Below are 45,797 nucleotides of genomic sequence, written 5' to 3'. Positions count from 1 at the left end.
AAGTGGTGGCAAGGCTCAGGGAAATCAGCCCGCTTGCAAAGAAATGAATCCAGAGAAAAGGAATGGAGAAAAAGCAACGGAAGGAAAGAAAAGGGGAGAGAAGGAATGAAAATAGAAAAGAAAAGTGAGATAAGATTTCCTTACAGCGAAAAAGTTCTGGAGCATTTCAGGAACCCGCATAACGTAGGGAAGATAGAGAACCCTGATGGGAAAGGCCTGGAAGGAAGCCCGGCATGCGGAGACATGGTTGCCGTATACATTAAGGTCGAACCCGAGACAAAGGTTATTGAGGATATAAAATTCGAATCCTACGGCTGTGCGTCTAACATTGCCACCGGGTCCGTAATTACAGACCTCGCACGTGGAAAAACCCTGAATGAAGCAAAAAAGATAACCTGGAAGCAGGCTTCAGAAGAACTTGGAGGGCTCCCCCCGATTAAAGCCCACTGCTCCGTTCTTGCGGTTGAAGGCTTGCGTGCCGCAATCCGGGACTACGAGGAAAAGCACGGGCTTGTGACCGAGAAAGAACCTACAACGGAAGATGTTGTCCAGAGAAGACTAAAACACGTTATGAACCCATTGACCGGACTTGATATTATCCGCACGAACCTTGTCCTTAAAACGAGTGTTGAAGCAGGAGTTGTCAGGGTAGTGGTTGACCTGCCTGCAGACCACCAGTTTGCCCCGGCAATAAAAGAAGACATAATGGAAAAACTGGGTGCACTGTGGGATGTGGAAAGAGTGGACGTGGTATTTACAGCCTGAATAAGTTGAGGGAGCGAGGCATAAAGAAGATCAGAATTAAACTCGGTTTATGTATCCTTAATTCTATAACACATTTTTTTCAGGTTGATTCGAGGAAAAGCATAAACCTGAGCCTCCGGAGAGGATTCTGAGACAAACAGGAGTGTCTTAAAGGATTGCCTTCCGGAGCTGTTCAAAAGAATCACAAATGCCAGCTTCAGCCGGGATTGAAATTCAAAATATGTTTTTGTTTTCCCTTTTTCTTCTCAAGATTTTCAGGCACACAGTGGCAGCACTCACCTGAAGCTGTAAGGGGATCTACGTGGATGGTGGTCCCGGAAAGATAGGAGAAATTATCCAGAAGCTTTTCTCTTACAGCATTGGCAATTTCATGCCCTTCCTCCACAGAAAGCGAAGGGTCAACGGAAGCATTGATCTCTGCATGGAGCCTGTGCCCGATCCAGCGGACCCTGAGGTCAGTAACTTCGCAGACACCCTCAACACTTTCAGCAATATCTTTGACCTTATCGAGAACTTCAGGCTCAACGCCGTCAAGCAGGCGGGTAAATACGAGTTTGCCTGAGTCAAGGACTATTTTGAGGATGGCAATTGTGATAAGCATGCCTATAAGAGGGTCAAGGATCGGATAACCCAGCCAGACACCGACAGCCCCCAGCAGGACAGCAAGACTGGTAAAACCATCAACTCTAGCATGGTATCCGTCAGCGATAAGGGCTGCACTCCCGATTTCTTTTCCGACCTTCATGCGGAACTGTGCAACGACCTCGTTTCCGATACAGCCTATGACTGCGGCAAGGGCTACAGCCTGCAGGTGATCTACAGGCTGAGGGTTTAAGAAACGGGTTACGGACTCATATCCTGCAACAGCTGCGCTGAAAAGGATCAGAACAACAACAACCACACCAGCAAGGTCTTCTACTCTTCCGTATCCGTAAGAGAAGCATTTGCTCGGCTTTTTTCTTGCCAGGGAAAAGGCAATTGCAAGGGGTATTGCTGTTGATGCATCCCCGAAGTTGTGAATGGTATCGGCAAGAAGGGCGACACTGCCCGAAACATAAACAATGAAAATCTGCAGGACGGCTGTGAACATCAGCCCTATAAAGGACCATTTGACAGCCCAGAGTCCTTTGCTGGTAGTTGTTAATGAAGGATCGACCCTCCCATGCGTATGGCTGTGCCCATGGGAATGCCCGTGGGGCTCATGAGAATGTGCATGTAAATGAACATGGGAGAGTTTATGAGAGAGAAAATGAGGGGAAAGACAGGTATTGAAAAGCCCCTCATGCTTATGACTTTGCTCACTGGACTCTTCAGAAGTATTCTCTTTATCATGCAGGTGATTGATGGAATTATTACTGGACATTTTATTTCCCCTCATTTTGATTCAGTTCTCATATTAAACTTGGAAATTGCTTTATATATAGGTATTTATCTTTAAAAAAGAATTTATTATGCATCCGATCACACATTTTTTTGGAAAAATAGCATAAAAAGAAGCTCTTTAATTCAGGCCTTTAACTTCCATTCCAGTGTAAAATAAGAAAAAATTGAGTATTTATTACTCGAAACAGTGATAAGGCATGTACATAAGGCATTTACATCGAATAAACGCCTGATGCTGGCACTGATTTTTCTCCGGGTAACAGCTTTTTTAGAGTTTCATCTATTTATGTTTGGGCTCCGGGTTTGAATTTTAAACAATATTTTTGTTCTTAATTTTACAGCTTGGCACATATGAGCGAAAAAATGTTAATTCTTCAAAAAATTTAGATAAAGATGAAAGACGATAAATTATGGATTAACTCCATGATATGAGCAAATAAGAAAAAGAGAGTTTGAAAAAGAAAAGTAAAGGCATTTGAAAGGGATAAGACAAAGTTACTTTAAAGTCAGGCTCTACCCGGAAAACAAAAAAATTATCCCTTTCCGGCTCAAAAAATGAATGTATGTAAAGCCAGAATCATTCCCTGCCCTGACATTACATGTAAATTAATGATGTTACAAAAAACAGATGGTCTGAATTCATTATCTTTAGAACTAAGACATATTACCCAAATCCGTATCCTTACTTAGTTTTCGAGTTTTTATGAAAAGGGATAGTAAACCAATCCCCTATCCTGCAAAGCGAACAAACATGTAATCAGCTGGCACCTATCCCGGGAACTGTGCAGCCCCGGGAGAAATCCAGCAGGATAGATAAAAGACAAATTCATAAAACCGAGAGGTGAAACAGGGAGGAAAAGATGATTCAAAACAAAGTAGTACCTAAAGAACCTGAGGTTGTATGGAATCTCAATGTCAGTGAAGATGGGAAGTATTACCTGGAAAATTATACGCTCTTGTTTCCCAGGTATGTCAGTGCCATCGATGAAGAGTGAGAAACTTCACCTTTAAAAAGAACTCAAAACAAGACAACCCAGTTTTCAAATCTAACAAAAAAAGCTCGGGGGATTCTCCCGGGCAAACCTCCATGTTATCCATTTAATAGGGAGGGACAGACTTATCATGAAAAAAATAACGATTCAGCTTTTTTTAGAGAATTGAGGAAATTAAGGAAAGATATACCCTCGAACTTAACGGCGTTCCCGATAATGTCTGAAGGTAAGGCTATATTGATTGAGAACAGTTAATAAGGCTTTGAAGACAAAAAACAGGGAGCTGTTGAACTCATGACCGAATACGTCCATGGTTATTCCGAAAGGGAAGCTCTTCGACTATCAGAGCAGGCAGAAACTCTTGAGAAACTTCTCCATCACGATACCGTATTTCCGCAAGGAGCAAAAGTGCTCGAAGCCGGATGCGGTATAGGGGCTCAGACTGTAATCCTGGCAAAAAACAATCCAGATGCAGAAATTACGTCAATTGACATTTCCCAGGAATCACTTGAGAAAGCCAGGGAAAATGTTGAGGAAAAAGGAATTAAAAACGTTAGATTCCTGCAGGCAGACGTTTTCTCTCTCCCTTTTGAGGAAAATAGTTTTGACCATATTTTTGTCTGTTTTGTGCTTGAACATTTGAAAAAACCGGAAGAAGCCCTGAGAAGCCTGAAAAAAGTCCTGAGACCCGGAGGTACGATTACCGTAATTGAAGGTGATCACGGGTCATGCTACTTCCACCCGGAAGGAAAAAAAGCCCTTGAAGCCTGGAACTGCCTCATCCGGGTTCAGGCTCACATGAAAGGAAACTCCTTAATCGGGCGCCAGATTTATCCCCTTCTTCAGGAAGCGGGGTTTGGGGAAGTAAAGGTAGACCCGAGAATGGTCTACATAGATTCGAGCAAACCTGAGCTTGTGGACGGCTTTATCCTGAAAACTATCATCCCCATGGTAGAAGGCGTAAAAGAACAGGCTCTCGAGATGCAAATGGTTACAGAAAAAGAGTGGAAAAAAGGTATAGAAGAGCTCCATGAAACTGCCGAAACAGGAGGAACATTCTGCTATACCTTCTTTAAAGGCTGGGGAACAAAATAAAGGATAAAGTTTCAGAAAATTCCAGCCTCAGAAAGATGTGATGGGGAGACCCAGTGCAGTAAGCTCGAGTGACAGGGGGTTTGGATAATGGATTCAGAACATTGAAACATTAGAGAGAATTAATTGAACTGGAATTCTTTTTGTAATATCCAAAAAGTTCTTCTCCCCATTTTAGAGCTCCGGGTTCAAAGCTTACAATATAGTTGCGGTCAACTCTGCCATGTTTATCAAGAAGGGAGAGAGCAAAGATTTTATCAGTTACTATCAGCATCATTGGTTTTTTCTCCCCGCCAGACACAAAGAAATGTGAGTTTTCGCAGTCCAGAAGAAGCTGAATTTCTTTTTTATACTCCGGAAGGTCCAGTTTGAGAACCGAGATATCACTGAAAACGCTGTCTGATTCAGGGAGACACTCGGCTTTGATGCCCTCAAAAACCGATTCTGTCAGGATAATTGTGACGTCAATCTTCTTTTCAATAAACTCAAGACAGGCAAGATGGTAAGCAGGATGGATAGCCGAAACAAGTACCATAATGCGGGAAGAAGCCAGCATGCATTTTATGATATCTTCCTGGACTTTGAATATATGAGAGAGGTCGGGTTTGAGAACCCTGCACTGTCCCAGCTCTCCGATTCTTGTAAGAAGGTTAAAAGGAATTGAACTCAAATCATGTTCGGACCAGAAATCTCTATTTTCATCATATATTTGCAGGGTATTTAACAAAAACTGCATGTTTGTAGCTATTACTGTCCCCATTTCAGAAAGAGAATAAACCCCGTCCGCCTGAATAACCAGGTCCAGATCAATCAGCTTTTTTATCTGAGGGATCATTGACTTCCACGGGAAATCGAATGCATTTTTGAGTTCGTCACTGCTTTTAGGCCCTTCTTTTAACAGCAGAAGAAGGTTCTTTCGTTTTTCAGAAAGGAAGATTGCATCAAGCAGCGAAGAACTGGCACCAGAAACTTGGCTCATGTTTTTGTCTCGCTTGAGATTTGTCTCGCTTGAGATATATGATAACAAAAAGTTATAAGTTAACTGGAAGTCCTTAAAATACTCAGACAAATCCTGCTTATTCGAAATTCATAAAGATATGGAAAAGATCCAGAGAGCGTTGCCAGATCCAGAGCCGTTGGAATATTCCAATTGCAGAGTAAAAATCATTATCGTTTTGGCTATATATGAATAGAAATTATATAGGCTCGATAGATAGAACCACCATTCTACTATCATTTCGATTGGGTGAAAAAAAGATGTGGTAGATGCGCTGTGGTTTTCTTCAAGAGCTGTCGAGAAGCGTATATACCTTCCAGGTAGACGCTGTTGATGAAGAAATCTGTCATCAATGAATCTCTTGAAGCTCTGAGGAAAAACCTGCAGCTTAAAGTCTACAGATCAATAAAACCATAATTTTTGCCCTTCTGATGGTGGCAATCCTTGTTATGTCAACGAGTATGACAGGGGTAAAAGAGTCAAAACTGGCTGTAAAAAGTGCTGATACCTCTTCTAACAAAGTAGTTATTTACGGCACATTTGCTCCCGAAACAATCGAGATAAACGCCGGGGAGGAGGTAACCTGGTTCAATTTCAAGAAACCAAAAGCTCCACTGGTGCTGGTAAGTGAAGACAGGCTATGGGAAGACATGACCCTGTACTATGGGAAAGCTTTTTCATATACTTTTGAAGAGCCTGGAACTTACACATTCCGCCTGACAGACCGAATTTTGTGTTGCAGAGTAAAGACTTGATCTACCCTGAAAATAACGGTTGTGGGAGCAAGTTATCGAAATATGTGAACATTCAAAACCTCTCAAAGCCTCTCCCTCAATATTCTAAAAAACATATGCATGCGATCATGTTTAGACAGGGATAATGGATTGCTCCCACAACCGTTTTCATTACCCGGAAAATTTTTTTACCTGAAAGAGACAAGGGACCCGATCATTGAATCCTGCATGCTGTTTTCTATGTGCACTTTTCTACACATCCTGGTTACAAGGGACTTTTTCCGGCAGCTGTCCTCAAATCCGTTTCAAAAGAATGGTTTCAAAAGATTTTGAACTAATACTTAAATATAAAAAATCTCATTATATGTTTATCGATTTAACAGCGTGAACCTGCGATTTGCAGATAAAAAGGAGCCATATAAATGAGAATGCTGGAAGAGTTTTTCCCCGAATTCACCCAGAAGCTGGACGAGATTGACCAGCTCTATGCAGAAAAGAGGATGATTGACGAAAAGACCTATCAGTTCATCTGCTTTGCCCTCTCGATTAAAGCCAGGTCAAAACCCTGTGTCCTGAAGCACTTCAAGGGCGCCCTCGAAGCAGGAGCTACAGTCAAGGAACTCTCATATATCTTTGCCCTGGTCATGAGAGAAGCAGCAGGAGCTGACGACTGCTGGACCCATGACGTAATTGGAGACTGGAGAGAGATCCTGAAAGGCAATATTTCCTGCAGCTGCCAGAAATAAAAGATTCCATTACTTTATATTTTTTCTCCTTTTTTAGTAACCTACTTTAAACGGCTTCTGTTTTTGAAACAAATAACTTCTGCCCCTTACGCGTATTCGCCAGAAATCCAGTGACTAAAACAACAGCTCAAATCTCCTCTCTACCCTCCTTAAAAATCCGTCAACCTTAACTGCTTTGGGCTTGAAGATTTTGTTTCCAGAGGTTTCATGTAATCAGCTGAGAGATGGTACTTTTCCATAAGATTCCCGAGCACTCTGTAAAGTTCGGCTTTATAAGCTCTGTCAGCCCCGCCTTTTTCGTACAATTTGCGGTAAGGATCTACAAGTTCAGGAAAATTGCGCGCAAGGAAATTGAAAAAATGCTTTCTGGTCTCGCTCCTGAGGTTAAGAAGACCCGGGAGAGCGTAATCCACTTCACATTCGGCTGCACGGGAAAGGATTAGTTCAGGATTTTCGGGGCTGTCAGTAAGAAATGGAAGAATTGGCATCATATGGAGCCCGGTTGTAGCAGCCGTATCTTTAAAAACCCGAAGGACTGAAAAACGTTTTTCGGGAGGAGAAGCCAGAGGTTCCAGCAAGGAGCTCAGCTTTTCATCCATGGTTGTAACCGTCACCGCAATGTTTACCTGAGTCAATTCAGCAAGTTCTTCAAACAGGTCGTAGTCTCGAAGGATAAGGTCGGATTTTGTGGATATTGTAACCGGATTTTTATATTCGATCATCAGAGCCAGAACTTTACGCATCAAGCCGTACTTTGCTTCTGCGGGCTGGTAGCTGTCACAAACCCCGCCTATATTGATTAGCTCTTTTTTCCAGGAACGTGCTCCAAGCTGTTTTTCAAGGGCTTCTGCAATGTTTGTTTTTACATAGATCTTCCGAAAAAAACCAGATCCTTCTTCCCTTTCGGACGAGGATTTTTCCTCATTTTCAAGATAGCTGTGGGAATACATTGCGTAACAGTAATTGCAGCCGTGTTCGCATCCTCTGTAGATATTCAGATCCCAGTGGAAAGGAAGTTCGAGCCTGCTTGTTTCCTTTATTTTATTAAGGGCTTTTTTAACCTGGATTTCTTCAAACATCCCGGGATAAGATAAGGTTAAAAGCTATAAGAAACTTGACAAAAACAGGTCTTGCGGCACAAAATTAGTTTCGTAAAAATGAAAGAGGAGAGGGGTGAAGATAAGAGTTAATCTTTGTAAATTCCATCCCCTGTAGTAAGTTTTCCTTCTGCCTGAACCCAGCCCTCCTGCGGACCTGTTAGTTGAATGGAGATCCTATCAATGTATTCGTTATATTGCCAGCCGTAAATCCACCACTCGTTTCTGCCTTCCAGCTCGATAAAAATCTGGACATCTGAATAAGGAGACGAATCATAACGCGCGTAAACCAGGCTCCCATAATCGAAATATTCGGGATTAATATGTTCAGGTAACGGAACAGTCGATCCTTCTTCTGATTCTCGAAGATTATTTTTGGGCAGAAGCAAGGGTTCGTTGCCAGCAGGGTATTTAGTATTAATCACATGGTCAGCTTCTACAGAAGTTCCGAAATCAAATGAGACCAGAACAGGGGTTTCTTCGGAGTATTCGTGAGATTCCACAATCTGCTCTTCGTCATAAGTTTCATTTTCAATATCATCGGAACCGGGTTCTGGTTCGGGCACAGCAACAGGAAGAGAATGATAAACCGGCTGAATTTCAGCAGCCTCTATTTTGAGCATTAACCCGTGCCCGGTATCTTCAAGACTGAGATTCCAGTCCGAAGGCTTATTGTAATAATCTCCATTCACCATTTCCAGTCCGACCCCGGATTCATTTTCAAAAACCGGAACAGGCAAATATAGAGTTACATTTTGCAGAGTACTGTTACTTGTTATGATAATATCATACTCATAATTACTCATAAGACTGTCATTATACATCTCATCTTTTCGGTTCCCCAGACACATGGAACTCATCACAAACAAGAGGAGAACAAATAAGACAAGTCCTCTAAAACGGAATATTTTACTATTCATTTCAGACCCTCTTCTCTAAAGACTTAAAACAGATAGAAAAAGAAAATAATTAAACCTTGCTAATTGAACCGAAAAAGAAACCGAATTTGCTGTACTGCTCTAGAGAATTAGAAAACCGGAATGAGGTAACTGGCTAGCATCAATTCTATTAATTTCATCGGTTCTTTCATTTCTGGTAAGCATTAGACCCAAAAAAGCACTTAGTTTCTTCCAATTTGATAAAGATATATTTTCTAGTATTTTATGAGTAAAATTTGTTGTTTAAGATAATAAACAAATTAAGAATTAATTTAGAGATTTTAAATGTTTGGGGGAGTGAACCTATTAATCCAGACTTAAAAACCCTGTTTTCGCCGCCTCCGGTACTGAAAGGGTACATGTATGGAGCGCAGGAAGCCCATGATGCCCGGAACTCAAACAGGCTTTTAGCCATAAGGCTTGAAACAAACACATCATGTAACCTTCGCTGCCGCTACTGTTATGCCCGGAGCGGAGAGGATACCGTAAAAATAGCCGACTTCAATGCCCTTAAACGCATAATATCCGAAGCAAAAGGACTGGGGATCAGGTCTGTGGTTGTGATAGGGGGAGGGGAGCCCACCCTTTACCCGAATTTTAGAGAATTGATTGCTTACATTGATTCCCTTGAAATTGTTCCAATGGTGTTTTCAAACACGGTTTTAATGACAGAAGAGCTTGCAGAATTCCTGCACGAACACAACGCCTCTGTTATGGGAAAACTTGATTCTCTCAATCCCGAAGTTCAGGACTACCTGGCAGGAAAGGAAGGAGCCTTTGAAAATATAAAAGCCGGGCTTGCAAATCTGATAAAAGCAGGCTTTTCAAACCCTGAAGAACCTGAAAAACTCCGCCTTGGAATTTCTTTTGTGAGTAATAAAATGAACCTGAAAGAAATCAAGGAAATATGGCACTTCTGCAGGCAGAACAATATTTTTCCCAATATGGAAATCCTCACTCCGACAGGAAGGGCGAATAATCAACTTGAAGATAAACTGCTTACAGCCGATGAGATAAAAGAATATAAATTGAAACTTCTGGAGATAGACCGAAAATATTACGGGTATAACTGGCTGCCATATACCCCGATTACTGCAAGCGGCTGCCTGCAGCACCTTTACAGCCTGTATATCAACATAGAGGGGGATGTAAGACCCTGTGCCCCTACAAAACTGGATGAACATCCTGCACTCAGGGTTAATGGGAAATATCCCTATAATGTAAACAGGATGAGCCTCAAGGAGATTTATAATTCCGAGCTATTCACATATGTCAGAAATATCGACAGGGTGCTTGAAGGAAGGTGCTGGAACTGTGAATATATTGAGGAATGTATAGGCTGCCGCGGATATGCTTACAGTACAGGCATAAATAATGGAATTGACCCTCTCAAAGCCCTGAGAATGGAATGCCAGCAGTGCTTCAAAGAAAAATAATAATTTATAAGTGCCATGAGTTATAAAATAATAGAGAATTAATGCATAATTATAATAAAAAGATAGGATCTCAGTTACAAAAGCAGGACACTGGCTAAAAACCAGAAAAAATTCAGGCAATCTTGCTGGTGCAGGTCTGCTTTTATGCGTAATTCAGGGGAAGGTGGGAAGTTGGAGAGAGCGGAAGACGCACTTTTGGGTCAATTTCCAGAGAATAAAGAAAAAATCATATCTTCCATAGAGAAAAGCATGGAGGAAAAGCTTTGCGAAAGCCTGAAAAATCGTGAGCTGCCTGATTATCTCCTTTATATGGGAACGGGAGGAGCAAAAAACTGGCTGAAATTGAACGGGTCAGAAACATTCCCCGTAGCCAGACGACTCAAAGACCTGCTTGAAAAAAACATTGAATCAATAGCAAGGTTCATTCCTGCATGTATGAGCCTTGTAAGCGTCGGGGTGGGGAGCGGGGAGAAGGAGAAAATTCTTCTTGAAGCACTGATAAAGAAAAGCCTGGCTGAAAAACCTGCTTCCGGAAAAGTACCCATACGCTATTATCCCATTGACATTAACAGCCAGCTTTTAGATCTCGCCCTTGAGAAGGTAAAAGACCTGCCTGTGGAAAAGAAAGGAATAGTCGGCTTTATTGAAGACATGCCGCTTCTTAAAGAGCACTGGCGGCTTCCGGTCCTTTTTTGCATTCTGGGAAATACCTTCTGTAATTATGAGCCGGAATTCTTTCTTCAGCTTGTTTACGAAAACCTTGAACAGGGAGACCTTTTTTTCTTTGATGCCAGTCTTCTGCCCGAGTCAGGTTCAGGAGAGGAAGCACACGCTGCAAGAAAGTCTGTACTTGGCACATATGCCTCAAGAGAGAATGCCCTCTTCAATATGTATCCCCTGCTTCAATATGGAATGGCTCCCGAAGATTTCGATTTTGAACTATCGCTCTCGCATGTGGATTCAAAGATAGGAGCCCTGTGCAGGACAAGAAAAAGCCTGAATATTCTGAAAGACACCGAGATAAAGATAGGCTCTGAAACCGTAAGTTTCAGGGAGGGAGAGGTAATACGCATGGGTTTTACTTATAAGTACACATATGATCAGATTACCGCTCTCCTTGATATTAACAGATTTGATATTCTGAAGGCTTTCCGGAGTAAAGACGGAGAGAATGCAATATTCCTTGCAAAAAAACGCATCTGAAGAAATCTGATGAAAAACGCCGTCCAGATAAAGACTTTTCAAGACAAAAAGGGATTTATGAAGAATATTCAGATGTTTTCAGACCATGATATTTAAAGGGGGGATTCAAGCATGGGATGCCAGATAGATGAACTGAACGAAATAAAAAAACCAGGGTCAGGTATCGCTTATGGCTGTGACGAACTGGGGAAATTGAAAAGTGTACTTGTGCACACTCCGGGAGACGAGCTTTTTCTGGTTAGTGAGTCAAATTATAAGTACTGGCTCTATGATAGAGTCCCTGAAATTACAGAATATGTAAAAGAACATATAATGTATCAGGAACTGCTGGAATCAAATGGGGTAAAAGTCTATGAGCTTGCAGATTATGTTGAAGAAAACCTGGACCTTATAAGCAGAATGCCAAATCTAACCTTCCTTCACGATACTGCAGTGATTTCCAGAAAAGGAGCAATACTTTCAAAAATGCGCCCTCCTGCAAGGGAAAATGAAGAGGTTGTTGTAAAGGAAGCCCTGAATAAGCTGGGAATTCCCATATTCAATGAATTCAATGGAAGCGAAGGATTTTTCGAAGGCTGTCTCCTTCTCTCAAAAGATACCATTTTTGTTGCTGATACGGAGAGGCATACATATTCTTATATCCAGGAATTTATTTCAAATGTCCTTAATGAATTTAATGAAGTAATTTATGCCCGCGTTCCGAAAGCCAGGCGATATATGCATCCCGATACAGTTTTCAATAGAGTAAGAGAAGACCTTGCCCTTGCTTACCTTCCTGCTTTTGAAGAGACCTGCCTGTATACTGAAGGTTCCAGAGAGAAGATAGATTTTGAAGGATTTATGCTGGAGGAAAAAGGAATGAAGATAATTTCTGTTTCGGACCCGGAGCAAAGCCGCCTTGCCTGTTCTTTTGTTCCTCTGGAGAGCGGAACTATTTTTCATTACGATATTGCACTTGACATGGAAACAAGAAGAAAGCTTTCACAGGAAGGTGTTGAGATTATCCCATTTCACCCTGAAGCCCTGCTCGCGGGCGGAGGAAGCCTGCGCTGTCATACATTGAAGCTATGCAGAAGAAAAAATTGAAAGCCTGGAGACCTGAGCTCCGAAAAACTGAAAGTTTGGGGTTAGAGGAAAAAGTCCAGAATAATCGACAATGAATAGATTATCAGAGTTAAGTGGTAAATAGGCAGTATCTTCATACCCGCAGAAGGACTTTTTTCTTTCCAGAGATAGAGGTTTGAGCCTGCAAGAAGTACAAAAGCTACAAAAAAGCCGTATAGAGCAATATTACCGAGCTCCCTGAGGAAGAAAATAGCTGTAAAGAAATGCAGGAGTGTAAACCCTGTGACCCAGTACATGGACCCCTTTGCGCCGTAAAGGACAGCTATAGACTTCATGCCTCTTGCCCTATCATTTTTCAGGTCAATAAAGTCATTCAGCCCGAGGTGTGCCATAGTCCAGGGGTAGAAGAAAATCATATAGAGCAGTATGGTCATATCCGGCTGCCCGTAGCAGAGATAGCCTGCTGCCGGAAAAAGGGTAAAATCCGTTCTTCCGAGAAGCTGGGCAATCGGATACTTCTGGTCTCTTTTTTTCACCTGGTAAAAAGCTTCAATGCCGTAAGAGTACAGCATGATTACAAAGACATAGAGAGAATTTGGGTAGGGAAGGGTAAAAATCAGGGTTGAAGTAATCCCCGCAAGCAGAATAAACAGCCATAAGGCATTTTTTGAAGATATCCTGCCTGATGGGAGAGGTCTCTCTTTAAAAGGCCTCCAGTACCCTGTCATGGTATTTTCCACATCAAGCTTATCCCTGTTCCTGTCCACATAGTCATTGAGCACAAAGCCGGCTTCAAACCCGATCAGGCCAATCAGTGCAGCTTTGATGATTAATGCCCAGGAAAAAACGCCGTAATTGGCAAAAGCAAGCACCAGCCCCGAACAGAAAAAAAGGGGCCAGGCAGGGAGAAAATGAGCGCGAGTGAGATCAAGGTAAGCTTTCAGGGTTTCTTTCATTCTTTGGCCTCAGTAACAATTGTGAGATTAAGGGAAGCCATTCCATAAAAATATGAGGAAAGGGAAAGGGCTTTCGACTTAATAACAGTGAGTTAGAGGATCTTACTCAAAAATGACTTTGTCCTCTCATTCTGAGCATTAAAGAAGATTTCCTGAGGCGTGCCTTTTTCGACTATGATACCGTCATCCATAAAGAGTACACGGTCCCCGACTTCTCTGGCAAAGCCCATTTCGTGTGTCACGACAATCATTGTCATGCCTTCTTTTGCCAGGTCTTTCATGACGTTCAACACTTCTCCTACCATTTCAGGGTCAAGTGCTGACGTGGGCTCGTCAAAGAGCATTACTTTCGGGCGCATGGCAAGGGCTCTTGCGATTGCAACCCTCTGCTGCTGCCCCCCGGAAAGGGAACTCGGGTACACATCGGCTTTGTCTTCAAGCCCTACTTTTTTAAGAAGATCATAAGCCCGGTCGTAAGCCTCTTTTTCAGGAAGCCCGCGTACCTTTATGGGAGCAAGGGCAACGTTTTTGAGGGCAGTCATGTGGGGGAAGAGGTTGAAGCGCTGAAAAACCATCCCGACTTCTTCGCGGATTTTGTTGATATTCACGCCGGGGGCCGTAATCTTTTCCCTGTTGATCCAGATTTCTCCCGAGGTAGGGGTTTCAAGAAGGTTGAGGCAGCGGAGGAAAGTACTTTTTCCGGAACCTGAGGGGCCGATAATGCAGACGACTTCGCTTTCGTCAATCTTTTCGGTTATTCCTTTAAGGACTTTCAGGTTTCCAAAACTTTTGTGGAGGTTATTCACTTCTATCACTTACACCAAGCCTCCTCTCAATATGATTAAGTACATGCGAAATGCCCATGGTCAATGCAAGGTATACAAAGGCAACTGAAATGTATGTAGGGAAAGCTGCAAAAGTTTTTGAAACGTAGAGCATTCCGTTCTTTGAGAGCTCATGCACGCTGATAATTGCAAGCAGGGACGAGTCTTTTAAAAGAGCAATGAACTCGTTTCCCAGGGGAGGAATAATCAGTCTTACAGCCTGAGGCATGATAACTTCCTTCATAGCCTGCCCTTCGGTCATACCCAGGGAACGGGCGGCTTCCATCTGACCCCTGTCAACGGATTTGATGCCTGCGCGTACGATCTCTGCATTGTAGGCTCCGCTGTTAATACTGCACACAGCAATCCCCGCAAGAATCGGATCGACCCTGAAAGGAACTCCTGTGATCCCTGTAATAAGGCCAGGAATTCCGTAGTAAAAAAGCAGGATCTGAACAAAAAGAGGGGTGCCCCTGATGAAGTCAACATACATGGAACCGGGAATTCTGAAGACAGACCTTTTAGAAAGCTTTCCAAAAGCTGCGATTGTCCCCAGGATCAGCCCGAAGAATATCGCAAAGGTAGTGACCTCTATGGTGATTACCGCTCCCCGTAACAAGCTGGGGAATACATTAATAGCGTGTTGAATATAGGACGCTAAGAGAGACAAGCTCTAACCTCAGTGATTTATAAATAAAATAATATAATACATTCGGAGAATATTACCTCTGTGATTATTACCCGCCTGATACCGTGAATCTATCAAGATATACACACCATTAAGTTCCTTTTCGGAACATGTCTCCGCAATAGCTTTCAGCGGCGTGTTTCAGATAGAGAATTCAAAGGAATATCAGTGGAAATACGCGTTTTACAGAAATATATAATGGAAAACACTTTTCCATTATATAAACTCAATCATTTGAAATTACCACATCAGGAGATATATTTTGAGCCTGAGATCCACTGGATTCAGTCAATAACAGAACAGGAATTAATCTAATTTAGATGACACCAGAAAAAAGAGAAGATAAGAAGAAAAGAGACTGAGAGCGGCATAATTATGCAGCTCTCGAGGTAAATTAAGTTAAGTTTATTCTTCCATGTACTTGGGCAGGTTTGCCTTAAGCTCATCATACTTGCCGCTTGCTTTGACATTCTCAAGGCCAGCATTGAGCTTCTGAAGGAGCTCTGTGTTGCCTGTGCGGACAGCAAACCCATAGGACTCACTGTTGAGAGGCTCGCCCACGATCTTGATCACATCGGGCTGGGCTGCAATGAAAGCTTCCGTGACTGGCAGGTCATTGATCATCGCGTCTGCGCCGCCGATTTTGAGTTCTTCAATGGCTTCATTGACGTGGGGGAAGTCTTTAATCTCAGCAATGACTCCGGCTTTCTTAAGTTCTTCTGCTTTCATGAAACCCGTGGAGCCAGTCTGAACAGCTACGGTTTTGCCCTTCAGGTCATCAACACTCTGGATCTCTTCATTGTCAGTGGTTACGGCAATAGCCAGACCTGCGGTGATATAGGGCTCACTGAAGTCAACCTCTCCTTCACGTTCTTCGGTAATAGTCATGCCTGAAGCAATAATGTCAATGTTTCCGGTCTGAAGGGCAGGGATCAGACCTGCAAAGTCCTGGTCGAGATATTCAACCTTAAAGCCCTGGTCTTCAGCAATTGCGTTCAGGAGATCAACGTCAAAACCAACAACATTCCCGCTGGAATCCACGATCTCAAAAGGCGGGAACTGGGCTTCAGTACCTACAATATAAGTGGGCATATCTCCAGCGGAAGCATCCCCTTCAGAACTGGATGTCTCTTCAACGGGGGCACTTTCACCGGTAGCCCCTTCTGCTGTTCCTTCTCCGCCCTTCTCGGCACAGCCGGCTGCAAAGACAACAGTAGTAATGACAAGGAGCAGTGCCATCATTTTTAACATTTTTTTCATATCAATACCTCTGAAAACTCTTCCTTAATATTGACTATGTAAGATAATTAAACTTCTATAAATAGTCGGGCAACAGATTAATAGCTTTGGAGTTGAAAATATTTTCTTGATAAAATAGAATAAGAACTTACGAAGTGTGGGTTGAAATTAAAATAGCAGATCTTTGAAACTCCCCAGCAGAATTAGCTTTTTTGAGAAAAAACAATAACAGAAAAGAGCATAGTGAAGCAGTGACCAGAGAGCTTCAGAGTGCAGTACCCGTAAGAAAATGAGATCTTTTTTGAACCATTTGAGGTATGTATGGTATTTTGTTGCCCACTGATAATGATAGAACAGAGTAACATCTGGCACTTATCTGGCACTTAGCATTTTAAAAATTAATTATCACAGAGTACAGAAACTATAACTAATCAAGTCAATTTCAAAAAGAGAAAGTTGTAGCCTGTGAAAGGCTACGCGGATTGTGACTTAGAACAAACTGCTTATGCAGTTGTGTTTTCTTCAGCAGCGGCGTCGTCAGCAGCGTCATCAGCGGTGGCGTCATCAGCGGTGGCGTCATCAGCGGTGGCGTCGTCAGCGGCTGCATCAACATCTTCAGCGTCAGCGGCTTCAGTGGTGTCGGCAGTGACTTCTTCAGTGTCAGTGACTTCAGTCTCAAGGGCTTCATCAGCAGGAGCTGCTTCTTCAGCAGGAGCTGCTGCTTCTTCTACTCCTTCTTCAACAGGTGCTTCTTCAGCTACGGGGGTTTCTTCTACAGCTTCTTCAGTAGCTCCTTCCTCTGTCTTTTCAGCACAGCCGGCTGCAAAGACAACAGTAGCAATAACAAGGAGCATTGCCATAATCTTTAACATTTTTTTCATTAGTTTTACCTCTAAAAGTTCTCTTCCTTTTTTACACCCATCTCATACAAATTCATGAGACTTTCATATGAGATATTTATGCATGACCAATCAATCAGATTAAAACCTTTCGATTTGGTAAAAAAATAAGAGAACGAAGGGGTCACGAATATTCATATAAATAGCCGATTAGAGAGATATACATTAATTGTTTGACAATATAAAAGCCTATTTTTGAAATTAAAGAGAGAATACGTTATTAAACAGCCTGACGAGGAGTAATAAAAGCAGAAATTGAAAGGAGGAAGATTACAGATCGGCAGAAAAGCACTTAAAAATATAAAAGTGTTACCATGTCGCGGCGGCTGTTAAACATAAAAACCTTAAGTACAAAGGTAATTAAACAAGAAATGTTGAGGGCAAGATTCTGAATAACTACAAAACCCTGAGAAGCTCTGGAAAAGCACAAAAAGAAATCAAAAACTCTATATTTATCGGGTATGCCAGGCTCGTGAAAAACGAAAACGAAGCAAAAGCTTTTATAAATGAAATAAAAAGGTTGCATGAAGACGCAGATCATAATGTTTCAGCTTATCTTGTAAAAGAAGAAGGTTCTTTTGCCCTCAAATACGATGATGACGGAGAGCCTGCCGGCAGCTCCGGAAAACCTGTTTTTAAGGTTATAGAATCTAAAGGGCTCTGCAATACTGCTGTTGTCGTGACCCGGTACTTCGGAGGAACAAAGCTGGGCTTTGGGGGACTTTCCAGGGCTTACAGGGAAACCGCAGTTTCAGCTATTGAAGACGCAGGTATTGTCGAGGTCTTTGAAGAGCTAAGGTTCACGGCACGTTTCGGATATCCGGAGCTTCAGAAGGTAAAGAAGCTGGTAGAGGAATACGGAAGAATAGAGCAGGAAAAATACACCGATATGATCGAACTTTGTTTTCTCATAAAAAAGGATTTTGAAGAAGAATTTCGTGAAAAACTGACAGAACTCACACGAAACAAAATTGAGCTTAGAAAGGCTTAATCAGAGAATTCAGTCCTTTACCCGGATGAAGCTCAGAGGAATATTCTCTAAAAAAGAAAACACTGAAATTCAGGAAATCGCTAAAAAGTATGGAAGACATATATTAGCAGGGGATTCTCAAGAAGCTCTCCAGCTATTGAGCAATTCTGCGCTGGAAACGTCTTAAGCAAAGAAAACAGGTTAAACCTGAAACTTAGTCCTCAGGTGAAAGCACATTATATCAAATAACCCGTACTGAAACTCGAGAGGGAATATTGGAAGTGTAACTTTGAAGCGTAACATATTTTCAATTACATTTATTTCAGTTGTTTTATTCATTGTACTGGGCGCATGTGCAGGATCTGCTGCCAGCGAGGCCTTGAAAGGAACCGAGCAGGAAATTAACTCGGCATTTAGCAACCAGATTACACCTGTAATCTCAGGGGACTATATTGTCTGGCAGGACGAACGGGATGGAAACTGGGACATTTATCTGTATGATATGTCCGTCGGAAGAACCGAATCCGCCCTGTTCTCAGGGTCAAAAGATGAAATAGAGCCCGCAATAGACGGCAGCCGTGTTGTTGTGGCGGACAACAGGAGAGGCAACTATGATATTTATATGTACGATATTGCCTCCAAAAAGGAAACCCGGATTACTTCTGACAAAACTGAGCAGAAGGAACCCGCAATCTCAGGAGACATAATTGTCTGGACAGACCGCAGGAACCAGAATACGGATATTTACATGTTTGATCTTACTTCCAGCAAGGAAACCCAGGTAACAGCAGATAAAGCTGACCAGAGCCAGCCTGCGATTTCGGGAAATATCATAGTCTGGAAGGATATGCGCAACGGGAATGAAGATATTTACATGTACGATATCAGTACAGGAAAAGAAACCCCTGTAGTCACAGACCCTGCAGCACAGACAAACCCTGTTGTAGAAGGAGACTATATTATCTGGGAAGACAGGCGTGCAGGAAACCTTGACATTTATATGTACGAAATTTCCACCGGGAAAATAACACCTGTTTGCATTGATCCTGACCCGCAGAAAACCCCTGCTATCTCAAACGGAAGAATAGTCTGGGCTGACGGGAGGACTAAGGGAACAAATATCTATATATACGACATAGCTTCAGGGCAGGAGAAAACAGTTTCTACCGCATCTGAATATGAAAGCAACCCTTCAATTGACGACAGCAGGATAGTCTGGCAGGACAAGCGCAAAGGAACCATGGACATTTTTATGTTCACGGAAGACGCTTCTGAAACTGGAGCAGCTGCAGGGGAAGAGACCGGGGCTGAAGCCGGAGCAGAGGCAAAAGCATCTCTCGGAATATATCCAGTATCAGCTGCGGTTATAGCTGCTTATCTTATAATAACTTCAGGTAAAGACCGAAGAAGAAAAATCTGAACCTGCAAAAATCCGAAAAATGAGCCGGGAAGAAGCCTGATTTGCAATATACATGACTGCTGCCAAAGGCTGGAATCCCGGCATCCATGATGGAGAACTTTTTTACGAAGCTGACCCTGCCTGAAACATCTGGGAGACAGAAATATCGGGCTTGAAGGCGTTGTTGAAAACGAAAAGAAATACCAGAAAGCCATGAAATTTAATGGGATTACAGTTCAATATCCCTTATGTGCCGCTCGTATTTCTCTTCCCATGCCGGAGCCGTTATGCAGATCTGCCTGAGGTTTCCTCGGAACCAGAACCTCTTTCCTGCAGGCACAACCACCACATCCCCTGCCCTGACTTGAAACTCCCTGTCCTCAACTACCCATGTGCCGGAGCCTGCAAGAATATAATAGAGAAAATCGCTTTTTTCATGAACAAATTCTTCTGCATGCCCGGTCTCAGTTTCCTGATAGAGAACGGCTGCATTTGAGGAGTCTTTTTTCGTGGTATAAATTCTCATGCGAACTCTGTGCTTCTCGATGATTTCCGATTTATCCGGTCTGAAAACCACGCAGGGAAATTCTTCCGAAACAGCAGAAGACTCAGAAAAACACTTTTCATCAGACGTATTAAACAAAAATAGATTCTTTTCAAACCCTCCCCGCTCCTGCCTTTTTTTCAGCCTTAGCGATTCAAGGGCCTCTTTTGAAAAGCCTCTGAGCTCTGCAATCCTGTAGATGACTTCAAGGAGGTCGGCAAGCTCTTCAAGCTCTTTGCTCTCAAGGTACTCAGCCAGTTCTTCTTCGAGCTTGCGCTCCAGCTCAACAAGAAATTCGGGATCTGAAAGTTCTTTTACAGCACAATCTTTGTCTGAATTCCGCAGGATTTCCGGAATTCTGTCCCTGATAGCTTTATTACCACTTTCTGCAGAAGATTTCATGAATCAGCCACCCTGAGTCAGGGAAATAGAATACATTTATTTAAAAAGATATAGATCCAATAAATATATATGTGCTATATGTATATCCATGCAGGATGTTTCTGGAGAGCAAAAAAGCGCATATGGAAGTAATAATCGGCTGCGTATTTTACAGCATGAATGGGCTTTTTATTTCCCGTATACATGATATGGATATTTCTCCAGTAATATTTTACAGATTGCTTTTCGGGCTTCTGTTCCTTTTTATGTATATAGTCGCAAGAGGAAAAACGCCGGACCTCAGGTTAAAGAAAAAGAAAGGAAGCCTGTTTCTGCAGGGAGTGCTCGTGGTTACATGCATGCTACTTTATTTTACCTGCCTTAAGATTACCTGCGTATCCATAGCAATATTACTCCAGTATACAGCTCCAATCTATGTAATGCTGGCATCTCCTATTCTCCTGAAAGAGAAGATAGGAAAGGAAAGTATAGCTGCCCTTTTCATTGCAATTACAGGAGTATTTCTTATAGTCAGGCCGGATGGCGGGCTTTCCGGCATTGAACTTACAGGCAGCTATATGCTGGGCATGACGGCAGGACTGCTTTCAGGAGTTGTTTTTGCGGCTCTGATCCTGAACGTAAAAATATTAAAAAAAGAGTATCCTGAGCTTGCGATTGTTTTCTGGCCTATGGGGATAGCGCTTTTGCTGCTCAGCCCTTCTGCATTTGATGTTTCTATAGATGTACTTTACAGCAACCTGACAGTGCTTGCAGCTTTCGGAATAGTCTCAATAGGTTTCGGAGAAATATTTACGATCCTCGGACTTGCCAACCTTAAAGCCCAGACAGGAAGCCTTCTCGCCCTGATAGAACCCGTCAGCGGAGTCTTTTTTGATATAGCCGTGCTAGGAATCGCACTGTCATCTGAAACTCTTGCAGGCTGCGCCTTAATTATAGGTTCTGCGTTGATTATAAGCCTTAAGGACCAGGAAAAGATTTCCGAAAAAAATGTCGAAGGACTTCCCGGAGGCATTTAAAAGGGCTTCCTCCCCGGATTCCTCCTGAAGGTTTACAGTGAAGAATACTCGTCCCTTGCCCTGAAAAGAGCTTTTATGTTCTCGAGCGGAGTATGAGGGGCAAGGCCGCAGCCCGGTGCTAGAATATCGATTCCGTCTTCAAGACATGCCCGGGCTTCGATAATAACCTCTTCAGTGCCTTTCATCAATAAGGTATCAGAAGGAGAAACATTCCCTATAAGGCGCACCCGGTCTCCCACAATCTCCTTTGCAAAACTGACCTGTACTTTCTCTTCAATGCTTATCCCTTCAAATCCGGCACCTGCCAGAGGGTCAAGGACAGCCGTGGCATCCCCGCACATATGGAGGATTTTTAAGCCTTTGACCTCTTTGCAGAATTTCCTGTAGAGTGGAAAAACCGAGGTCTCAAACATCTCAGGGGCAATAATATCAGGCCCGGCTTCAGAGTCAATCAGAGTTACCGCATCTGCCCCTCTTTCCAGCAAACCATTGGCGTATTCTATACAGGCTTCCATTACAGTTCCCATCAGTTCTTCAACGACTTCAGGGTTTGTGACAAACCACATGAGATAGTTTTTCATGCCCGCAAGCATGGAGGCAAGTCCGGCAGGTCCTACGACTCCGGCGACAACAGGAACGCCATCACCCACATGCTCTTTGAGTATCCCGACCGCATCCAGCACTACCGATGTCCGCCTGCTTTCGAGAAGGGAATCAGGAACTGAAATATTTTTTACATCGCTCTTTTTCTTGCACGGGAAATCAGTCACATAAGGCTGTATATCAACACTGCCTTCAGCTACCTTACATCCCAGAGTTTCTGCAAGCACTGTAGTGCAGAAAGGACAGCGCACGTTTTCAAACCCTGCAATCTCATATCCTCCCAGGGCAAGTGCCGCCATTTTACCTGCATCATAATTAGCCTGAGGCCAGTATGATCCTGTCATTTCCATAAGTTCAACAGTGCCGGTCTGAGTCACGGAACAGACAGGGACCATGTCAGGGGATTCACCTTTCAGCGCCTTTTTAAATCTCGTGTTCAGGGTAAATTCACTCATTATTTCACCAGATATAATCCAGAGGTTCATGATTGTTGAAAACGGCATCAGCTCAACTAATGATGTTCTGAGGATATTTATTTTATAATATACAGAGGAGCAGGTATAAAAAAATATAAATCAAATACTCAACAGATGTTAGGTAGAATTGACGGGGTGAGAGAAAAAAATGGAAAAATAGGAAACTAATAAGCAAAAGAAACAGTGGATGGTTCTTGCCTTTGCTACAGGTGCAGCTCTTGGAAGCCTGTATGGAGCTTTTATTCTCGGACCTGCACTCGAGAGTATTGTGGAAGGAACGGCAATAGGCATCGCAATAGGAATCGGGGCTGGGGTGAGCCTGGGGGCTTTCTATGAAGTAGGGACCAGACACGAAAAAATGAACAAAAAAGAAACTCAGCTGCTTATCGCTGTGCTAGTTGCAACTTTGCTTCTGGTGATGTCAACTGCATTTATGGCTTATTCGGGTACTGCTTAATTAAGGATCAGGACATGTAAACATTTTACAGGCAGGTTTAATCTCAGTAAAGGTTTAACTGCTTGTTTTTGATGCTCGAATCAGCATATATACAGATGATTAATCGTTAATCAGATTGAATCTCCTCACCCATGAAACCAGCTTTATTCTCTGCTGAAACTATTCTCCAGTTTCCAGGCGGCACCTTAATTTCAAACCTGGCGCCTTCTCCTTCAATTCCAGTTTCAATAATTTCCATGCCTGTAATGGAAAGTATGCCTCTGACAAGGAAAAGCCCAAGACCGGTGTTTCTGCCTACGGATTTTTCGAAAATAAGGTCTTTCATAACAGAAGAGACCCCTATGCCGTTGTCCTTTACTTCAATTACAATACTTTCCCCATCTATACGAGAGCTTACATCAATCTCACTGACATGCTCACCGTGAGCTCTTGCATTGTCAAAAAGATTGTAAAAAGCTTTTTTGAGCAGGGGGTCAGCATAGATTTCAAGACCTTTGTCCTCTATAGAAAACTTTATTCCCTGCCCTGAGAAGGCGAAAGCTGCCTCTTTTGCAATGCTGCTTATGGACTGCCATGCAGGAGAAACGACTCCGAGCTCCTGATAGTCTTTGGTGAAAATAATCTGGCTATGGATTGTTTCAATTCCTTTGTTAAGATTTCGCAGGTACTTCGAGATCCTGGGATCTCCCCTTACATTCGGAGGAAGCATTTCAGAAATCAGCTCGGTATACCCTGAAAGTACATTCACCTGATTGAGGATATCGTGCCTGGTAATATTACTCATGAGGTTAATCTTTTTATTTGCCTGTTTCAATGCATCCTGGTATCGGTATATCTCCGTGATATCATGTATCATTACCAGCTTGCCTTCCGCATCATCTCTTGTCATAAGAGGGCTGATACTGACAGTAAAGAACCTTGTTTCCGAACCGATCTGAAGTGAGATTTCCCTGCCAAAATTTCCTTCAGGCGTACGGCCTAAAATATCCACCTCCTCTCCAAAAAGACAGCCCAGGTCTTTTCCTATAACCTCTTTTCTTGCTTTTCCTGCAAGTTCAAGTGCTGCCTTGTTAATGTCTGCTATTGAGTTTGAAGTGTCCACAACGATATATCCATCGTTCATGGATTCTATAACGCTTTCTCTGGCAACTGGAACAATATTAAGGAATTCATGCTGGATTGTGCCCCAGAAGAGAATCAAACCTGTTATTGCAAGGGAAAATGGAGTTGGGTCAAGGAATTCGAAGGGCCCTATATCTGCCAGGTGAAGTACGTTACCAAGAACTGGAACACAGGCAGCAGTAAGGGCTATCCCTGCCTGGGAACCATAAGGTGCTGTAAGCTGGATAAATTGCTTGAAAAAGAGGAAGATTCCAAGTATGAGTAAAACAAAAGAATAGAGATAAAATATCCAGAAAAATGGTCCATGCGTAATTATAAGGAGAGGAAAGCCTTCGCTGGAGTATCCAAGATTTAAACCTTCGAAGAACAGTCCATGGACATTGTTTGTGATCATCAATAGAATTGCAAGGCAGGGAAAAAGATAAAGCAGTTTCTCATACTTCCGTGCAAAAGACCTGTATACTCCGGAATATTCGGCTGCAAATAAAAACCACGCTACAGGAGTAAAGCCAATCCCAAGGTACTGGAGGCGGGCAAATAAATATTTGTATTCAATATCCAGGAATCCGATTTCAAAAGCATAATTTACGGACCAGAGCGCCATACAGAGCATAACTACTGTAAAATGTTTTGCATAAGGCGATCTGCGGTAATTAAAGACTTTGTATGCCCTGATCGCAAGTAAGGTGGATATGAGCCCTGAAAAAATCAATAATCCCATAAAGGGAACCGCATCTATGTGGATTTGCAGGCTGATAAGATGACCTTCCTTGTTTCAATTATTATTATGCGAATTTGGAGAGTCAGGAAATAAAAGTAAAAAAAACCCAGACGTTTTATTCATTACATAAAGACTTACTATATAAAGTTATGTACCAGCATGAGGAAAGGATAACCTGCGGATAGTGTATTTACTGCATATATCCAGAAAATGAGAGATTAAAATGAATAAGTACTCTCAGTAAAAGGGAACAATTTTTTGCTAAGATCTAATATTCAATACAATATAATGAGTTTTCAGACCACTGTTCAAAACAATCCGGATATATTTACAGACACCTCCCCAATAAGAGGTCAGCCCACCATTGAACCTTGAGTATTCCAGAGTTTCCTTACTTTTCATTACCTCAGGATTATTGTTTTTGAATAGTCTCCAGCTCTATTAATGCTCTATGAATTTTCTTCTATACTTAATAACCTTTCCTCTTATTATAGCATGTGTCTTTCATTATAGTATGTATATTTTATTATAGTATGTATCTTCCATCTGGAATCGCGTACCTCAGACCTTAAAGATGGAGATCCATAAAGGAGAGATCCAGAAAAATTGATGTTTATGTGCTTACCAGACCCCATTGTTTTTAAGAGTTGCAAGGATATTGTTAAATTCGCTGTTAAACCTGCACTTTCCAAAATCTGGTGTGTCCAGAATTTTTTGTTTTATATCCTGAAGCCTGCCCATAGAGCATCCTGCCCCTTCAGGATCTGAGAATCCGGATTTTCCGTAATTCCCGAGAGGCACAACATTCTCTTCCAGAATTTCCAGAAACCTGGGATCAAGATCATTTGTAAAATAAAACTGTAATAAGCCGATTATTCCATCCAGTTCAAAATTATTAAGAGCCGATTCCAGAAACCAGAATGAAAATGGGAAATAATGTTCCTTTAGAGAAAAATAATCCGAAACAGTAAGGATCTTACCTGTTAACTCTAATGAAGGACTCCTTTAATCTGCTCCTTAAAGGCTAAAAATTCTCTCAGGGATATAGTTTTTCATAAAGATGTTCAAGCATTAAGGAGGATAATAACCTGATCCTGCTCCCGCAGCATAGGAGTCAGGGGATTGATCCTTTTACACAGCAAAGATCTATACCTTCAAGGTCTCAGTAATTCCGACAGGAAAAACTGGAATTCTACCCTGAGAGCACTTTTACCTCATGGTTAGAAAATGTTAAAATATATAAACTTGTTCATAAAAATCTAAATGTAAAATAATGACGAATCAGGTACTTAAAAAACCGTAGCGAAAGAAAAAAGATAAAAATTAAAAAACAGATTGAAATTTAAATTCGAAGCCAAAACTCAATAAGTAACAGATGAAGTAACAGATCAGAAATGAAAGAATCTCATGAAAAGAAAAGTAAAGTTTCTGAATAAATCCCGGATAAGGGTTATTCAGAGAATCTCATGTTAAAGCAGGCTTAGAATCCCGGAGACTTCTTCATCAAACCCGTATTTTTTAAAGTTAGAGCTTTCCAGAATCCTTTGCTTGATATAATAGAGTACGCTCAGAAGGCTTTCATCACTTTCAGACTCCATGTCTCCTGCATATGGGTGAATATTTTCCTCAAGTGCGTCCAGAAGCCTGGGGTCAATGCCATCTCCAAAGTAAGCATCTACAACCAGAAGATCTGAAATCTGCTCATAGAAGCCTGTAAGCTCATCGAGCCAGTTCGCAGTACTGTATCCTGCCGCATATTTCTGCTGGTGAAGGAACATGAGATAGCCGGAAATATCGGTGATCAGGTCCTCAGTCAGCCGATCTTCTGGAAACACAATCGGGAAACGTTTAATTACTGCAGGGGTTACAGAGTTTGAATAAATCATCTCAGACTCACAGACCGAAGGGAAAAGCCTGGAAATCTGGCTGTTAAGCACTGCAGTCACATAAGGATACTTTTCCGGGTCTTTGAGCACAATGCCGCAGCCGTCCTCAAATACATGGTTTCCGGAAGTATCGTATGCTGCCTGCAAACGGTAACCTTCGGTAGCAATGATCTTGGGAGTATTGAGGTACTCCAGAAGTTTTCTGCCTCTTACACTGTAGTCTGCAGACTCAAGAGGTGAACTGTCGTGATCGAATAGATTTTTGAATTCCAGAATTCTCCCGTATGTAAGAGGGAACCTGACTTTCAGTTCTTCTGGAGGAATTATTCTGCACTCTTTCCTGCTGCCTTTTTCTGACAGATCATATGGAAGCATAAAACGATAAGGTGAAGAGTTAAATGCAAATTTTTCGGAAAAGGCGCCTGAGACATAGGGATAGATAAGCTCGGACTCTAAAATTATGGGTTTACAGAGACCTTCACAAAGGTAAAGCGACTCAGAATCGCTTCCTTCCGGGACGGTAAGCCTGTGCAGCAAACCGTTTTTTGTGCTGATTCCTCCGAAGATGCTTTCGGAGAGATCTCCAAGCGTGATAGGGAATTCACAGATCTTTTCTACAATTTTGTTTTCGTTCAGGAACATCTATTTTTCACTTCTGTAGAAGTATATTGAGAAAATTCATTTTCTCCTGTTTTTTATTCTCAGAGTCGGATCTAGCCTGAGTTTTCGAAAAATAATACTATCTCAGCCTTTCTAGACTCGATGCCCCATTAAATCATCAAAGTCCTGACTGAACTGCAGGGTTAGATTTGGGTAATTATCTGCAGGAGATAGTAGAAGAGCATAAGTATATAAATATATTCGCACTGAAAATTAATTATAAATATAAATCATGATAAATAGTCAGAAAAATACAGGGAGAAATATAAAAAACGGGATGCTAGAACTTACAGGAGTAAAAGGAAAAAAGAAGAGACAACCAAAAATCTAGAACGAAGTCAAGAAAGAAAAATCAAAACAGAAAAGATACTAATTAAAAAAATTTAAATATTAATCTTCAGACTACCTATATATGCAGGGAAGTAGAAGTTCCGGAAAATATTTAATAAGAGAAGCCTCAACCGAAGACATACCCGGAATGCTTGAGGTCTTTAACTATTATATAGAAAATAGCTTTGCCTCTTATATTGAAACTTCGGTGGGTCCCGAGTTTTTCCAGGTTATTCAAAATGAAAAAGAGCAGGAAAAAGATGATCGTTTTCCTTTTTACGTGATTGAAGAAAATGGAAAAATAATAGGTCTCGGAGCCCTCAGACCATATTTTCCATTCCCTAATTTTCGGCATACAGGTGTGGTTTCCTATTTTATCCTTCCCGGACATACAAGAAAAGGGCTTGGATCGAGAATGCTGGAAAAACTCTTTGCGGAAGCCAGAGAAAAAAAGATGAAAAGCCTCCTTGCAAACGTGTCATCAAAAAATGAAGCCAGCCTTAACTTTCACCTGAAACACGGTTTTATTGAATGCGGAAGATTCAGAGACGCAGGGACCAAATTCGGGAAATATTTTGATATCATATGGTTTCAAAAGTTTCTTGATCAGGAACAGAAATAAAAAAAGAATTGGATAGAGAAAATTAGAAAGAACCCGCAAGAGGCAGGTAATCAATATTCCCTTTACCCATATTGTAAGCCGTATCACAGATCCCGTCATAATCGGCGTCCTGATTAGTCTGACTGAATCCATTTCCTTTTGGTGATGCCCAGTAATTCCCACCCAGGAAAGACCCTCCAACAATGTTGGTTCCCGGATTTTTGCTCACATTCCAGACATTCGCGGAATTTCCGTCAAAATACAGATTTTTTGTATTACTGAGGTAGTTATCATAGACCGTGTTAGAACTGGAGTTCACGAAATACATGCCGTATCCTGAGTTAGAAATTACTCTATTAGCATTAAGCGTATTACCGCTGGAAGAGCTCAGAAGGATGCCGTACAATGTATTCAGGTTTACACTATTAGCTGTTAAAACATTGTTCCCGGAAACCTTTATGTCTATGCCGATTTTATTGTTTTGTGCTTCACTCCCGGTCAAAGTATTATTATTGCTGAGGGAATCAAACCACATCCCATAATTACTGCTAGACGCCATATTGCCAGCAATCGAATTCATGCTGGCGTTATGCAAAAGAACAGACACATCGCTGTAAGACGCCGTGTTGTTTATCAATTCGTTTTCAATGGAATCCCACAAACAAATGCCGTACTTACTGTTGTTTAATGCTGTATTATTTTCAAGTGTATCTTCGTTTGAAGCTTTGAGGTAGATACCGACATTATTGTATAATGCCCTGTTGCCATTCAGGCTGTTGTTATTGCTTGAGTAAGCCAGCCAGATGCCATAGCTGCTGTAAGATGCAGTGTTACTGCTTAATTCGTTTCCGCTGGAATTATGCAGAATAATACAGACATTGCTGCTGTTTGAAGCTATATTGTTTTTTAATGTATTTTCGCTGGAATTCCACAGATTGATGCAGGAATCGGAGTTATTTATTGCCATGCTGCTGACTACTGAATTTTTGCTGGAAGCTTTGAGATAGATTCCAATCTTATTATCCAGTGCAGTATTATTATCCAGTACATTTCCTGTGGAAGAATTCACCCATACACCATAACTGCTGTTAGAAACCCTGTTCTTAAGAAGTGCATTTTCACCGGAGTTGTTTAGGAGGATGCAGGCATTGCAATACGATATCGTGTTGTTGTCAAGAGTATTATTACCTGACAAATCCAGACGAATGCCGAATCCTGGATTCAATTTAGAATTATTTCCAGCCTGTAAAGTATAATTACCTGAAGAATCCTTGAAAGCCTCCTGGAAGACAAATAATTCATTGTTTTCAATATGGCAGTCTTCCACTTCATAAAGGTGGATTCCAGAATAGGGGAAACTTATACTTCCGTTTATACAAAATCCGTTAACTCCAACTCCGTCTGCTGTGATAGAGAAAACATCATCCGAACTGCTGGCAGCCTGAATAATAGTATCTGAAGGAATGCCTGAAGCAGAAATTACAGCGAGGTCCTCCACATCTATTTCAATATTTTCCACATAAACTCCCGGATAAACAATAATTGTGTCACCTGGATATGAATTGTCTACTGCAGCCTGGATTGAGGAGAAATCGGCAGCATGATCTGTGCCATTACTGACAGTAATTACCGTGGAGTTAGATTCTTTGAGAGGAAGAGAATCAAAAATTCCGCTGCCTTCAATATTATATTCAGAGTCAAAAATACCGTCAAGGTCAATATCTCTGACTCCTCTGGGATAGACTGTCCCATCAGGTCTTCCCCAGAAGTTACCACCAAGATAAGAGCCTCCTACAATATTGGTTCCTTCGGATTTTGTTGTGTTCCAGAGATTTTCCCCTACAACCATTTCGGAGTTGACATTTACAGTGTTATTGAGATAGTTATTGTAAATCATATTGCCGGAAGTCTCGTAGATGTGAAGGCCCGCCTGGCTGTTAAATTTGAGAGTATTGCCGGTCAGAAGGTTTCCGTTTGACTCACCTGTAAGAGAAATGCCCTTTTCATTTTCAGAAATCGTGTTATTTTTCAGGGTGTTATTAGGGGAGTCAAAAAGTGAAATCCCATCATTACAGTACAAAAGAGAATTATTTTCCAGTGTATTATTAAGACTGTCACTGAGGCTGATTCCTATTAAGCCATATGAGATATCGTTATCCATCAACATGTTACCTGAACTGAACATGTAAAGGTCGATACCACAACTATTATTTGAGAGAACATTGTGCTCAATAAGGCAGCCAGTAACGCCAACTAAGTGAACCCCTGAAGCTGATTCTGGTCCTGTTATGCTAAATCCTTTAATGATCACATCATTTGCCCAGATGCCGAATACGTCTTTCGAATTATCAGCTGCCTGAATTATGGTATCTGAAGGGCGGCCGGATTCCGAAAGGATGGACAGGGATTTGTTAATCTCAAGGTTTTCGATATAAATGCCTGGTTTGACAATTATTTCATCGCCTGGATTTGCAGCATTTACTGCAGCTTGAATGGATGTAAAATCCGCAGCCAGGTCCGTACCGTTACTTACTGTAATTGCAGTAGCTACTGCATTTCCCGCATTCGCAAAAGCGAACGTGAGAAATGCAATAAGAACGATTATGCCGCTTCTTTTTATAGGATGCATGGTAAACTCCGTAACAAAATTTGTGAATTTTCTAAAGAAACTTCTTCTAATCATCTGAATTAATGGCCGGATGTACAGAAATTCAGGTGAGAAAACTTATCTAAAGCGCTGCAGGAAAGATCAAAACTGCCGGAAAAACTGCCCAGTCAGGATTTGTACGGTTGATTTACCTGTGAACTTCAGACTTTGGAAAGATCTTGGAGTTAAGATCTGAAAAAAAACCAAATACTCACTGAAAATTTCCAATTCTGCTATTATCCGATTTTTAGCACAATTACCTCGCTAATCTCAGAAAGATGAGACAACATTTTTAAGTCTGGACATATCAAATCTAAAATTTAATTAATATGTAAAAAAATGGTACAGTTATATAAAATTAACTCAGAAGTGAGGAAGAAGTTCATTTGAAGACCCAGTTTTCCATTAATTTCCATCTATTTTTTGCTAAGTTTGAATAAATAATGGTGTATTTAGTAAAAATAATATCTTATTTACCACCTCAATCCTTGAAACAAGACAATAAATAGAAATAAATAAAGGACAGAGAGCCATACTTAAATGCATGGAATCGGAAGACTACCTTCATGCACTTGAAACAACAGGGAGAATCCTGCTGTTCACACCTTTCCTCGTATCTATTATACTTTTCATATGAGGGGTGTCAGACATAGAACCTTTCAAGGGTCCAGGGGCTTTTGAAACTCAAAAATAGTTGCTGACAAAAACTCCTTATTCAATAAAAAACGGGGAAAATTAAAATAGAATAATCAGAATATAAATAGATTGTGGGGAGTTAATTTGAAGGGGAAGAGAGCTTTGCTGCCATTAGTATTCATTTCATTTCTTTCACTTCCGGCTGCAAATACAGACTGGGTACTGTATCCGGAGAAAACAGAGCCTTCAGCCGGAGATTTGCTGGTGGATACGACAGAAGGGGAAATAAACCTGGGTAATGATGGAGAATACAGGGACGGCTTAATTGATAATTATGACTATTTCATAAATCCGGGATATCCATCAAGCGACATTCGGACTGCCAGAAACACGAGGAGTGGGTAAGTACGTCCTGTGAAATGATCCCAAGAAAACACGTGAAAAGTAAAATAAAGCAGTTGTGCTGCGGAGAGGAATTCTCTGATTATGCAAAAAGCGGGACTTCAAAACCGCTGCCTTCTACTCAGGCTCTCGCAGTGGGACAAATAAAAAGAGACGCCAGTGACAGGATAGAGTAAACCCTGACTGCGGTTAAAAAGATTTTTTCCGGGAGTGAAAAATATGAAGGCTGTAAGAATTCACGAGTTTGGCGGACCGGAGGTTCTGAAATACGAGGATGTCCCCGAGCCCCATCCGGGCCAGGGAGAGATAAGGATAAGGGTCATTGCAGCCGGGGTCAACCCGATGGATTGGAAGATACGCAAAGGACTGGTTGGGAAAATGCCTTTGCCAATGATTATGGGACTGGATGTTGCAGGTGTTGTAGATTCCCTGGGACAGGGAGAAGTCCCTTTCCGTCCCGGGGAAGAGGTTTATGCAAAAGTCTCTATTGAAGAAGGGGGCTATGCCGAATATACGGTTGTCAACTCCATGCAGGTTGCCAGAAAACCTGAAAGCATCGGGTTCATTGAAAGCGCGGCGATTCCTACGGCAGGACTCGCTGCCTGGCAGGCTCTGTTTGACATTGCCGGACTTGAGAAAGGGCAGTCAGTACTGATCCACGGTGCTGCAGGCGGTGTCGGGACTTTTGCAGTCCAGTTCGCCAGATGGAAAGGCGCTTTTGTTACAGCCACAGCTTCAGGAACTAACTTAGAATTCTTAAAAAGCATAGGAGCAAACGTAGTAATAAACTACACAAACCAGCGATTTGAAGATATAATCAGTAATATGGATGTCGTACTGGATACAGTAGGAGGAGATACTTTCGATAGATCCTGGAGAGTGTTAAAGCCCGGAGGATTCCTTGTAAGCACCGTTGCCAGCATACCCGAAGGAGCTGCAGAAAAGCATGGAGTGCGTGCGCAAACCCTCGTAACCAGAGCTGACGGGAAAGAGCTTGCTCAGATAGCAGAGGTCATTGATGAAATGCAGGTAAAACCAGTTGTAACTACCATACTCTCCCTATCGGACGCACAGAAAGCCCATGAGTTGAGCGAAAGCCGCCATATGCGCGGGAAAATTGTTTTGCTCGTGGGAGAAGGTCCAGAGTAAAGCTTTGATACTCTGTAAACAGGAAGTTTTAACTTTCAATGGAAGCAGTTGTGCAAGTTATCTGTGCACTTAAGCTGCCGACAAGGAGGAGAATGCCAGCAGAGCCGAAAAAGTCCAGAAGTCTTATACCGCTTTACATAATTATTGTGTTTTACTATATAATTGTCGCATTTCAAGGAGACGGGACTGATGTCCTTTCAGAATCCGTATCTCAAGAGTCGGATTTTCAGGTCAACCTCACTGAAGGTGTAAATTATAAACTCTGGATTGAGAACCCTGACGGTCCCGAGAGGATAAATGTGACAATAAGCAAAGGCTCTTACATTGCATTCCAGGACACATTTGTATTGACGCATTCCGGAAAAAGCTACCTTCCTTACCATCCTGAATTTACCGTAAAAGAAAACGGGATTTATCTTGTGCATGCCAAACCGCTTAATCCCGGGACTGTCAATCTGGAGATCAAAAAATCCTGAATTTCGGGGCTGCAGTGGTCAAAGTGTTTCGGGTCAGACAATGACAGTATTTTTTGAGTTTTTCACTGCCTGCCAGAAAAAGTAAAAAAATTAAAAATTCTTTTTTAAGGATCGTTAAATTTTTCAATAATTATCTGTCAAAAACTCATCCGGTCAGGAGAGAGGTACAGGAGAGACAGGTTCTCCTGATACATATTCCATGAACCCGTCAGCGGCATATGAAACTGGTTTCCCGTCTATCACTCCTTCAACCTGATAAGTTCCTATCATTTCCCAGATAATTCTATACTCCACCATTACATTTCCATCTGCATCTGTCACCGGATTTCCGCTGCCATCAATCACTGGTACAGTTACCGGAAGAGGGACAGAATGCTTTAGATCAAACGTGATATCGAGACTGTCAGAACCTGATGAAGCAGAGATATTCGTTTTCATAGGAAGAGGGAACGAGCCTGCAGGTATGATATATTTGCATGCGTCTTCGGTTAAGTGAGGAATCATGACAAATTGCGTCAATTCCCTCAACATTTGTCAAATATTTGATTTTATGTAGGTAGGAGCAAGGCATCGATTTCATGTAAATTTACCAAAATTTAAGATAGGCTTATTATGCAAAATCGATAGCTTTTGAGCAAGAAAATTCCTTAACCGATGACCAATGGATATATTTGTACTCCGGAGGTAGTGGAATAGCCTGGTCAATAATATAAGGTTCAGGGTGATCAATTTCTATTTCATCAGAGGTAAAACTGGCAATCATTTCCCTGTTCTTCCACACGCTCAGAACTGAATTTGTTGATTTCGTATGGTCTGCATCAGTGATGTTTCCAAAGCTGAGAGAATATTCTCCAACATCATTCCCATTCAAACTGCTTTTAGTCTGGGAAACCTGGCCCCAGTCCCATCCTATGTCATCTCCCCAGTACCAGTAGCCCCAGTTATGGTCATGGTAACCTCTTACGTTTTTCAGGAGATATTCATCCTCGCCGACAGAAAGTTTTCCGTCAACCTTCATTTTCGGAGAAGCTACCAGCCAGTTGATAGCACCGCCATAGAGGGAAGAAAAACCATAAGAACCAAATAAAGGAGCTGGATCTGCTTCAGGCTTGAAAAGTGCATCAAATACCCTTGAACCGTCATCAGATTCTATGTGAACACAATACCCCTGCGGGGTTAAGGTTACAGTACAATTTGCTATTCTGACATCTGGCGTTTGAGAGGAATATTCTGCCATATTTAATGGATACATCCCAAAAAAGGCATCCGCATTATTATCTATATAATAACCAAGAAGAACTTCAGAGGCATTAAAAACCCCATTCAATTTGAAATTACATATCATTGACAGGTTCTGTTCTTCATCTATTACATTAAAATAGTGCCATTCGTTGTACAGAGGCACAAAACTGCTATCTGCAGGAGGATGAAAAACATCAACTTCAGAGAGCTCGCCAATCAGACTGCAGTTCTGGTCTGCCAGAGCAATACCTGAAAATACCAGGAGCGAAAGGATTACTAAAAGTATCGGTTTAACTGCCGCTTTTATTTTCATTTATTTCCCCCAATTAATTAAAGAATAAAATGAGTTCTTAATTCAAGATACAGAGGGGGATTTCAAAAATTATTTATCCCCCAGGATATATAGTTCAGAGATTATAAAAAATTACGTATACTTACTTAAATTTTGAAGCATTATTCCGGAAATTTGTGATACAGAAGTAGATACAGAAGTACTTTCATCCTCTATCCTGTTTACATAATTCTATCCATAATTCTATCATAATTCTATCTACAATACTGCTTTGCTGGCTCTCTGAAAAGTAAATCTGCCTTGACCCCTGGATCTGATATATGGGTAAAATGAAATTGAAGAAGAGAAGGAATTTATGAAAGGACAATATAAATATCCATTACTGCACTTTTTATATTCACAGATTATTTTAGAGAAACCTGTATACAGTCCATTAAAAGGCTGGAGGATCATATGGAAAGAATCAATACTATCAGAAGGAAGAAAGTTGGATCAAACCTTGACCAGTTTAAAACCGATCCGAATCAGGCTTCTGATACTGGAGAAAAGTATTCTGAAGAAATTAAAGATACTCCTTACAACCGGGGAGATATCGGGAAAATCTGGGACTATTTAGGGTTATTCTTTTCTATGCTGGCAGATTCCTTTAACAGCAAATACCCGGTTCCAAAGAAAACAGTGCTGGTGATGTCATTCACTCTGCTGTATCTCGTAAGTCCGGTTGACTTTTTACCGGATATAATTCCTTTAATGGGGTTTGTGGATGATATTGCTTTGCTTGCTTTTGCATTCAGCCTCATCAAAGAGGATCTGGAAAACTACAGAGCCTGGAAAATGAGTTACTGATAGAAGCCCCTATCAGGACTGTAGGACAGACTTCCGCCCCCGGACATCCTTCAGATCCTTCGATGGAAAATCCTCCTGTTTCACCGCTTTTTTGAAGATTTTAATTTGAAAACTTACCAGCTTACTATTCTCAAATAGAAAACTAAAGTATATATGCCAGAGAGACTTAATAAATATTAAGATAGTGTGATATAAAATGAGAAGGCAACTTCGTTGACAGAAAATGAAGGAGGATCCAGGACAAAAGGCGGTGGAGGAAAAGATAAAGATTACTCTATGAAGTGTACGCAAGATGTATGTGTAATTAAGTATAAAAGGGAGATAAGATACCGAAGACCCTTTAAATGGGTACCTTTAGTGAATACCTGTGGAGAAACTGCGGTTCGTCTTTTTGGAATACTGAAGATAATCCTGGGAATTACAGGTATACTTATAGCTTTTATTGCATTCGGAAAGATGCCGGAATATCTGGAAGGCTTTAAAAAATATTTACTGGGTACAGTTTTTTTAGTTATATTTTATATATCTTCAACTCTCGTTCTTGAGGGAATTTCCTCACAATCCGGTGCAAAGTTCCTGAGATTTCTCAAATGCAAAAGGTGCGGTAGAAAAAACGCTTATGAAGAGAGGGAAAAACCGGATGTCAGGGAAGATTCAACTGAAAACTTATACTCTGTAACAATAACTCGATACTGGAAGTGTAAGTACTGCGGATATCTTGACAGCAGTGAAAACTCGGAAAACATAAAATGCTTTAAAGTGAGAAAGAAAAAACCCATCAAGATAACATGCGAGGAATGCGGAGAAACATCATTGAGCTCAGAGTTCAGAAATCCCGATATGAAAAGAGAGGATTACCCGGGGGGAAGTAATGTTACAGAAATCAGGTATTATAAATGCGATTACTGCGGACACTTAAATATTGTAGCAAAGAAAAACCGTCTAAATAATATGGAACCTCTTGCCAGCTCGAAAATTAAAGGAAACGATCCAAGAATTTAATCAAAGTGGATGAAGGCGACCCTGGAGAAAAAAGTAAAAAATATAAAAAATCCTTTTTCAAGGATCTTTATAATTTTTCAATTTGTACCTGTTAGAAGCTGATCAGGTCAGGAAAAAAGTACTGGAGAAACAGGCTCTCCAGCAACGTATTCCATGAACCCGTCAGAAGTATATGAAATTGGTTTTCCGTCTATCACCCCGTAAATCTGATAGGTCCCTATCATTTCCCAGATTATTCTGTATTTGATCACAGCTCCGGATTCATTTCCAGATTCACTTCCATCCGGGATCATTACTGTAAGCGGAACTGAGCGCTGAGTGGTGAACTCTATTTTGAGAGTATCAGAACCCGAAGAGGCGTTCAGAAGTGTATTTTGAGGGAATGAGAAAGAACCCTGAGGCAGAATATATTCCGGACTCATTTCTGCGGGAGTAATTTCAATATCTATTGAACTCAGATTGGAATGCTCAATTTGTATTTCTTCCCCGCTGAAGTTACCAATGATATTCCCGCCTTCCCAAACATTAAGAACTGAACTTATTGATTGAGAATGGTTGGCATTGGTGATGTTTCCAAAACTGAGCGAGTACCCTCCAGTCGTCTCGTTGGAATAATTTCCTGCCTGGGAAACCTGACCCCAGTCCCATCCAAGATCTTCTCCCCATGACCAGTAGCCCCAGTTGTGGTCATGGTAAGCTCTTGCGTTATTCAGCGAATAAATTTGTCCGGCAGCAGAGAGGTTTCCGGAAACCTCCATTTTCGGGGAAGCTACCAGCCAGTTGATCCCCATCCCCGGCACAGAAAAATTAGAACTGTTGAAGACAGGAGCAGGCTCAGCTTTCGGTTTGAACAGGGCATCAAAAACGTCTACCCCATTTCCGGATTCGATATGCACACGATATCCTTCATCAGTCAATGTTACCGTATTATTAGCTATCCTGATATCAGGAGATTGAGAAGAGTAATTCACAAACTCCGGAGTTAGAGGATGTTCCTCATAAAAAGAAAACGATGTATCATTCACATAATAGCCCAGAAGAACCGCTGAAGAATTAGTGTCCCCGTTTAATTTGAAAGTGCATATCGCTGACAGGTTCTGCTCTTCGTCGATCATGTTGAAGTAGTGCCATTCGTTGTACAGATTTCCAGGATCACCTTCTGCCGGCGGATGGAAAGCATCACTTACTAAAAGTTCGCTGATATAATCGCTGCTCTCGTCTGCAAGAGCTGCATTCGAAGCTGCTAAAAGCACAACGATTACTGCAAGTATCGGTTTAAGTACCAGTTTAATTTTCATTTATTAACCCCCAATTAAGGAACAAAATCAGTTTTTATTTTCAACATACTGCATAAGTATTCGAAAGTCTCCTGTTCCCCGGTTATAATTGTATGGACAGAGGGTTATAAAAACATGTTTATATTTTAGATACTTACTAATTCTTCGCACAAAATATTCATGCACGGATGGTATGTTTCTGCTTCTTTTAGACATTTTTCCCGCACTCCTGAAAAGCGGGACTGGATAGCTGCCTCTAATTGCACCGCTGCTTTATTAGCCGTCTTCAAGGAATCTTTCCCACGCAGAGACACTATTATAAATCTCAGGAGATGATATTGCAAAAACAATAAAAGATAAGATAGGCAAGAAAGACATCACTCTGAATTGGAATCACGCGATGAAAGTGAGGATATAATTTATGTTTAGAGAAATGAGAAGAGATAAGCAATTATTATCAATTGAAGACACCGTTGCAGTCCTGAGCAGATGCACAAATGGTGTTCTGGCGTGCTCAGGTGATGAGGGTTATCCTTACGCAGTTCCACTTAGTTATGTCTATTTGAACGGCAGAATTTATTTTCATTCAGCAAAAGCCGGTCACAAAATTGATGCTATTACAAGGAACCCCAAGGTGTCTTTTTCGGTAATAGATGAAGATAAGATAGTAAGCGAGAAATATACAACGCATTTCCGCAGCGTTATTGCTTTTGGCAAAGCAAGAATCGTTGAAGGTGACGAACGGCTTGAATCTTTCGCGGCACTGGTTGATAAGTATTCAGGAAATCAGCCTGAGGAAGCAAAGAATAAGGAAATATCTGGATGCACACAGGCTCATATTATAGCAATTGACATCGAGCATATAACTGGTAAGGAAGCTATTGAGTTCGTCAAGGCTAAAGGATAATAACTATTTTCTATATATATCACTTTTTTATTATATTTCCATCAAGCCCCCCCTCAAATCCTTCGATTGGAAATTTGAAGATTGCGCCGCTGTTTTGAAGAAGAGAAGAAAACTTAAGCCTTCAGTTATCATACTTGTTTCCTTAATTCCTCATACATTTCCCGAGAAATCCGGGCCTGCTTAAGGATTTCTTTAATCAGACCAGTACCCAAATCTTCATTTCCATGAACAGGCACCACAGTCTTTCTACCGTCAGGATGAACATATCTTACATGGCTTCCAACCTGATGCACCTTTTGAAAGCCAAGCATCTCAAGTATTTTGCACATTTCCCTCCCATTTATAGGAAGGAGCCTGCTCATACTTTTACCTCTACCTGCTGAATTCCAATAAATTTCAGCGGCAGGACATCTTCAAGTTCCTCAGCTTCAAGACAGACCTGTATTGCTTCTCTTATACGCTCCATAGCCTGTTCAACTGTTTTTCCCTGAGTATAACAACCCGGTATGTCAGGAACTTTTGCAATATATATCCCATCTTCGTCCTGTTCGATAAGAACAGTATAATTCAAGCTCTTGCCTTCCATTTTTACCAGAATAACATTTATTCTGTGAGTATTTAAAGTTGATACCGGCAGAACTGAAGATAAAAATAGCCGAAAACCAGAGGAAGCAGAAGCGATATAACTTTTTAATTATATTTCCGCCCCAGCCCCCTCAAATCTTTTGATTGGGAATTTGAAGATTGCGCCGCGGTTTTGGAGAGATTTAGTTTTTGAATGCATATGAAAGAGAATTAAGAGTTTTCAGCAAAACAACTGAAGAAATACCAGAAGGAATATGGATCATTATGAAGCAATTCCTAAGATTAAGTAGATTCCGGGGCCTCCTTTGAAATAAGCTCTTTTATCAGCTGTTGAGATTTTCCTTGATTAAGACCTTTTGTCAAATGTTGAATTTTTAGACCTTCTTTCTCTTGGATAGCATATTCAAGGGCTTTAAAGTAAAGTTCAGGACCCAAAAAAAGTATTTCATCAGCAATCGAAAATTCAAAATAATAAGGAATTTGTTTTTTAATATTTTCCGCCATCTCAAAACAATCTTTTTTTGATGTAATCGTTTTATTATAGTTAGGATCAATAACTTGTTCAGGTCTAATCAGACCGTACTTGGCTGAAAGAATAAAAAAAGGATTTTTTGAAATTTCAGCGTATTTTCTTTTCAAGAGAAAAGATTTTCCAATGTAGGCATCTTTGGCAAAGCACTCAGAAGACTGAAGTTTTAATTTTCCACACGAAATAATAACTACTTTATTTATCGCTCTCTCTTTTTCTTTATTTTCATTATTTTCAACGACTATTTTTTTATTTAGAGAAGAAACTTGATTCTTGATTTGTTCAGCATCGCAGTTAATGGAAGTATGTGAGATCTCATTCCCACTCATGAGGGAAAGAATATTTTTTTCGATGAAGAATCTTGTTTGATTGATTCTATCAATATGGTGACAAAGAGGATCTTGGAACCTTTTTTTGTATTGAAAAATCCATCCTTTATAATCAGCTGCATTTACACCAAGACCTTCCAAAAACTCATGTCTTTTTGGATTATAAACACCTAGAGTAAAGCATCTATCATCAGGCCACTCAAGATTAATTTTAGAAACAATTTCAGAAATGCGTTCTTTATTTGAAGAAGCAAATCTTACAGTATTTTCTTTTTTAGTTAGCAAACCACCAATAGCAATCTCTTCAAACCCCATATCCTTTAGCTTGTTATAACATTTTAAGTATTCTTCAGGGTTCTTACCCTGAGCAACACCAATTAGCTTAAATCTGTATTCTTCTAGAGAATATGCTTCTAAAGCAAGTTCTGCACTTTCAATAGTTCCATCCATATCACGCAAAACGTCAAGCATAATTCCCCTTTTAACTTTCATTTGATTATAACGCTGAAAAAGCTCTGAATAACTAAGCGTCGCTCCCTCTTTTGTAAAGACTCCGCTATCTGCTATAGTTGTAACATTTTCCCTAAGAGAAAGTCCTTTTTTACATTTAGTAATATTCCCGTCATAAGGGCACTTCCCATTTACTACCCCACAATAATTTTTATCGCCACAGGGGAACTCTGCTGCCATTTTCCGAAAATTATTGGTTGTACACGCTTGAAGCATAATTCCAACTTTTACAGGATGCGTTTCAAAATTCATTCCGGAGAGTATTCTTAAACTCATTGGACGATCTGCAACAAAATGAGGAATTAATTTATTTTCTTTCATTTTAATTTATCCGTTTTTAACTTCCATTAGTGCTAACTTTATTCTCTCATTTGCATCTTTTGTATGCACTGGAATTGGTACTCCTGTCATACCGGTTGCATCATGACTCACTACAACCCAATCTCCAGTTGAAAACTTTAAAGTTTGACGTAGCATTTCATCTGAAAGGCCGAAAGCTTCCTGGACTCTTGATCTGTCAGTCAGTCTTGGAAGCTTACTAACAAAATAAGTATGTGGTTGAGACATAATACTAGTATTTAGATATGTTGCTCTCTGGGTTGCGATACCAATCCCGATTCCATACTTTCTGCCCCTACGTGCCAGCATATGAGCAATATGGTTTGAACGCCCAAAAGAACTATTTTTATCAAAGTTTTGTGGTATAAATTCATCGGCTTCATCAAAGATAAAGCTCACCAAAGGAAAAGTTTTCCCATATTTCCTTCTATTCTCGTAAAGAGAATTACCAAGATCATAAGCAAAATCTCTTATTCTGTCTGCGTCATGTGATTGGATTACTATTAAACTCGAATGGTCTTTGTTATTTAACTCAAGGAGTAAATCCTCCATTGTTTCTAAAGATTCAGGAGGATACGATTTTCTATTGGAAGCATTCTGTAGTTCCAATTGAATAAGCTTTTGAAATTCTTTTAAATTGGTTGTTGCCGTAGAGGTAAGACTTACAGAGAAATCAATATCCTTGAGAAGGTTTATAGTATTTTTAGTCTTTTGAGATCGTTTATTTTCTTCATCCTTTTCAAAAAAATTAAGATTGACAGAGGAATTAGTCTTTTTGCCTGAACCTAGAGGGCACCTTTTAAAAATTTCCTCGATAGATGAGTTAACAATACCCAAGATCGTAGAATCTAATACTTGATTTCCTTCAAGTTGAATATTACTAATAAACTGAGAAATTATTGTCTTTGAAGTACCTGTATTACCTGCTGTCAAGACGCCTTCATTAGCAAGAATAAAACTTCTTAAGGTCTTTTCGGGATCATTAAACAGTCTTATTTTCCTTTCATCAAAAAGAGTGGATAAAAACAGATTGAAATTAGTTTTAATTCTTTCAAGATCTTTAGGATATAAAGATGTTTCAATTAAAGAATTAATTGCTTTCTGTTTTGTTTTATCAATACTCGCATTTTCAGCTAATAGATGTTCAATAACTGCCCCTGGAAAAGTTGCTTCACCTAATGCAATTAGTCTGGAGTACGACATTGAGCTCAATTGATCAATCAACAAAATATTATATTCACTCATTAAATCGAAGATTACAATTTTTACAGGTCTTCCTTTATTCTTTGAGATATCTAAAATATTTGATATTATCATACTTAGAAAATTAGATTTCCCAGATTTTGTAAAACCAAAGACACCAAAGTGAACCCGAAGAAGTTCTTCTATGTCTATATAAATAGGAGTTGATCTGTCAACTAACCATTTCCCAACTTCAAAAGTAAAATCATCGGTAGACATTCCTTTATTTGCAGTCCATTTTGTTGCTGGACCGGTAAGAACTTTTACTTCAGTCCCAATCATGGGAATTGAAGAGTCGTTTCCTAGGACTCTCCCTTCATCATCTTCAATAATCTCGAGTCCAGTAGGAGTGGCGATACATTTTATAATTGTTGTATCCTCAAAAGAGTCCATTTCCTGTGATGTCCAATCGCTAGAAATGTTTTTAGCTGCTTCCATTACAAACCCTGGATATCCATCAACATTGGTTCCAAGTGCATAGTGTATGGGCTTTATAGAAGTTAGTTCAAGAATAGAATAATGAGTTGCAAAGTCAGAAGAGGAGAAATTTTTAGCTGCAAGAAAAGTTCCCTCTTTGAGGTTAATCATACACTGACGTGTATACTCAAACCAGACCTCAAATTGATATCTAGTTTGTTCACTTTCCTCTAATTTCATTAGCCTCCCAATCCGGTTATCCTCAAATAACTTAACAGAGGATTCGTTTTCAGACATATTATCTCCTTGCTTCATCCCTGATATCCCTCAATTTTTTGTTCAATGGGTTTGTTCTGAATGTAATTTCACTGGATTTTATTAATCGATCAACTCTTCTTTTCATACTTTTTGCACCCCAGTCAGCCTTGTGAAGAGGATCTGGATAGCCGATTACTTCTGGAAACAAATTTCTAGTCAAAATACTTAAAAGCCGAACTCCAATTGCCTGACCATAATTTAAAGAAATTAGATCTGTACTACTCTTGTAACCAAAGTATGCAGGTATAATCAGTCCAAGTTCATCAGAGTAAATTTTGGGATTATTCTTGTCAGAAACGAATTTTTTGTCCAAACGAGGGTCAAGAAGACGGTCGATAAATATTACATGCCCCATTAATACTTTTGAATTTGAACTTGTCTTGAAAAATTGCCCTAAAGAGCGAGCAAATAAACATTCTTGATTTACCAAAAAACCTCTGTTCCCACGGATGAATCTGTTGTTGTTTTCTTCCTCTACGTGAAGAGACATAAAAACAGAATCAAATTCTGCAGTTGTCCAAGGAGTTGACAAATCATCGAGTTGATATGCAAGACCTTCTAGCAATGTTCTGTCCGTCCAAGGGAGATATCCAACTGGGATATCCGGAAATATTTTAATTTCCCGCATTACACCTATATAATTCCTTGAAAAATATTTTGTAGAGGAATCTTTGGCGATTCCAATAAGCATTATGCCATTTTCCCAACATTTCTCAACTAATGCTCGAATTCCAATTCCTATTAAAAATGAAACATCCTCAGGAGACATCCATCGATATCTTTCCTTTCCGTTTTCAGTAATAGGATATAAGAGAGCTTCAGATTCACGGTTATGGAACAAACGATTACAAAAGTCTTCAAAAAACCTTACACTGTCAAACCAAGAAGAAGCAAAATCAAACTTTCTAGTTATTTCTCCACTTTGGTAATCCACTAGCTCTCTAGAATAAGATTCCGCTAAGGTTCTCTCCCAATCTTCTTTTTTAATACCCGTTTTATCTAAAAGTTCTATCATACTTATAGATTTATTTTTGTTTAATAACTTTACAAAATATCTCCATCTAGCAAATTTTTTGGTAGTAGGCACACCTAATCCCTCGTTGAAAGGATGTGCAGAGACAACTAATCCATCTTTTTTTGTTAATACTCTTGATCCAATAGGGTGACCAAATAGATGTGTTTGCTCCAAATAACCATCAGTAGACATCAGAACACCGCTAAGGGAGAGATCCATCAAAATTAATTTTGGACATGTTAAAGTGGGAGATCTTGCCATTTCATACGCAAGATAAATCTCAGCTAATTGCATTAATCTGGTATGTATATTCGACAGATTTATTTTATTTGTATCATCTGTAACAAAATTTTCATATCCATAATCAATTACGTCCCCTGCCTCAGCATAGGGAACGGGAACATATGATACGAGACTCACATCTTGATCCATTGACCAGCGTTCATAAGTAAGCCTTGGAGGCTGAGTTTCAATACGAATCTTTCCCCTTACACCATAAGCAGCTGCGAAAAAAACCATGAAATCTTTAAATGGGTCAGCTGAACAAGTTCCATCAATAGCAACAAATTGAATTTCCTCTTTCTGGAAATACTCATGGATTTTATTATCAATTAGACCCATTGAATGGGGTTTTGAAAAAATTTCGTAATAGTTTATAATTAGTCCATTTAAAAATTCTTCATAGAACTTTAAACCATTCATTGTCGTTTGTTCATATGAAAATTGGTATCTGTTTATCGAGCATTTAAGTGATTCTTGATAGCACTTAAAAATTCTAGATAGTGTAGAGGTATTCGTCATAAACACCACTTATGACTTTCGTTTCAAATATTAGATATCATATTTTTTAAAGTTACGATTTATTTTCAGGTCTCTGTTCAAATCGAAAAGATAAAAATACGAAGAAATAAATTAAGTATTTTTGTTTATGAGCTCATTCCAAAATCCAGTTTTTAATCTCAACTATCAGAATTACTCAGAATTGCTTTCATAATAAGAGGCTCGATTGGTCACTTTAAATAAGAGATATATATAAGCAAATTTTGAGTTTTGGGATCGGCTCTATCAAAACAATTATAAAATCGATAAATGGAAAAAATATTAAAATCTTTCGCTAATATTATTATTCTAAGTTAGAAATACTAGATTTAAAAAATCCATACGAGACATACCTTTATTTTTCTCTATCTTGTGTTCAGAAAGAGCAAAGTTTATTTTGTAAACAAAAAAGTAATTACTTCCCTCTAGCAAAACCGAACTCCTTCATTCCCAGAACTTCTTCGTCTTCACATAATTCCTCTCCGCAATCAGAATGTCCCTGTAAAACGCCTCTTCGTCCATCCTCATTTTCTCAATAACCCTTGACGCCGTTTCAGGTCCTATTCCCCTGCTGGCA

The 45,797-nt window shown here is 40.5% G+C and carries 44 protein-coding genes; 21 read left to right on the top strand and 23 right to left on the bottom strand.

Going from position 1 to position 45,797, the window contains the following annotated elements:
• The first annotated feature begins 105 nt into the window (after positions 1–105).
• A complete protein-coding gene (locus tag PLL47_RS04580) occupies positions 106–765 on the top strand; it encodes an iron-sulfur cluster assembly scaffold protein (RefSeq protein WP_324445022.1) in 660 nt (219 codons plus the stop codon).
• A 196-nt stretch (positions 766–961) separates the two neighbouring features.
• Here PLL47_RS04580 and PLL47_RS04575 read toward each other — a convergent pair whose 3' ends face one another.
• Positions 962–2,128 carry a cation diffusion facilitator family transporter gene (locus PLL47_RS04575; protein WP_324445021.1) on the bottom strand — a complete coding sequence of 389 codons (1,167 nt, stop codon included), beginning with the start codon at positions 2,126–2,128 and terminating at the stop codon, positions 962–964.
• A gap of 880 nt (positions 2,129–3,008) precedes the next feature.
• On the opposite strand from PLL47_RS04575, the gene PLL47_RS04570 reads away from it, so the two are divergent.
• Together PLL47_RS04570 and PLL47_RS04565 are read left to right on the top strand one after the other, a co-directional pair.
• Positions 3,009–3,143, top strand: a complete 135-nt coding sequence (locus tag PLL47_RS04570; protein ID WP_324445020.1) for a hypothetical protein — start codon at positions 3,009–3,011, stop codon at positions 3,141–3,143.
• A gap of 291 nt (positions 3,144–3,434) precedes the next feature.
• The gene (locus PLL47_RS04565; protein WP_324445019.1) at positions 3,435–4,235 is read left to right on the top strand and encodes a class I SAM-dependent methyltransferase; all 801 of its coding nucleotides are present in this window, start codon (positions 3,435–3,437) and stop codon (positions 4,233–4,235) included.
• 109 nt (positions 4,236–4,344) lie between these two features.
• Here PLL47_RS04565 and PLL47_RS04560 read toward each other — a convergent pair whose 3' ends face one another.
• Positions 4,345–5,211 (bottom strand): helix-turn-helix transcriptional regulator, encoded by an 867-nt coding sequence (locus tag PLL47_RS04560; protein WP_324445018.1) that lies wholly within the window; start codon positions 5,209–5,211, stop codon positions 4,345–4,347.
• Positions 5,212–5,678: 467 nt separating this feature from the next.
• Here PLL47_RS04560 and PLL47_RS04555 point away from each other — a divergent pair, with 467 nt between their 5' ends.
• Both PLL47_RS04555 and PLL47_RS04550 read left to right on the top strand, forming a co-directional pair.
• Positions 5,679–5,984 carry a cupredoxin domain-containing protein gene (locus tag PLL47_RS04555; RefSeq protein ID WP_324445017.1) on the top strand — a complete coding sequence of 102 codons (306 nt, stop codon included), beginning with the start codon at positions 5,679–5,681 and terminating at the stop codon, positions 5,982–5,984.
• Positions 5,985–6,385: 401 nt separating this feature from the next.
• Positions 6,386–6,709 carry a carboxymuconolactone decarboxylase family protein gene (locus PLL47_RS04550; protein ID WP_324445016.1) on the top strand — a complete coding sequence of 108 codons (324 nt, stop codon included), beginning with the start codon at positions 6,386–6,388 and terminating at the stop codon, positions 6,707–6,709.
• 149 nt (positions 6,710–6,858) lie between these two features.
• On the opposite strand, the gene PLL47_RS04545 is transcribed toward PLL47_RS04550, so the two are convergent.
• Both PLL47_RS04545 and PLL47_RS04540 read right to left on the bottom strand, forming a co-directional pair.
• Complete coding sequence (locus tag PLL47_RS04545; protein ID WP_324445015.1) at positions 6,859–7,788, bottom strand: SPL family radical SAM protein; 930 nt, start codon at positions 7,786–7,788, stop codon at positions 6,859–6,861.
• Between the two features lie 107 nt (positions 7,789–7,895).
• Complete coding sequence (locus PLL47_RS04540; protein WP_324445014.1) at positions 7,896–8,726, bottom strand: hypothetical protein; 831 nt, start codon at positions 8,724–8,726, stop codon at positions 7,896–7,898.
• A 377-nt stretch (positions 8,727–9,103) separates the two neighbouring features.
• On the opposite strand from PLL47_RS04540, the gene PLL47_RS04535 reads away from it, so the two are divergent.
• From PLL47_RS04535 to PLL47_RS04525, 3 genes are all read left to right on the top strand, one after another.
• Entirely contained in the window at positions 9,104–10,180 is a 1,077-nt protein-coding gene (locus PLL47_RS04535) for a radical SAM protein (RefSeq protein ID WP_324445013.1), read from the top strand.
• 249 nt (positions 10,181–10,429) lie between these two features.
• Positions 10,430–11,383 carry an L-histidine N(alpha)-methyltransferase gene (locus PLL47_RS04530; RefSeq protein ID WP_324445012.1) on the top strand — a complete coding sequence of 318 codons (954 nt, stop codon included), beginning with the start codon at positions 10,430–10,432 and terminating at the stop codon, positions 11,381–11,383.
• Between the two features lie 111 nt (positions 11,384–11,494).
• On the top strand, positions 11,495–12,469 hold the full coding sequence (locus tag PLL47_RS04525; protein WP_324445011.1) for an arginine deiminase family protein: 975 nt from the start codon (positions 11,495–11,497) through the stop codon (positions 12,467–12,469).
• Positions 12,470–12,510: 41 nt separating this feature from the next.
• On the opposite strand, the gene PLL47_RS04520 is transcribed toward PLL47_RS04525, so the two are convergent.
• From PLL47_RS04520 to PLL47_RS04500, 5 genes are all read right to left on the bottom strand, one after another.
• The gene (locus PLL47_RS04520) at positions 12,511–13,404 is read right to left on the bottom strand and encodes a prenyltransferase (RefSeq protein ID WP_324445010.1); all 894 of its coding nucleotides are present in this window, start codon (positions 13,402–13,404) and stop codon (positions 12,511–12,513) included.
• 92 nt (positions 13,405–13,496) lie between these two features.
• Complete coding sequence (locus PLL47_RS04515) at positions 13,497–14,219, bottom strand: amino acid ABC transporter ATP-binding protein (protein WP_324445009.1); 723 nt, start codon at positions 14,217–14,219, stop codon at positions 13,497–13,499.
• A complete protein-coding gene (locus PLL47_RS04510; RefSeq protein WP_324445008.1) occupies positions 14,203–14,898 on the bottom strand; it encodes an amino acid ABC transporter permease in 696 nt (231 codons plus the stop codon). Before PLL47_RS04510 ends, PLL47_RS04515 begins: the two co-directional genes overlap by 17 nt.
• A gap of 423 nt (positions 14,899–15,321) precedes the next feature.
• Positions 15,322–16,176 (bottom strand): basic amino acid ABC transporter substrate-binding protein, encoded by an 855-nt coding sequence (locus PLL47_RS04505; protein WP_324445007.1) that lies wholly within the window; start codon positions 16,174–16,176, stop codon positions 15,322–15,324.
• A gap of 482 nt (positions 16,177–16,658) precedes the next feature.
• Positions 16,659–17,036 (bottom strand): hypothetical protein, encoded by a 378-nt coding sequence (locus PLL47_RS04500; protein WP_324445006.1) that lies wholly within the window; start codon positions 17,034–17,036, stop codon positions 16,659–16,661.
• A gap of 403 nt (positions 17,037–17,439) precedes the next feature.
• Between PLL47_RS04500 and PLL47_RS04495 the strand changes: the two genes are divergently transcribed.
• The 3 genes from PLL47_RS04495 (at position 17,440) to PLL47_RS04485 (ending at position 19,444) form a co-directional block, all read left to right on the top strand.
• Entirely contained in the window at positions 17,440–18,045 is a 606-nt protein-coding gene (locus PLL47_RS04495) for an IMPACT family protein (protein ID WP_324445035.1), read from the top strand.
• Between the two features lie 25 nt (positions 18,046–18,070).
• Positions 18,071–18,211 carry a hypothetical protein gene (locus tag PLL47_RS04490; RefSeq protein ID WP_324445005.1) on the top strand — a complete coding sequence of 47 codons (141 nt, stop codon included), beginning with the start codon at positions 18,071–18,073 and terminating at the stop codon, positions 18,209–18,211.
• Positions 18,212–18,313: 102 nt separating this feature from the next.
• Complete coding sequence (locus tag PLL47_RS04485) at positions 18,314–19,444, top strand: hypothetical protein (RefSeq protein WP_324445004.1); 1,131 nt, start codon at positions 18,314–18,316, stop codon at positions 19,442–19,444.
• 208 nt (positions 19,445–19,652) lie between these two features.
• Here PLL47_RS04485 and PLL47_RS04480 read toward each other — a convergent pair whose 3' ends face one another.
• Positions 19,653–20,369 carry a cupin domain-containing protein gene (locus PLL47_RS04480; protein ID WP_324445003.1) on the bottom strand — a complete coding sequence of 239 codons (717 nt, stop codon included), beginning with the start codon at positions 20,367–20,369 and terminating at the stop codon, positions 19,653–19,655.
• 95 nt (positions 20,370–20,464) lie between these two features.
• Between PLL47_RS04480 and PLL47_RS04475 the strand changes: the two genes are divergently transcribed.
• Positions 20,465–21,385, top strand: coding sequence for a DMT family transporter (locus PLL47_RS04475; RefSeq protein ID WP_324445002.1), 921 nt, complete (start codon positions 20,465–20,467; stop codon positions 21,383–21,385).
• Between the two features lie 32 nt (positions 21,386–21,417).
• On the opposite strand, the gene mtaA is transcribed toward PLL47_RS04475, so the two are convergent.
• A complete protein-coding gene (gene mtaA, locus PLL47_RS04470; protein WP_324445001.1) occupies positions 21,418–22,443 on the bottom strand; it encodes a methylcobamide:CoM methyltransferase MtaA in 1,026 nt (341 codons plus the stop codon).
• A 208-nt stretch (positions 22,444–22,651) separates the two neighbouring features.
• Here mtaA and PLL47_RS04465 point away from each other — a divergent pair, with 208 nt between their 5' ends.
• The gene (locus tag PLL47_RS04465) at positions 22,652–22,921 is read left to right on the top strand and encodes a hypothetical protein (RefSeq protein WP_324445000.1); all 270 of its coding nucleotides are present in this window, start codon (positions 22,652–22,654) and stop codon (positions 22,919–22,921) included.
• Between the two features lie 106 nt (positions 22,922–23,027).
• Here the strand turns inward: PLL47_RS04465 and PLL47_RS04460 are convergent, their stop codons facing one another.
• The 3 genes from PLL47_RS04460 to PLL47_RS04450 all read right to left on the bottom strand — a co-directional run bounded on the left by PLL47_RS04460 (position 23,028) and on the right by PLL47_RS04450 (position 27,292).
• Positions 23,028–24,764 carry a histidine kinase N-terminal 7TM domain-containing protein gene (locus tag PLL47_RS04460; protein WP_324444999.1) on the bottom strand — a complete coding sequence of 579 codons (1,737 nt, stop codon included), beginning with the start codon at positions 24,762–24,764 and terminating at the stop codon, positions 23,028–23,030.
• Positions 24,765–25,385: 621 nt separating this feature from the next.
• Positions 25,386–25,565: a hypothetical protein gene (locus PLL47_RS04455; protein WP_324444998.1), complete on the bottom strand. Its 180-nt coding sequence runs from the start codon at positions 25,563–25,565 to the stop codon at positions 25,386–25,388.
• A 668-nt stretch (positions 25,566–26,233) separates the two neighbouring features.
• Positions 26,234–27,292, bottom strand: coding sequence for a hypothetical protein (locus PLL47_RS04450; RefSeq protein WP_324444997.1), 1,059 nt, complete (start codon positions 27,290–27,292; stop codon positions 26,234–26,236).
• A gap of 430 nt (positions 27,293–27,722) precedes the next feature.
• Between PLL47_RS04450 and PLL47_RS04445 the strand changes: the two genes are divergently transcribed.
• Complete coding sequence (locus PLL47_RS04445; protein ID WP_324444996.1) at positions 27,723–28,262, top strand: GNAT family N-acetyltransferase; 540 nt, start codon at positions 27,723–27,725, stop codon at positions 28,260–28,262.
• Positions 28,263–28,284: 22 nt separating this feature from the next.
• Here PLL47_RS04445 and PLL47_RS04440 read toward each other — a convergent pair whose 3' ends face one another.
• On the bottom strand, positions 28,285–30,870 hold the full coding sequence (locus PLL47_RS04440) for a NosD domain-containing protein (protein WP_324444995.1): 2,586 nt from the start codon (positions 30,868–30,870) through the stop codon (positions 28,285–28,287).
• A gap of 798 nt (positions 30,871–31,668) precedes the next feature.
• Here PLL47_RS04440 and PLL47_RS04435 point away from each other — a divergent pair.
• Genes PLL47_RS04435 through PLL47_RS04420 form a run of 4 tightly spaced genes read left to right on the top strand, consistent with a single transcriptional unit; the run spans position 31,669 to position 33,551 of the window.
• On the top strand, positions 31,669–31,929 hold the full coding sequence (locus PLL47_RS04435) for a hypothetical protein (protein WP_324444994.1): 261 nt from the start codon (positions 31,669–31,671) through the stop codon (positions 31,927–31,929).
• Positions 31,930–31,943: 14 nt separating this feature from the next.
• Entirely contained in the window at positions 31,944–32,102 is a 159-nt protein-coding gene (locus PLL47_RS04430) for a hypothetical protein (RefSeq protein WP_324444993.1), read from the top strand.
• A 43-nt stretch (positions 32,103–32,145) separates the two neighbouring features.
• Positions 32,146–33,075 carry an NADP-dependent oxidoreductase gene (locus PLL47_RS04425; protein ID WP_324444992.1) on the top strand — a complete coding sequence of 310 codons (930 nt, stop codon included), beginning with the start codon at positions 32,146–32,148 and terminating at the stop codon, positions 33,073–33,075.
• 38 nt (positions 33,076–33,113) lie between these two features.
• Positions 33,114–33,551, top strand: a complete 438-nt coding sequence (locus PLL47_RS04420; RefSeq protein WP_324444991.1) for a hypothetical protein — start codon at positions 33,114–33,116, stop codon at positions 33,549–33,551.
• A gap of 153 nt (positions 33,552–33,704) precedes the next feature.
• Here the strand turns inward: PLL47_RS04420 and PLL47_RS04415 are convergent, their stop codons facing one another.
• The gene (locus tag PLL47_RS04415) at positions 33,705–34,070 is read right to left on the bottom strand and encodes a hypothetical protein (RefSeq protein ID WP_324444990.1); all 366 of its coding nucleotides are present in this window, start codon (positions 34,068–34,070) and stop codon (positions 33,705–33,707) included.
• Positions 34,071–34,161: 91 nt separating this feature from the next.
• The gene (locus PLL47_RS04410; RefSeq protein ID WP_324444989.1) at positions 34,162–35,106 is read right to left on the bottom strand and encodes a hypothetical protein; all 945 of its coding nucleotides are present in this window, start codon (positions 35,104–35,106) and stop codon (positions 34,162–34,164) included.
• A 432-nt stretch (positions 35,107–35,538) separates the two neighbouring features.
• Here PLL47_RS04410 and PLL47_RS04405 point away from each other — a divergent pair, with 432 nt between their 5' ends.
• Positions 35,539–35,931 (top strand): YkvA family protein, encoded by a 393-nt coding sequence (locus tag PLL47_RS04405; RefSeq protein ID WP_324444988.1) that lies wholly within the window; start codon positions 35,539–35,541, stop codon positions 35,929–35,931.
• Between the two features lie 213 nt (positions 35,932–36,144).
• Positions 36,145–36,933, top strand: a complete 789-nt coding sequence (locus tag PLL47_RS04400; protein WP_324444987.1) for a hypothetical protein — start codon at positions 36,145–36,147, stop codon at positions 36,931–36,933.
• Positions 36,934–37,040: 107 nt separating this feature from the next.
• Here PLL47_RS04400 and PLL47_RS04395 read toward each other — a convergent pair whose 3' ends face one another.
• A complete protein-coding gene (locus PLL47_RS04395) occupies positions 37,041–38,231 on the bottom strand; it encodes a hypothetical protein (protein ID WP_324444986.1) in 1,191 nt (396 codons plus the stop codon).
• Between the two features lie 400 nt (positions 38,232–38,631).
• On the opposite strand from PLL47_RS04395, the gene PLL47_RS04390 reads away from it, so the two are divergent.
• The gene (locus PLL47_RS04390) at positions 38,632–39,117 is read left to right on the top strand and encodes a pyridoxamine 5'-phosphate oxidase family protein (protein WP_324444985.1); all 486 of its coding nucleotides are present in this window, start codon (positions 38,632–38,634) and stop codon (positions 39,115–39,117) included.
• 128 nt (positions 39,118–39,245) lie between these two features.
• On the opposite strand, the gene PLL47_RS04385 is transcribed toward PLL47_RS04390, so the two are convergent.
• The 5 genes from PLL47_RS04385 to PLL47_RS04365 all read right to left on the bottom strand — a co-directional run bounded on the left by PLL47_RS04385 (position 39,246) and on the right by PLL47_RS04365 (position 45,103).
• Positions 39,246–39,479 (bottom strand): type II toxin-antitoxin system HicA family toxin, encoded by a 234-nt coding sequence (locus PLL47_RS04385; protein WP_324444984.1) that lies wholly within the window; start codon positions 39,477–39,479, stop codon positions 39,246–39,248.
• A complete protein-coding gene (locus PLL47_RS04380) occupies positions 39,476–39,688 on the bottom strand; it encodes a type II toxin-antitoxin system HicB family antitoxin (protein WP_324444983.1) in 213 nt (70 codons plus the stop codon). The genes PLL47_RS04385 and PLL47_RS04380 overlap by 4 nt, the downstream gene beginning before the upstream one ends.
• Positions 39,689–39,984: 296 nt before the next feature.
• Positions 39,985–41,391 (bottom strand): DUF6884 domain-containing protein, encoded by a 1,407-nt coding sequence (locus tag PLL47_RS04375; protein WP_324444982.1) that lies wholly within the window; start codon positions 41,389–41,391, stop codon positions 39,985–39,987.
• Positions 41,392–41,397: 6 nt separating this feature from the next.
• Positions 41,398–43,365, bottom strand: a complete 1,968-nt coding sequence (locus PLL47_RS04370; RefSeq protein ID WP_324444981.1) for an ATP-binding protein — start codon at positions 43,363–43,365, stop codon at positions 41,398–41,400.
• Between the two features lies 1 nt (position 43,366).
• Positions 43,367–45,103, bottom strand: coding sequence for a hypothetical protein (locus tag PLL47_RS04365; RefSeq protein WP_324444980.1), 1,737 nt, complete (start codon positions 45,101–45,103; stop codon positions 43,367–43,369).
• Positions 45,104–45,797 lie beyond the last annotated feature (694 nt).

The sequence above is a fragment of the Methanosarcina sp. genome, from assembly GCF_035390745.1.
Classification (GTDB): domain Archaea; phylum Halobacteriota; class Methanosarcinia; order Methanosarcinales; family Methanosarcinaceae; genus Methanosarcina.
The sequence above is the reverse complement of the archived record's forward strand: the minus strand, read 5'-3'. Positions and strand labels throughout refer to the sequence as shown.

Coding starts and splice junctions, on each gene's coding strand:
- PLL47_RS04420 (WP_324444991.1), top strand. CDS start 33,114: ATGGAAGCAGTTGTGCAAGTTATCTGTGCACTTAAGCTGCCGACAAGG.
- PLL47_RS04440 (WP_324444995.1), bottom strand. CDS start 30,870: ATGCATCCTATAAAAAGAAGCGGCATAATCGTTCTTATTGCATTTCTC.
- PLL47_RS04490 (WP_324445005.1), top strand. CDS start 18,071: ATGAAGCTCAGAGGAATATTCTCTAAAAAAGAAAACACTGAAATTCAG.
- PLL47_RS04450 (WP_324444997.1), bottom strand. CDS start 27,292: ATGTTCCTGAACGAAAACAAAATTGTAGAAAAGATCTGTGAATTCCCT.
- PLL47_RS04530 (WP_324445012.1), top strand. CDS start 10,430: ATGGAGGAAAAGCTTTGCGAAAGCCTGAAAAATCGTGAGCTGCCTGAT.
- PLL47_RS04480 (WP_324445003.1), bottom strand. CDS start 20,369: ATGAAATCTTCTGCAGAAAGTGGTAATAAAGCTATCAGGGACAGAATT.
- PLL47_RS04565 (WP_324445019.1), top strand. CDS start 3,435: ATGACCGAATACGTCCATGGTTATTCCGAAAGGGAAGCTCTTCGACTA.
- PLL47_RS04550 (WP_324445016.1), top strand. CDS start 6,386: ATGAGAATGCTGGAAGAGTTTTTCCCCGAATTCACCCAGAAGCTGGAC.
- PLL47_RS04425 (WP_324444992.1), top strand. CDS start 32,146: ATGAAGGCTGTAAGAATTCACGAGTTTGGCGGACCGGAGGTTCTGAAA.
- PLL47_RS04520 (WP_324445010.1), bottom strand. CDS start 13,404: ATGAAAGAAACCCTGAAAGCTTACCTTGATCTCACTCGCGCTCATTTT.
- mtaA (WP_324445001.1), bottom strand. CDS start 22,443: ATGAGTGAATTTACCCTGAACACGAGATTTAAAAAGGCGCTGAAAGGT.
- PLL47_RS04445 (WP_324444996.1), top strand. CDS start 27,723: ATGCAGGGAAGTAGAAGTTCCGGAAAATATTTAATAAGAGAAGCCTCA.
- PLL47_RS04545 (WP_324445015.1), bottom strand. CDS start 7,788: ATGTTTGAAGAAATCCAGGTTAAAAAAGCCCTTAATAAAATAAAGGAA.
- PLL47_RS04375 (WP_324444982.1), bottom strand. CDS start 41,391: ATGAAAGAAAATAAATTAATTCCTCATTTTGTTGCAGATCGTCCAATG.
- PLL47_RS04390 (WP_324444985.1), top strand. CDS start 38,632: ATGTTTAGAGAAATGAGAAGAGATAAGCAATTATTATCAATTGAAGAC.
- PLL47_RS04525 (WP_324445011.1), top strand. CDS start 11,495: ATGGGATGCCAGATAGATGAACTGAACGAAATAAAAAAACCAGGGTCA.
- PLL47_RS04535 (WP_324445013.1), top strand. CDS start 9,104: ATGTATGGAGCGCAGGAAGCCCATGATGCCCGGAACTCAAACAGGCTT.
- PLL47_RS04555 (WP_324445017.1), top strand. CDS start 5,679: ATGTCAACGAGTATGACAGGGGTAAAAGAGTCAAAACTGGCTGTAAAA.
- PLL47_RS04540 (WP_324445014.1), bottom strand. CDS start 8,726: ATGAATAGTAAAATATTCCGTTTTAGAGGACTTGTCTTATTTGTTCTC.
- PLL47_RS04475 (WP_324445002.1), top strand. CDS start 20,465: ATGTTTCTGGAGAGCAAAAAAGCGCATATGGAAGTAATAATCGGCTGC.
- PLL47_RS04430 (WP_324444993.1), top strand. CDS start 31,944: ATGATCCCAAGAAAACACGTGAAAAGTAAAATAAAGCAGTTGTGCTGC.
- PLL47_RS04500 (WP_324445006.1), bottom strand. CDS start 17,036: ATGAAAAAAATGTTAAAGATTATGGCAATGCTCCTTGTTATTGCTACT.
- PLL47_RS04395 (WP_324444986.1), bottom strand. CDS start 38,231: ATGAAAATTAAACTGGTACTTAAACCGATACTTGCAGTAATCGTTGTG.
- PLL47_RS04365 (WP_324444980.1), bottom strand. CDS start 45,103: ATGAATGGTTTAAAGTTCTATGAAGAATTTTTAAATGGACTAATTATA.
- PLL47_RS04460 (WP_324444999.1), bottom strand. CDS start 24,764: ATGGGATTATTGATTTTTTCAGGGCTCATATCCACCTTACTTGCGATC.
- PLL47_RS04405 (WP_324444988.1), top strand. CDS start 35,539: ATGGAAAGAATCAATACTATCAGAAGGAAGAAAGTTGGATCAAACCTT.
- PLL47_RS04465 (WP_324445000.1), top strand. CDS start 22,652: ATGGTTCTTGCCTTTGCTACAGGTGCAGCTCTTGGAAGCCTGTATGGA.
- PLL47_RS04370 (WP_324444981.1), bottom strand. CDS start 43,365: ATGTCTGAAAACGAATCCTCTGTTAAGTTATTTGAGGATAACCGGATT.
- PLL47_RS04410 (WP_324444989.1), bottom strand. CDS start 35,106: ATGAAAATAAAAGCGGCAGTTAAACCGATACTTTTAGTAATCCTTTCG.
- PLL47_RS04560 (WP_324445018.1), bottom strand. CDS start 5,211: ATGAGCCAAGTTTCTGGTGCCAGTTCTTCGCTGCTTGATGCAATCTTC.
- PLL47_RS04575 (WP_324445021.1), bottom strand. CDS start 2,128: ATGTCCAGTAATAATTCCATCAATCACCTGCATGATAAAGAGAATACT.
- PLL47_RS04385 (WP_324444984.1), bottom strand. CDS start 39,479: ATGAGCAGGCTCCTTCCTATAAATGGGAGGGAAATGTGCAAAATACTT.
- PLL47_RS04580 (WP_324445022.1), top strand. CDS start 106: ATGAAAATAGAAAAGAAAAGTGAGATAAGATTTCCTTACAGCGAAAAA.
- PLL47_RS04570 (WP_324445020.1), top strand. CDS start 3,009: ATGATTCAAAACAAAGTAGTACCTAAAGAACCTGAGGTTGTATGGAAT.
- PLL47_RS04505 (WP_324445007.1), bottom strand. CDS start 16,176: ATGAAAAAAATGTTAAAAATGATGGCACTGCTCCTTGTCATTACTACT.